The following is a 57,671-nucleotide window of genomic DNA, read 5'->3' as shown; positions in this document are numbered from 1 at the left end:
AAAGCCGTCCAATTCTTCCGGATTGATAATTACTTCTATCCCATTCTCTAATCATTACGAGTACACGCCAACATATAACGATTTCGGACATAACCTCAATAATGATAAGTTCTTTCAGCAAATGGATTTCTTAACTCCGGAGATGTACCGGATTTTGCAACCGGGCCGCCTTGCCTGTATCCATGTTAAGGACCGTGTATTATTCGGAAGTGCTACGGGTACAGGTATGCCGACAATCGATCCTTTCCATGCTATTTGTATTTTCCATTATATGAAGCACGGATTTGAATTTATGGGAATGATAACCGTTGTGACCGATGTAGTAAGGGAAAATAACCAGACTTACAGGCTCGGATATACTGAGATGTGTAAAGACGGCTCAAAAATGGGTGTCGGTTGTCCTGAATATGTACTATTGTTCCGCAAGCCGCAAACGAATAAAAGTAAAGCCTATGCAGATATTCCGGTAATAAAGGATCCGGAATCATATTCTTTGGCACGATGGCAAGTAGATGCGCATGCCTTCTGGAAATCGTCCGGAAATGCATTATTGACAGCAGAGCATATTGCCAACATGAAAATAGATCAGGTGCGGTTACTATTCAAAGATTTTGACCGGAACAATGTATATAATTATGAACGTCATGTTGAGATTGCCGAAATGATGGATAGAATAAATATTCTACCCCGTACATTTATGGCTATCGATCCGACAACAGAGCATCCGATGGTATGGGATGATGTGGCCCGGATGAAAACACTTAACACCCGCCAAACGCAACAGAATCGCCAAAATCATATTTGTCCGTTACAGTTGGACATTGTAGACCGTTTGATAGACAGATATAGTAATGAGGGGGATGAGGTATATGAACCTTTCGGGGGCATTGGTACAGTTGGTTATTGTGCTTTAAAGAAAAGGCGCAAGGCTTTCCTTTCAGAACTTAATTATGATTATTGGTTTGATGGATTGGGTTACATGCGCGAAGCGGAAATGAAAGTATCTGCACCGACATTATTTGATTTAATGGAAATGGAGGCGGTATGAAAAATAGCACAATACTCAATCCTATTGCATTGTTAAATATGATTGTCCTTTTGGATAAGCTTGTAAATGAAGGAATAGAGATATATTATATTGATCTGTTTTGCGGGGCCGGAGGAACCTCAACCGGAATAGAACTAGCAACCGTAAACGGTCGGAAGGTAGCAAAAGTTATTGTTTGTATAAACCATGACAAAAACGCTATAGCAAGCCATTTCGCCAATCATCCGGACGCTTTACATTTTACTGAGGATATCCGGACGCTCGATCTTTCTTTAGTTATTAGCCTTGTTAAAAAAATACGGATGAGGCAACCGGATGCAAAGATCGTACTTTGGGCCTCCCTAGAATGTACAAATTTTAGCAAGGCAAAAGGCGGCCTCCCTCGCGATGCTGATAGTAGAACTTTAGCAGAACATTTATTCAGATATATTGCGGCTATTGATCCGGATTATATACAGATTGAAAACGTTGAGGAGTTTATGTCGTGGGGAGACTTGGACGAAAACGGAAAGCCTATTAGTAAAGATGCCGGACGGTTATTTAACAAATGGGTGCATGATGTAAAGTATTTTAATTCTAAAGATGCAAAAGCTACTTATCAATATTCACATAGGATACTTAACTCCGCCGATTATGGAGCCTATACTTCCCGTAAGCGTTTCTTTGCTCAGTTTGCAAAATACGGCCTCCCTATTGCTTGGCCGGAGCAAACACATAGTAAGGAGTTAAAAAATGATTTGTTTTCCAATCTGGAGAAATGGAAGCCTGTAAAAGAATGTTTAGATTTTGCCGATGAGGGAGAGAGTATCTTCAATAGGAAAAAGAATTTATCTGAAAAGACATTAGAGCGTATATATGCCGGACTCATAAAGTTTGTTGCCGGAGGTAGAGATAAATGGTTACTAAAATATAACTCTGTAAACGGAGTAACAGGCAAACATAATCCTCCGGGAATAGATGAGCCATGCCCTACTATTGCAACTCAAAGCAGATTAGGAGTTATTCAGACTACATTTTTATCTAAATATTTTAGCGGACATCCGGAAAGCAAAAACCAGAGCATAGAGTCTCCCTCCGGATCAATAACGACAAAGGACCATCACTCTGTTATAACGACAAATTTTGTATCGAAGTATTACTCCGGGAAACCAGATCAAAAGAACTATAGCGTTGAGGAACCGGCTCACACGATCCGCACAAAAGACGGTCAGGCCTTGATAACGTCAAAGAGCTTTTTATCTGCCTATTATGGTAACGGGCATAATACATCGGTAGATAGTCCATCATCAACTATTACGACAAAAGACAGGCTATCTTTTATAAAGACCTTTATAGTAAACAGCTATTCCAACGGAGGGCATCTAGGAGATATAAACAATCCTTGCGCCGCTATAACTACAAAGCCGAAACAAAATCTTATTTGTTGCGAAAATTGGCTAATGAATACCAATTTTAATAATGTCGGTAGCTCCCTGGATGATCCCTCTCCGGTAATAACTGCAAATAGGAAATATCATTATCTGATGGATGCGCAATATAGCAGAATAGGCCGGGATATAAACGAACCATGTTTTACGCTGATTGCACGGATGGATAAAACCCCTCCTTACTTCATTTCAATAGAAAACAAAGAAACGATTTGCATTTATGATCCTTACTTCTGGATTTATGAAACGGTAAAAGAAAGGCCCGTCTTTATATATGCGGATATAGACTCTCAATGCCCTATACTTTACAAGATATATGCTTTTATGGCTTTGTATGGCATTGTAGATATAAAAATGAGGATGCTGAGGATACCGGAACTAAAGCGTATTATGGGATTTCCGGAGGATTATGTTTTGATCGGTACGCAAGCCGAACAAAAAAAGTATATCGGGAATGCGGTTGAGGTTAAAACGGCTAAGGCCTTATGTGAGGCAAATGCTAGAGAATTATTGAGATTAGGAATATTAAAAATAGCAGCATAGACAATCATGGATGAGAATATAACAATTCCTATGAAAGAATGGAATAAGGCTCAAAGTATCCTTATCGATATCCAAGAGAAACTAACTAAGCTACTCAAAGATAAAGAGAGTGAGTTTTTAACTCCTAGCGAAGTGTGCAAGATGTTGAGGATTAGTCGAAATACGTATCAAAGATATGTAAAGAAGGAAATTATAGAGCAAACGAAAATCAAAGGCAAAGCGTATGTAAAACGGTCGGAATTAGAACGATTAATAGAGGACGGTAAATTATAAATGATAGACTTTATCACATTGGTTAAAACTCATTTGTCAGATATGGAAATTAAATCTATTGTAGACAAAAACCGTCTGCAAACTAACTCAAAAGACGGCCTCCCATATTATGATAATTCCAATACAAAGAACTTTTCACAGGATCAGGGAATATATATCCTCATTGATACTAACGGAAAGTTGAAGGTAGAGGGGAGCTTGCATAAATACTACAATGAGATAAACGGCCGGGACCGGAATAACTATAATCAGTTTTCCATGTCGGAGGCAAAGAAAGCCATTAATCAACTATTGACGGATAAAGGGATCGATGAGGATAATTTGAGAGTCTATAATTATGAAATAGGGCTTAATCTGGATGTATCTAAAGATTGCCGCGCGTATATGGATAAGATGATAGATATAGGCCCTCCGGGAGACGAACGGAAGCTCTATGTAAATGCGCGCTATAAGGATGAACGGGTTAAAACTACAATCTTTCATAAGCATACCCGGAAATATTTTAAAGCATATGACAAGGTATTTGAGGGGATGGATAAGAAAAGAAAGATTATTCCGGACTCTAAGATATTAAGGCTTGAAACGGTTTACAGACGGCTAGATAATTGCTTTGTGGCTGATTTTTTTAACCGTGATAAACTTTATAATATGTTGGAGGCCTTTTTCCGGGATTGGAGAACCCTCCATTTTGAACGGGATATTATCACTCCGAAAGGAACGGGCCGCGCGCGTCAATATTTGTGTATGGAGATTATATCGGAAGGGAGGGAAGCCGTATTAAGGAAGGCAAAGGAGCGACACAAAAACGGCTCTCTGAAAGATTGGGAGTATAGAAATATCCGGGAATTTATCAGTAAGGAATGGGATGAGATAAAGAAAGATATCACTTTCATTCAAAGCGATGAAGATAAAGAATTTAGGGACTTGATGAGGGTAAATTATACCCTCCTAAAGAATGATGAAATAGACATTTAGCCTAAAATATTCAAAATGCTGTAAATAAACATGTTACAAAATTATAGTAATATAAATGGGTATAAATGGGTAATCTTTTTGTTTTGCCCGGTAACTTATTATAGTAACCGTAACCGCCCGGTAGCTTGTCGTATATTTCCCGGCAGGGAAAGCCGTAAGGCTTCCAAAAGGGAAATCAAAAAACTACTTCCTGTATGAAAAAGATTGTACTCACTATATATCACACGGACGCATCTAAAACACATATTCGATATGCTATAAGATTGCTTTGCAAGATAGCGGGAGTACAAATGATTGAGATAAGAGAATCAGATATACCAGAGATAAAAAAATAACTGATTAATATTTTATGAGTGAGTTAAGAGAAAGTTTAGAAATATATCCTCCTATCGGAATGTATTACCCTGCCAATAGAAAGCAATCATTTACATCAAAAATACAAAGATGTAATGTATGTAACGGATCAGGAGGCAAGTATAATGATGAACATTCCGGACATGAAGGTTATGAGGCCTGTAGGATGTGCGGAGGGACCGGAGAGATACAATGTATTATAAATACTGAGTGGATAGCTATAGGAGAAGTAAAAGAACAATTTAAAAATATCGAAAAATGAAAAGAATAGTAACTAAAGTAATAGGAAGCCCCAATTTAATAAATAATAGGTGGTGTGTGTTGGTCGAATCTAAATACTATAATAAAACCCTATCACATATTTTACCTTTTGATACTGTATCTGAGGCAATCAAAGTACATGAGGGTTATGAGTATATGATTAGTGATATTTTGAGAGAGCCGCCCCAAGCTAGTTTTAAAACTCTCTCTATTCAACAGCCTTATGCCTTGCTTGCGGCAATGGGAGTAAAGGATATAGAAAACAGGAGTTGGAAAACTGATTACAGAGGCCGGATTTATATTCATGCCTGTTCTTTTAGATCAGCCCAAAATATAAAGTATGCTTTGACTTCAGAACAAAAAGAGATTGTAAACCGGAATCCATTGATTTATGATTTTCTGGAGGATAAGGAGTTAATGTATTCGGCTATCATCGGCCATGTTGATCTAGTGGATATCGTTGAGGATAGCTCCTCAATATGGGCTTTGAAAGATCATTACCATTGGAAACTAGAAAATCCGGTCTTATTCGAGAGTCCTTATATCAATGTAAAAGGACAATTAGGTTTTTGGGATTGTAGAGAATATTTGAAAAAGTAAGGATATGGATATTACAAAAGATAATATAGACTTCTCGAAAGCAGAGATAGACGAAATTTTAAAGCAAATGGGATTTTTAGAAGTTGGTCCGAATACTTATCAAAATATAAGTATGGGTGTTATTTCGTTTCCTGAGTGTGATTTGTATGAAGCGGCCCGGCAAATATACCATCTAGGAAAAAGACAGAAATGTAAAGAGGTCGCGGATGTATTAGATTTAAAACAAAATTATTAATAAACATGGGAATAGAAAAAGTTGAGTTGTACATATGTACGTGTGATAATTGCGGATGCGATTATGAAAGTGATGATCTGTATCGTGTATTTGCAGATGAGACAGAGGCTGATGATTTTGTTAGAAATACAGGAGATTGGATAAAGGAAAACGGTAAATATTATTGTTGTGATTGTGCTGAGTTAGATGATAATGGTATTATGGCTATTTCTGAAAATAGAACAAATAAATTTGTAGAATAATAATATTGCTAAACAAACAAGACGAATTAATAAATCATACAGTTATTTTACTCAAATTTTAAATATAAGAGAATTTTATAAGCATTCCTACAACTTATATACCCATAAAAAGAGAGGCCTTCAAATCTAATTTAAAAGGCCTTTTTGTTTGTCTTATGCAAACTATATTTTTAAGTAGCTGATTTAGTGTATTGGAAAATAGTTTTTCAAATAACTCCCCAAATAACTCCCCTGAAATAAAATATACTATATATCTTATTGATATATAGTATAATAGCTCACATCTCTGTGACCCTGGCGGGAATCGAACCCACAGCTAAGGAACCGGAATCCTTTATTTTATCCATTAAACTACAGGGCCATAAGCGACACAAAAGTATAAAATTAATTTCAGCTTTTAAATAATATATATTGAAAAAGAAGAAAGCGTCATCTACTTCCTAAATCCAGATACATATTTTGGAAAAATACCTTAGCTTCCTTTTCTAAATTTGGATCTCCCGACTGATGAATAATATTACGCTGATCATTATCGTAAGTGACTGTACCTGTAGAATCTGTCATACAGAAGCCATTCACATATGAATAGAAAGCAAATTTTCGCGCATTTATATTTAACATATTTTTACTAAACTTAAATTCTGTATGATTAACCTTCAATTGAGATAAAAGTGTTGCAGCCAAATCATTTTGGGATCCATAATCTGAAATAACTTGGGGCTCTTTTACAGCACCTCCGATCCAGACCAACGGTATATGGAATCGTTGAGGTTCGCTATTATTTACCCCTTGAGGATATGATTGCATTGCATGGTCAGCAACAAATATGATCAACGTATTTTCCCATAGCTCAGTCGCCTTCAGCTGCTCTATAAAATTCCCTAAACACTCATCGGTATATGATACTGCATTAAGAAATGGGTGATCAAACTTGGTTACAGGAACATCAAATGGTTCATGACTGCTTAATGTTAAAATTGTTTTAAAGAAAGGGTTTTTCTGATCCTTTGTTGTCAAATCATGATACACTCTTTCTATAAGATACCTATCTGGTGCTCCCCATTTAGTCATACGCTCACTTAGCGGAAAGTCCTTATCTGAAACAACATCCTTTATACTGCAAGCCCCCATAAAATAGGAACGCATATTGGCAAAATCAGCATCACCTCCATAATAGAATGATAGATTATCATAGCCTGCATCCTTCAATGCTTTGGGTATTGTAGGCAAATTTTCCGTTTTCTGTGGATATTTCATTATTGCAGTAGTCGGATGTGCTGGGTAGCCACTCAATATGGAAACAAGACCACGGTCCGTACGAAAACTATTTGCATAAAAGTGATCGAATAATATACCTTCTTTAGCAAAACGGCTCATATTAGGAGCAACAACGGAGTCTAAAGCCACATCTGCCGAAAAACTTTCAAGTATAAATAATATGATATTAGGGCGATCGGTATTTAACAATTCTGAGATACTATCATTATGCGGCTGATAATTTAGCTGTTCAAAAATCTGTACAGCCTCTTCTTTTGGATAGAACTGATACTGAGACGCAAAGTTATCCGATTTAAAGAAAGAATACATCAGATTGAATTGAGGATTGATTGCTGCATGATTCAAAAACATCTGGTCGGTAAAATACACCTTTCCTACATTCATCGTCGATACAGTTACCCCTCCCCTAATTGGTAAAAATAGAGCTCCGGTAAGTAAGAACAAAACAACACCAGTTTTCCATATTGACTTAGGAACTGTCAAACGCAAAATTTGCTTTCTTATAATATATACATATCCTATATATATAACAACAGAAAAAGCAATTGTGGTAAAGAAGCCTAAAAGGATTTGAATAAAAGATGCACTGGCAAAAGTTTCTTTTGGTTTTTGTAAATAAAGAAACACGCTGGAATCGAAATGAAATCCCCAATAAGGATAAACAACTATATCCACTACTGTTATAACAGCTATCAAAGACAAGATAACACAAAAATAGACATTAAACACCTTTGCCATCACCGAAGGTTTAAACCATATAGATGCTATAAGCATAAATCCTGGAATGGCTGTCAGATAGCCACTCATAGATAGATCAAGAGGCAGACCATGATATAAAACATTAAATATATCGGAGAAAGCGATACCTCCGTCAATTGATGAATTCAACAACGAGAAAGCAACCTTTCCTATAAAAAATATCAAAATAAAATAAAAAAAGATAGTAATAAAAAGTAGGATTCTTTGTCTCATTAGTTAAATATCAATATTAAACAATCAGTTATAAATATCAGAATTTTACAGAACCTTACAAAAATATTTTAACTAAAAAGTGACAAAGTTATACACTTTTCACTCTGTTTTAGCATTAAATTTATCTTGTGTAGTTTCTGTTCCAATTCTTTCCTATTAAGATACACAATCGCGCTAAAACACAATGAAAGCATCTTGAGAAAATCTTTTATATAAAGCAAAGATAAAGTTTATCACAAAAAATCACGTCTCTTTTATGGAATTTCATACTGAGTTATCTCTATTAAATAAAAAATAGAAGTTCAACCATTAAATAATCAATATTATGGCTAGTATAGATACAAGTGGCGGAGGGAATGGCAAAAGAAGCAAACCTCAAAAGAAGATATTAAGAGTAGATTTTACTCCAATGGTAGACATGAACATGTTGCTCATCACATTCTTCATGTTCTGTACCACCCTCAGTATTCCTCAGGTAATGGATATTGCTATGCCTGCAAACGAAGGTAGGCAACCTATACCGGGATCTAAATCTGTAACTGTAATTTTAGGAGAGCAAGATAAAATATACTATTATGCAGGAGTAGCCGATTATGAAGACTATGCTTCTCTGAAAGAAACCAATTATCTAGGATTACGGGAAATGTTGTTGGAGCGTAATAATACAGTTGCCTCTAAAATTCAAGATTTGAAAAAGAAATTCTACAAAAAAGAAATTGACGATAAATCATTCAAATCATTGGTATCTGAAGCTAAAAGATCTAAGGAAGGACTCAATGTTGTAATTAAAGCTACAAAAGATTCAAATTATAAAAATCTAGTAGATGTTCTTGATGAAATGCAAATTTGTGGTGTTGATAAATATGCTATCATAGATTTGGAAGAGGGAGACAAATTTTTGATGGAAAACCTTAAGACAAAAGGCTCATTAACGGCTATGGCTAAAAGGCCATGAAGCCGACCTTCATCACTTACTATATTTATTGATAAAAAGGCATAACTCTAATGAGTTATGCCCTTATCATAATATAAAGGCTTTATTTAAATCATAAAATGTAATCGGTTCTGTAAATTCACTTCTGCAATGCCGCCATCTATATCCAAATACAATATATTCATATGAGGATAAATCTCTTTAATCCGCTTCTCTACTCCTTTAGCTACTATATGATTGGCTATACAACCAAATGGTTGGAGGCAAACCACTTTATTCACTCCTTTACGTGCGTAGTGAGCTATTTCACCGGGTATCAACCATCCTTCTCCAAACTGGTTAGATAAATTTAACACCTCCGATGCAGCTTCAGCTTTAGCATAGATAGACTCCGAAGCTTCATAGAATTTGAACTTGCTGAGTATTTTCTCAGACTTCTTTACTTTGCTATTAATATACCACCAGATTAGAGGTTTTAATGTTTTAGAAAAAATCGATTCCTCATCCAAACCATTCTCAACATTAACCTTACTATTAACAAAAAACTGCATAAGAAAATCGAGAAGTGGCGGAGTGGAAACTTCCACATTTTTACTTCGAAGCCATTCTGTTATATTTGACTGTGCATAATTATTATACTTCACAAAGATCTCACCAATAAGACCAACTTTAGAATATTCCTTATCAAAGATCGGTATATTATTAAAATCCTCTACAGCTTCTTTCAATAAGCGATACAAAGTCTTAGAATCATTAGCCCTAACAGCATCGATACCACGTTCGATATAAAAATCAAAAACCTCTAAAGATGCTCCCTCTTTTTTCTCACGAACAGAGATAGCACTATGCATTTGCTGCAAGCCATCTCCATATAATACAAGAGGGATTGCAATTTTTGCGATTTTCTTCCAGTCAAGGGTAAATTCACTTTCCTCATTCTGATATGTATCTCCTGAACTAAGGGCTATAACAGGAATATCATTAAATCCGGCATTCAACAACCCATTTTTAATCTGAGCAATATAGTTTGTTGCACGACATTGTCCTCCTGTTTGTGTGATAGCCAATACAATATCTTTTACATCATAATTACCAGACTGCAATGTATTGATTATATCCCCTAGCACTAGAGTAGAGGGATAGCAAACTTCATTGTTCCCATACATTAAACCCAAGTCGGCTGAAATCTTATTGGACTTAGGTAAGTTTTCGACCTTCAGACCCAGCAATTCTCCAAGAGCCGGAGCAAAAGGAGATATAAAATCGCAAAGCCAAGGAATAAGAATTGTTTTATTCTGATCTTTTTCTTTCTTGTAAGGCACCGAATATCCTTCATACTGTTCGGGTAACACTACATCAGACGACTTCACAGCCTTAAGCGATTCGACCAACGACCGCAGGCGCAAACGTATAGATCCCGGACTAGCTATCTCGTCGATACGAAGTACCGTAATATTCTTTCCAACAGCTTTGAGAATATCACGGGTTTCGTCCATAAAGAAAGAATCGGGACCACAACCAAACGAATTAAGTTGAATCAACTGTACATTCTGTGGCAGTTTAGCAACTTCCATCGCTGCCTGTACTACACGGTTGGGGTACGACCATTGCGAAATAATATTCAATTTACCAAAACCATGGCTTTCAGGCTTACGAAATACATCATCTGTAAGTACTGTTACACCCAGATCAGACAGAATCTGTCCTACCTTTTGGTGTATCAAAGGATCTGTATGATAAGGACGGCCGGCAACAATGAAAGTAAGCTCACCACTTTCGAGGGATTTATCTAATAATTCTTTCTGATAATCATATAACTCTTTCTTCAACCCATTCTTTACATCTAACGCTTTACTGAAAGCTTTTTCAAATACTGATTTGGACACTCCAAGTCGTGATAGATAATTGAAACATCCTTTTTGCAACGCTTTATCGCTGCTGAATGTAATAACAGGCTCATCGTATGGAATACCATGTCGTCCCAAAGGATCGATTGAGCTCTGAACCACATCAGGATAACCGCTGACTACAGGACAATTAAATGAATTGGATGCCTGACCAAATTCTTTCTCTTCTTTTGGTACTATCGGATAAAAAATACGGTCTACTTTAGATTCAATCAAAGCTAAAATATGCCCATGTACCAATTTCGCAGGGAAACAGATATTATCAGACATCACCCCTCCTACTCCTTTTTGATAAAGAGGAAAAGTAGATTCAGGTGAAAGCCTCACATTAAATCCGCATTCAGACAATAAAGTGTGCCAGAATGGATAATTATCAAACATATTCAAGACACGAGGGATACCGATTGTTCGTCCTTTCTCTATATTCTCTGCATTTACAGGCCTGCTAAATAGTATTTCGTTCTTACGATCAAAGGCATTATATCCTTCTTTACGGTCATTATTCTTGTTGAAGAATACCTTTTCACACTTATTCCCGGCATAACTTATATTGCCATTATTGAATTTAAAACGAAGTACAGAACAAAGATTTGTACAACCTTTACACGTCAGTTCTTTCGAATCTATTGTACTCACATCAAACAGAGCTTCGTTCCCTAAAAAAGAGGTCACGCTTTGTGTCTTCTGCCATAAACGCTGAGAATAAAGGGCCGCTCCTAATGCTCCCATCAACTCAGGGTGGTCAGTAGAACTTACAGTTTTACCTGACAGCATTTCCAATGCTCGATAAATAGCATCATTTCGGAATGTTCCTCCCTGAACTACAATATGATCTCCCAGCATATTCAGATTGGATATTTTAAGCACTTTGAATAAGCAGTTCTTTACAACAGAATATGCCAGCCCTGCTGCTATATCATCATTTCCAGCATTTTCCCTGAGAGACTGCTTTACCTTCGAATTCATAAATACAGTACAACGAGAACCTAAATCGCTCGGATATTTTGCCAGACATGCAGCTCGAGCAAAATCTGACAACTCCATATTCATATTCGAAGCAAAATTTTGCAAAAACGAACCACAGCCTGCCGAACATGCTTCGTTCAACTCTATATTCGAAATCAGCCTATTATTAATAAAAATAGATTTGATATCCTGACCGCCGATATCAAGGACGAATGAAACATCGGGGTCTACATATTGTGCTCCCGAAAGGTGAGCAATAGTTTCCACAATACCGTAATCAAGCCCCAACGCCGATTTCATCAAATCTTCTCCATATCCTGTAGCAGCCGAAGACAAGAACTTTACCTCTACTCCCTTTTCTTTTGCTTCTTTATAGAATAGGTCTAATCCCTCCATTACTTTTTTTAGAGGGTTGCCTTCATTATTTCCATAAAACTTATATACAATATTTGAATCAGCATCCATGACTACTACTTTAGATGTAGTGGAACCAGAGTCAATACCGAGAAAACATTCTACGTATTTTTCCTCTCCTAATTCTTTGAATTGTAAAGCTTTTACATTTCGGTTCGCATCCCACTCTATATATTCCAATTCGTCCTTAAACAATGGCTCTAAAGCATCTGAATGGTTTGATGATGTAGATATACTTAATTTATCGATAAGTTCATTCAACCTAAATTCGACTGGAGAGTCTTCTTTGTATAAGGCAGCACCCCATGCAGGGAAATATTCTCCATTCTCAGGTACTATTATATCGGTCTCTTGCATTTTAAGCACATCCCGGAAAGAATTTCGCAAGGCTGGAATAAATGTCAAAGGGCCTCCGATACATAATATTTTCGGAACTACATCGCAACCTCTGGCCAAAGTTGTTACCGACTGTAATGCAACTGCATGTAATATAGAAGCCGAAATATCTGCAACCGATATATTACGGCTTATTAGATTTTGGACATCCGTTTTAGCAAAAACTCCGCAACGAGAGGCGATAGGATATATTTTATCGAAATCGAGTGCTTTTACCCCTAATTCCTCAACAGATATATTCATCAGGCTCGCCATCTGGTCGATAAATGCGCCGGTACCTCCGGCACAACTACCATTCATACGAATATCAGGATGTTTGCCCTCACTAAAAAATACCATTTTAGCGTCTTCACCACCTAAGTCGATAAGTGTATGAGCCAAAGGATATATATTTTTTACTACTTCAACAGCAGCCACAACTTCCTGTACGAATGAAATGCCCACACGTTCTCCGATTCCCATGCCGGCAGAACCTGATATGTTTACATTAAATGTACTATCCGGATATTCTTGCTCAACTTTTTGAAGTTCCAATACCAATGTTTGCTGAATATTGGCTTGATGACGACAGTAGGATTTGTAAATTATTTGTAAGTCATTATCTAAAACCACAATTTTTACAGTTGTCGATCCTACATCGATTCCCATTTTATATTGTTGTTCTTTGCTCATTATTGCGTAGTTTTATTTGTATTATTATCACAAGGTTTTAATGCATTAATAGTAAATTCTATTACATATTTCTCATGATTTGCTATCAACTCATTATATATATTTCCGGGAATTTCCATCAAGGTCATAGCCAGATTTCCAAACATAAATGGGAACATACACATCGATAATATATTCAAAAGAAAGTCGGCAGCAGGTGTATCTCTTATGGTACCCTTTGCTATTTCGTCTTCAATACGTTCTTCTATTTTGCTGAAAGAACTGTAAGGATTACGTTTCTTTATACGTTGCGTTAATCCTTCGGGGTTAAGGCTAACCTCATTTAATATAAATGCGGCAATCTGAGGATATTCGAAAAGAAGTTCATAATAAGCATGAATCCAACTTTCTATCAACTCAAAAAATGGAAGATCGGATGTAATCGTATCAAATATTCTTTTGGAAAATACATCCAAAGCTTCTTCAAATATAATCTCAAAAAGATTATACTTCGACTGAAAGTAGTAATTTACCATTGCTACATTAGTGCCGGATGCTTTGGCAATATCCCTCACACTAGTACCTTTAAATCCGTTTTTGATAAAAAGGTCTTGTGCTTCTTTGAGTATCTTGTCCTTTACTTCCAGTGAATTTTCATTATTAAACATGTGTTCTAAACGATTGTTTAATTACAAATATAAAAAAGAATCTTAAATTAAACAAGTGTTTAATAAATCAATTATACGGAACAAGTATATCTCAGACTTTAATTTATAAATGAATCTGATAATTTCAGATTTAGTCGGAAAGCATGGCTATAGCCTTTTCCATATCTTCCGGCGTGTCAATACCGATAGTTTCCACTTCTGTATATCCCACTTTAATCCGATATCCATTTTCTATCCAACGGAGTTGCTCCAATGATTCGGCTTTTTCCAGCAAAGATTGTGGTAATTTAGTTATTTCATTTAACACATCAATACGATAGGCATACATACCTATATGTTTATAAAATATAGAATTGTCGAGCCATTTTGTATGATCTACATCTCGCACATAAGGTATGATAGAACGGCTGAAATACATGGCTTCGTTTCTTTTATTAATAACTACCTTAGGTGAATTTGAGTTAAATAAAGTATCAAAACCATCTTCTTTTCTGAAAGGCTTAACAAGTGTAGCCAATTCTGTATCCCTACTATCAAAACAATTTTTCAAAGCATCGATCTGATCCGGCTGAATAAAAGGTTCATCTCCTTGTACATTTATCACAACATCAAAATCACCCCCTATCTTCGAATAAGCCTCCTGTATACGATCGGTTCCACTTTTATGATTGGATGAAGTCATCACAACTTTACCACTAAAACCGCTGACAACCTCAAGAATACGCATATCGTCTGTAGCAACCCAAACTTCATCGACAGACTTCTTAACCTGTTCATAGACTCTTTGAATCATAGGCTTTCCTTTCATATCTGCTAATGGTTTACCTGGAAAACGAGAAGAAGCATAACGAGCAGGAATAATGGCTATAAATTTCATAATTATGTATACTGATATAGATGATTTCAATTAATGAATTTACAAATTTATAAAATAAACCTATTATAATTTTCTTCTTTGCTCAAACTATTCTAATTTTACATAAATTTCGGAAAATTCTAATCACATGCCCATATCTCGTCGTATCTTTTTAAAAAAGGCTGCTCTTGGTATTTTCGCAGCAACAGCAGCACCCCAAATTCTATATGCAAAAAACTCAACAGGCTCTTTCATTGACAAATTATTACCAGCACCTATTGGCGGAGGGTTCGAAATGCCCGACTACTGGGTCTGGGGCTCTTCTGTAATCAAGGGAGAGGATGGAAAATATCATATGTTTGCAGATCGCTGGAAGAAAGATATCGGATTTCAGGGATGGGTTACAAATTCACAGGTAGTACATGCCATAGCAGATAAACCTGAAGGTCCTTATCTGTTTTCCGATGTATCACTCCCTATACGCGGGGCCGAGTATTTTGACGGACTGGTCACACACAACCCTAGAGTAATTTATTTCAAAGGGACCTATTATCTATATTATTTTGGCACAACATATGATTTTCCTGTTCCACAAGCAGGAACTGAATGGCAAAATGATTGGTTTGAACGTGCATGGATGAATAAACGTATCGGTGTGGCATGGTCAAAATCGTTATATGGCCCATGGCACAGACCTGAAAGACCTGCAATAGAACCACGCCCAGGCAAATGGGATGCCACGATAACAACAAATCCATCACCTGTAATCAATCCTATCACAGGCAAAATATTATTAATGTACAAATCTTCTCCTGTCAATTCGGCTCCACCACTATTACTTGGCGTTGCTGAAGCCGATCACCCTCTTGGAGAATATAAACGATTATCTGATGAACCTATTTTCAGATTTGATACAGCCGCCAATCAAGACAATGATGTAGAAGATCCATTTGTATGGCATAATGGAGAATTCTATGAATTGATTATGAAAGATCGTTTTGGACATATTTGCGGAGAAGAAGGAGGTGGAATACATGCAACATCAAAAGACGGCATTGATTGGAAATTATCAAATCCTGTAAAAGCATATTCCAGAACTGTAAGATGGAATGATGGTTCCGTAACCCATCAAGCGAATTTCGAGCGGCCGTTTCTGCTAATTGAAAATGGAAAACCAACGCATCTATTCGCTGCCACAGGAGCAGGAAGTTCACCTTGGAACTTTGAGCGAACATGGAACATGGTAATTCCACTTAAATAAGTATATTTTTGTCTTAATTTGCAGTAAATATTCCATCCTGTTTTCAGAAATGAGTGTATATTTGCAAGCAATTATGAACAAAATCTTGCTTAGCATAGGGACAAATGAAAATAGAGAAGCTAGTCTGGTTCTTTGTCACCAACTATTGAATAATCTATTTGAAGAAATACATTATTCTGAGACCTCTATTACCAAACCCTACGGCGTAAAATATCATAATGATTTTCTCAATCAATTGGCTATTGCGTATACCGAACAAGATAAAGAAGATATCCATGCAGCCCTGAAAGAGCTGGAGAAGAAAATGGGACGAAAGGCTTCTGATAAAGAAAGCGGAATAGTCGTTATAGACATAGATATCGTAATATGGAATCAGGAAATTATAAAAGCTACAGATATAGAACGTACTTATATAAAGGACCTATTACCCACATTAGATATTCAACTATTGTCTTAATTCTAAATCTATTCTATTTAAAACAGGAAGACTATTATCATTAAACTTCCTTGCAAAATAAGGAAAACGCTGGCCATATTCATCACTAAATTCGATGTGTGTCCTTAGAAAATCAACATGATTATCTCCTATTGTAGCAGGAGGAACAGGAACCTCCCAATCTGTATATGTAAGGCTTGAAGCTGTATTATTAAGAAATGGTGAATTACCAATAATAGTTTGAAAGAAAGCTTCATCGGGAACAAGTGTATTCCTGAAAAAATTTATATAACGCTTATCCTCATCCACAGTCTTCAAAATATATTGCACACATGCCTGAGTAAGCCCAAACCATTGAGTACCTGCATAGACTTTAAATGGAGCTTGTCTTTTTATTCTTAGTTTCTTTAAGAATACTTCGATCAGAAATTTAGGATTATAAAATTTTACATTACGACGATTATAATCAAAATAGTAATATTCATATCGCTCTACAGGTTTATAAGGTACAGGAACAGGTGCAATATCGATATATTCTTTTCCTCTATTCAACAGGTTCTCAAGAAATACTTTAGAACGTATTGGATAGTCAACTCCGCTTATTAAAATATAATAGTCTGCATCAGGAGATTTATTTATGCCGTATTTCATCAAAACCAAGGTGGCCTCAACCATTGTAAAACCGCCCCAATTGATATCAATTCGTTCGGGTATAACTTCTACGTTATCGTCGTGAGGAGTGTAGATCGTGCTTACTTTCTTATCCAGATGAATATAGAAGCTATTGTCTGAATCATGCAAAGCATTTATCAAACGATCCAAATGCGCTATATTATTATGCGCTAATATCAGATAACATATCTTCATCCTCTAATTTTTGAATTTGTACAAAAATAAACAAAAAAGGCTATTCTTTGATAGAATAACCTTTTTCATATATTTAGAAATCAGATTTATCTTTTCCTCTTTGTACTATTTGTTTTATTTCTCTGGTTCATTTGTTGTTGCTGTAATTTTTGAGCTTCAGCTAAACGAGCCATAAAGCCAGATTTCTTTTTAGGTTTAGCCTTATTAGCTTCCAACTTTGCCAATACTTTGTCTTCATCTATTATATAACGGAATCCGATAGTTAGTAAAATCGTAATCAACAATGACAAGAAATAATAATATGTAAGTCCTGACGGATAATCATTCAACATAAATAGGAAGATCAATGGCATCAGATACATCATCCATTTCATACCCGGCATCTGTTGTTGACCGGTATTGGTCATCTCCATATTGAACTTAGTGTAGATAATATTTGTTATCGTCATCAGTATACAGAATAAACTAATATGTGTACCTATAAGTGGAATATGAGTTTTCCACTCTATTATAGCATCATAATTAGAAAGGTCTGTCGCCCATAGGAAACTTTGCTGACGTAGTTCTATTGCATTAGGGAAGAACGAGAATAAAGCTATCAGAATAGGCATCTGCAACAACATCGGAATACATCCACTCATCGGATTAACCCCGGCTTTACTGTAGAGAGCCATGGTAGCTTGTTGTTTTTCCATAGCTTGCTCCTGTTTCGGAAACTTAGCACTTATCTCTTCTACCTGAGGACGTAGAACACGCATTTTGGCAGATGACATAAACGACTTATACGTCAATGGAGAAATTACAAGTTTAACTATTACTGTCAATAATAATATAATAATACCCATCGACAATCCCGTTCCTTTCAATAAATTGAAAATAGGAATTACAAAATATTGATTAACCCAACGGAATAGAGTCCAACCCAGAGGTACTAGTTTATCCAGATCCAGCTGTTTGTTTGCGTCGCTAATATTATCGTCATAGCTACTTAGTAAAGAAAACGACATCGGTCCAAGATAATAAGTAAATCCGGCATTTATAGAACCTGAACTCGCATCTACCTCCGCCGGTGCATATATCTTCGTATCGAAGGCTTTCAAATATTCACTATTTTCGTCTGTGACAAGCACTTTAGAGTCTAGCAATGCTGTCTCTATTTTATTATCTGCAATAAAGATTGGAGCAAAGAATCGGTTTTTAAATGCTATCCACTTAACGGGTTCTTTCACTTCCAGTTCTTCACTCTTCTCGCTACTCAATTCTTTTACATCACCACCTATATATTTATAGTGAAGATGCGAATATCGTTGCTCATTCTTTACACTTTTCTCCTGACGACGCAATTTTTGCGACCAGTTTAGTTCTATGATGTCTGCTTTATTCCGGTCAAGCATCGGCTCTAAACCCACCAAGCTAACATCATACTTAAGCATATAATCATCTCCCGTCAATTTGTATATAAAATCGACATGCTGATTAGCTGCATAAGAAAAACGCATTATTAAAGAATTATCTGCATCTGACTTAATTGGGGTAAATATCAAGTCTCTTGTGCTAAGAACTTTATTTTGTTTATTCGTAAGTAGTAGTGCAAAATCTGCATCATTATTAAAGAGATACAAAGAATCACCATCGTAGCGAGCATACTCTTTCAGTTGAGCACTCACCATTTTCCCACCTTTGGTAGAGAAAACGATTCTCAACTTACTATTTTCGAGAGTAATGAGTTGTTCAGCTTGCTGTGTAGCAGTTTGCAATGAATCTACTGCTGTAAAAACAGAATCTTTGTTCTCAACAGGAACAGCAAAAAAATCATCGACTGTATTTTCTGTTTTATCAACTGTTGTATCTTTCCGATCGGCAAGTTCTTTTTCTCTTTCAAGAGTTTGCACATATTCTATAGAATCTCTTCTATGTTGCTCTTTTTGTTTAGCAATTTCTTCAGCAGAAGGCTTGCTCAACAAAGTGAAACCGATGATTACGGCAGCGATGAGTACAAACCCGGTAATCGTATTCTTGTCCATCTATAATTTAATAAATTTATATACCTTTCTTATTATTTCTTTTTATTATCTACAACAGCTTTTATAAAACTTAGGAATAACGGATTGGGAGATACTACAGTACTATTGTATTCAGGATGGAATTGTACTCCAAGAAACCATTTCTTGCCCACTATTTCCACTACTTCCACTAATCCCATATCAGGATTGATTCCTGTACACTTCATTCCGTTCTTTTCAAAGTCCTCTCTGTAATCACCATTAAATTCGAAACGATGACGATGACGCTCTTCTATAAGCTTCTTACCATATGCTTTATAAACAAGTGAGCCTTTCTCCAATTCACATTTATAAGCTCCAAGGCGCATTGTTCCTCCCATATTGGTAATATTCTTTTGCTCTTCCATCAGGTCAATAACCTTAAAAGGTGTATGAGGATTCATTTCGGTTGAGTTAGCATCCTCTAGTCCTAATACATTCCTTGCAAACTCGATAACCATACATTGCATACCCAGACAGATACCAAATGTAGGTACATCGTTTTCACGAGCATATTTCAAAGCGACAAGTTTTCCTTCCAAACCACGCTGTCCAAATCCGGGTGCAACAACTATGCCATCCATCGAAGACAATACTTTTTGCACATTCTCATCAGTCAATTTGTCAGATAATATAAAATGAAGATCTAACTTATGCTCATTATATATAGCAGCTTGTAACAATGATTCATTTATTGACTTATATGCATCCGGTAGTTCTACATATTTGCCAACCAAGGCTATACGCACAGTTTCTTTTGCGTGTTTCTTCTTATCCAGAAAATCACGCCATGGTTGCATAGCCGGTTTTTCACCTATTGGCATATCTAGTTTACGAAGTACAATTTCATCCATATTTTGTGCCTGCATATTCAATGGCACTTCGTAGATAGTAGGCACATCGACAGATTGAACAACCGCATCCACCTCTACATTACAGAATAATGCTACCTTCTTTAAAATTTCTTTATTCAAAGGATGCTCTGTGCGCAATACTAACATATCGGGCTGTACTCCTTCTGATTGGAGTTGTTTAACCGAATGCTGAGTCGGTTTTGTTTTTACTTCTTTAGCCGCTGCAATATACGGAACATAAGTAAGATGTACACACAAGCAGTTTTTGCCCAATTCCCAACGTAATTGGCGCACACTTTCTATGAATGGTAAAGATTCAATATCCCCTACTGTTCCACCTATTTCGGTTATTACAAAATCGTAGTTATACTTTGTACCTAACATTTTGATATTACGTTTTATCTCATCCGTAATATGTGGTACAATCTGAACAGTCTTACCCAAATAATCTCCTTTACGTTCTTTATTTATCACATTCTGATAAATACGTCCGGTAGTTATATTGTTGTCCTTATGAGTCGGCTGATTAAGAAAACGCTCGTAATGCCCTAAATCCAAATCGGCCTCATGTCCGTCGACTGTCACATAGCACTCACCATGTTCATATGGGTTTAATGTTCCGGGATCAATATTGATATATGGGTCCAGTTTCTGAATTGTCACTTTATAACCTCTTGCCTGTAGCAGTTTACCCAATGAAGAGGCTACAATCCCTTTCCCTAAAGAGGATATAACACCTCCTGTTACAAATATATACTTCGTATTAGCCACGACTTTTTGTTTTATTTTTTTTAAGACTCCAAAAAGAAAGGACAAAAGTACAAAAAATATTTATGTTTTACACTTTGTATCACGCCCTACTTGGGTTAAAATCTCTTTATTATTTATCTTTTTTTAATTGACAATCAAGAAGTCTTATTAAATTGAAGTTATAGAGAAATTCTTCCTCTTTTCATCTTATTTATTTTAACTTAAAAGTTATATTTGTAAAATCGACAACTAAAAATCGAATGCCCTATGAGAAAAATCACTATCCTTTTAGTGCTCTTCGTCATTACATCTGTGGCAAAGACACAAAATTTACCATTCGACCCTCAAATCAGACAGGGAAAACTAGACAATGGACTCACTTACTTTATCCGGCATAATAATTATCCGGAAAACCGAGCTGCATATTACTTGGTACAAAAAGTAGGATCTATACAGGAAGATGATAACCAGGCTGGATTAGCTCACTTCCTTGAACATATGGCTTTTGGGTCTACAAAGAATTTCCCTCAAAATCTTGTTGGATCATTGGAAAAGTATGGCGCTAAGATAGGCGAGAATATTAACGCATACACATCTTTTGACCAAACCGTCTATTTTCTTGACGGTATGCCAACTGACAATAAAAATCTGATCGATTCCTGCCTACTTGTGCTGCACGACTGGTCGGGATTCATCACTCTCAAGGACGATGCAATAGACAAAGAACGTAAGGTTATAAAAGAGGAATGGCGTAGTAGAACAGGAGCCTATTCTCGCATATGGGATAAACAACTCCCTATAATTTTCAAAGGGAGTAAGTATGCCGACCGTATGCCAATCGGTAAGATGGACATAATAGAAAACTTTAAATATCAAGAACTGAACGACTACTACAAAAAATGGTACAGACCTGATTTGCAAGGGATAATCGTAGTAGGAAATGTAGATGTAGACCATGTAGAAAAACAGCTAAAAACAATTTTCACAGACATACCCAAACCCGTAAATCCTGCGGAAAGAGTTTACTACCCCGTTTCGGACAACACATCCCCCATTATATCTGTAGTAACAGACCCGGAAGCTACATCGACAAATATCAGTCTTTATATAAAACATGATACAGAACCTGAGAATCAACGCAACACAAAAGAATGGCTCATTCAGGAACATATAAGAAATATGGTATCTCAAATGTTATCTGCACGACTAAACGAAATATCCCAACGCCCGGATGCACCTTTTAGTTCTGCATATAGTTATTATGGAAACTACTTTGTAGCCGTCACTAAAAAAGCTTGGACCAGTTCAGCTTCCGTAAAAGAAGGCAAGGTCAATGAAGCCTTGACAATATTAATCCAAGAGAACGAAAGGGCAAAACAGTATGGGTTTACTGAAGGAGAAATAGAAAGAGCCAAAGCAAATCTATTGCAACGTTATGAGAATTCCTATAACAATCGCGACAAGCAAAGCAATGGAGAAATTATCAATGTTATCCTTCATAATTTTCTAATAAGCGGACCTATCACAGGCATCGAGTACGAGTATAAAATGCTGAAAGAAATTTTACCTACACTAAAACAGGAGGCTTTCAACAGTTTCATAAAAAAAGCTATTACTGACAACAATGTTGTATTGACGGTATCCGGACCCGAAAAGGAGGGATTAAAATATCCTAGCGAAACAGATTTGATAAATTTAATGGCTAAGGTTAAGAATCAGCCATTAGAGGCTTATGTGGAAACCTTGTCTAAAGAACCTTTGATTAGCAATCTTCCACAACCCGGCAAAGTGGTAGACACAAAACGAAATGGGCTTTATGATGAAACAGAGTGGACTCTGTCGAACGGAATAAAAGTAATCCTCAAAAAAACTACTTTCCACAACGACCAGATAGTAATGTCAGCATTAGCTAAAGGTGGATCATCCATTTTTTCGGACGAAGAAATTCTTAATGCCAGTTTCATAAATGCAGTTTCTCAGATTGGTGGCGTAGGTAATTTCAGCACAACAGACTTGCCTAAGATACTGGCCGGAAAATCAGTGAGTGTATGGCCTTCAGTTTCAGATTACACTCAAGCTGTTAAAGGAAACTCTACAATTAAGGACTTTGAGACTATGCTTCAGTTGACATACCTCTATCTTACTTCGCCACGAAAAGACGAAGATGCATTTAAGGCATTCGTAGAAAACAGGAAAAACAGCATGTTGAACAATGCAAAGAACCCTTCATATATTTTTAGTGACTCAATAAATAAAACACTATACGGAAACCAACCACGAGCAAGAAAAATAGAAGTAGCAGACATAGATAAGCTCGACTACGACCGTATGATCAGTATGTATAAGGAATGTTTTGCTAATCCGGGGTCATTCATATTTACATTTGTAGGCACATTAGATGAAGAAATCATAAAGCCTTTGATAGAAAAATATCTGGGATGTCTGCCTTCTGGTAATCTTATGGCGACATACAAAGAAATAAACAAGAAAATACGCAAAGGAGTGATTAAAAACAATTTCACACAAGCAATGGAGACCCCGAAAGCCACATCTTTCATATACTATACAGCTTTATTAGATTTGGATTTCAAAGCTAATATTGCACCTGCATTTAAAAGAGATGTACTGAACGGAATACTGGATCAGATATTTTTCCGTACACTGCGAGGGGATGAAGGCGGGACTTATGGAGCTAGTGCCAATTTTGGATTCGATCATATTCCTAGTGGAGAGTCTAGATTACAAATTTATTTTAACACTGATCCAAAACGCGTTAACGACATGAATGCAGTTGTATATCGTGAAATCAAAGAGCTCGCTGATAATGGCCCTAGGAAAGATGAATTTGATAAAGCAATTGAAAATGTAATTAAGAAGCGAACAGAATATCTAAAGATGAATGGATATTGGTCTGCAACAACAGAAATAATACATTTTTACGGAGAAGATGAAAATACCGATTACATCAATCGCATCAGAAGTATTACTCCTGCCGATATCCAACAATTAGTAAAAGATATTATTTCGCAAGGCAATCTCATAGAGGTCGTAATGACTCCGAAAGAATAAAACAACAATGAAGTTACAAATATTAAATTTCTCTTTCATCTGCTTAGTTTGTTTTTTTTGTAGTAATTTATTTGCACAAAAACGAATGATGTTTGGCGATACAACTCGCATAGGAATTCCTTTTTCGAAAGATCCGCATGTCGTAAAGTTCAAAAATGATTATATCATGTATTATTCAATACCTCCACGAAAAGACGATGTCAATAGTGGATGGAATATAGGAATTGCCAAAAGTAAGAACTTGACCGATTGGAAAACCATTGGAGAAATAACACCACAGGCTGACTACGAAGCAAAGGGGCTATGCGCCCCTGGTGCTTTGGTCAGAAATGACACAATTCATCTTTTTTACCAAACCTATGGCAATGGAGCAAAAGACGCTATCTGTCATGCCTTTTCTACAGATGGGGTTAACTTTACCCGCAACAACACGAATCCGATATTCTCTCCCTCAGGAGATTGGAATTGTGGAAGAGCTATAGATGCTGAAGTAATCTTATTCAATAATAAATACTTTTTATACTTTGCATCACGTACCCCGGACTATCAAATACAAATACAGGGTGTAGCTACTGCTCCTACCGGCACTCAATTCGACAAGGAAGATTGGACTCAAGCATGCGACAAAGCTATATTGGAACCAAAATACCCTTGGGAAGGCAAATGTGTTGAGGGGGCTTCTGTCATACAAGTCGGTAATGAATTGGTAATGTTTTATGCAGGGGCATATAACAACGACCCTCAACAAATAGGCGTGGCCAAAAGCAAAGATGGAATCAATTGGGAAAAATTATCCAACAAACCATTTCTGACCAATGGAGACAAAGGTAGTTGGAATTATTGTGAATCGGGTCATCCTCATATTTTTAGAGACCCTGATACAAAAAGAACATACTTATTTTATCAGGGAAATAACGATTATGGCAAAACATGGTTATTATCTCAAAAAGAGGTCTTTTGGAAAGATGGAGAGCCTTATTTTAAATAATAGATAAGAAATAATCAAATTCTGTTCAAAAACATAAAATCACATAATTTCTTATATAATCAATATTTTTATACTAAATTTGCACACTTAGAATATTTGTGTGCATTTTTATTTAATGTATGACTATTAACAAAACCCGAAATATTTTAATTGACGTAGCACGCCAACTGTTTGCAAGACTGGGCGTGGACAATACAACCATGAACGATATTGCGGTAGCTTCTCATAAGGGCCGACGTACATTATATACATACTTTAACAATAAGAATGAAGTCTATCAGGCTGTATTGGAAACAGAGCTAGACCAGATGTATCATGCCTTGCAATCTGTCGCAAGTAAAAAGCTTCCTGCCGATGAAAAGTTACTCTTATTTTTCTATACAAGGTTTGATGCAATCAAAAATGTTGTTGCCAGAAATGGTACATTAAAAGCTGATTTCTTTCGCGATATATGGCGTGTACAGAATGTTAGAAAATCATTCGACCGGAAAGAAATACAGGTACTAAAAGACATATTAACAAAAGGTGTTGAAGAAGGAACATTTGAGATGCCTGATACCCAGGCCACCGCAGAAATTCTTCATCATGCGCTAAAAGGGTTGGAGGTCCCATATATTAGAGGACAAATACGCGCAGAGAGCCTACAAACCGAATCTCAACGCGAGAATATCGCTTACCTTATATTTGAAGGAATCAAAACGAAAAAATAATTGTCAACTAAATTATATTTTAATTTATAAAATTATGAAATTATTAGAAGGTAAAACTGCTGTCATCACAGGTGCAGCCCGTGGTATTGGTAAAGCCATTGCCATAAAATATGCAGAGCAAGGAGCGAATATCGCGTTCACAGATTTAGCTATCGATGATAACGCAAAAGCCACAGAAGCCGAGATAGCTAAATTTGGAGTAAAAGCTAAAGGATACGCATCGAATGCTGCAAACTTTGATGATACACATAAGGTAGTGGAAGAAATAGTAAAAGATTTTGGAAGAATAGATATTCTTGTAAACAATGCCGGTATCACCCGCGACGGTCTTATGATGCGCATGAGCGAACAGCAATGGGATATGGTTATAAACATCAATCTAAAATCTGCATTTAACTTTATCCATGCCATCACTCCTATCATGATGAAACAAAAAGGAGGAAGCATTATTAACATGAGCTCTGTTGTAGGACTTTCAGGCAATGCAGGACAGACAAACTATTCTGCATCTAAAGCCGGTATGATTGGTTTAGCAAAATCGATCGCTAAAGAAGTTGGTTCAAGAGGTATACGTGCCAACTGTATTTGTCCGGGATTTATCATAACTGAGATGACAGGCGTACTTTCTGATGAAGTGAAACAAAAATGGGCAGAACAAATCCCATTACGTCGCGGAGGAACTCCTGAGGATGTAGCTAATGTAGCAGTATTCCTTGGCTCTGACCTATCTTCATACGTATCGGGACAAGCAATCCCTGTTTGTGGTGGTATGAATATGTAAGAAATATTTCAAATAATAAGAGACGGTTTCAGATTTTGATTCTGAAACCGTTTTTTTATTCATGATGATAAGGCTCATTATTTAATATTGTCATTGCCCTGTATAATTGTTCTACAAATATTAATCGAACCATTTGATGAGAAAAAGTCATTCGCGAAAGAGTAATCTTCTCATTAGCCTTTTCATATATCGCCTGAGAAAACCCATAAGGGCCTCCGATAAGAAAGACAAGCCTTTTTGAAACTGTATGCGCTTTTTTTTCTATATAGGAAGCAAATTGAAGAGAGGTGTATTCTTTCCCTTTATCATCTAACAAAACCAAATAATCTCCTGCTTGCAAACTTTTTATTATCAATTCTCCCTCCTTCTCTTTCTGCTGATCTGCGGTCAGACTTTTAGTATTCTTTATATCAGGAATAATCTGTATTTCGAATGGAATATAATGCTCTAAACGTTTTTGATATTCATTTACAGCATCAATAAAATAACCGGCATCGGTTTTCCCTATGGCGAGAAGAATAATTTTCATCAGAATATTTTTTAAATTGCAAAAATAACTATTTTTCTCCGCTTTTACAGAAAAACAAATGGGTGACTATTACACCACCCATCTTACTATCCATAGTTACATTTATATTATTTTGTCGCATCTATTACTCCTCTAAAATAGCCAATAGACTCTGCTATACCGGCCAAAGGAGCTTTCATATTACGTTCATATTCCAAACTACAAGCTCCAGAATATTTAACCTTACGAAGCATCTTCACGAAAGCAGGAATATCTATTATTCCCCGACCAATCTCACCTGTTTTGCCTTCTTTGGTTGCTGCTGTAGTATTTTTCATATGAATATCAAATACTCGGTCTTTGTATTTTTTCAAATCGGCTATCGGATCCTGCCCATCACGAGCGTCATGACCAATATCCAGACACATACCAATACGAGGGTCTAAGTTTTTTACATTTTCGTATATATCAGTTGCATTAGGATATAATTTTATGTCCGGCCCGTGCAAATGAATAGCATATTTAAAATCATATTCTTTTACTTTTTGGTCTACATAAGGCAAAACCTCATGGTTGGGTACACCAACAATTAATTTAACACCTACTCTTTTAGCATATTCGAACGCACGATCCACCTCTTCATTCGTTTTCATATAAATAGGACCGACAGCATATCCAGTTACATTATGAGCCTTAAGTTTTGCATGAAACGCAGCAATTTGTTCATCAGTACTATTAAGTGGCAAATGAAAATCTTTGATACATAAGTAATGTACATCTACTTCCTGCATCATCTTTAAAGTCTCGTCCAAATTAAAGTTCACAAAGGTATATCCGGCAATTGCAACCTTGAACAGTTCGCCATCATCTCCTCCAATTTTGTCTGGCTCTTTTGCACAAAGAGTCCCCGCCAGGAATAATGTGTGCGCACACATAAATAGAAGTAACAACTGTATTTTTTTCTTCATAGATTAATAATATTTAAAGATTAGTGATATTTATGGGTAAAAAACAGTACACAAATATATAAAATAAAAAGAAAAGATTCCGGAAACACAAAAGATTTTGTATTAAATCAATCATTTTCAATAAATCCAGATCTTTACGAAAAGGCATACGATCCCGAAAGAGACTAATTGTACCCACTCCTTTTCTTCAGAATCTCTTCAGAATTATATCTTATCTTTGTATCACACAAATTTCACAAATGCTGCAAAAAATGATAATGTAAAAATGTTGCTAATTCAATGCTATGCTTAAAATCTGATATAATACAGACAATCAACAATAAAGAAGAATAAGCCTAACTTATGACCATAGTGGTTATAGAAAAGGATATTAAAGAAATATAGAGACTTTAAAAGAACAACTATTATTATAAATTATGTATAAAAAGAGCCAAGATAGGGCATAATTACAGAAATTTGATATACACATCAAAAAGAGAATCCTTAAGATATTAAAAAAAGCTCATTACTCCACTCTCTTAGCGAAGAGAGGAAAACGCCCAAACGTAGTTTTGCGACTTTCGTTTGGGTGTTTTTTATAATCTATACCTATTTCAGACCTTTAACGACATGACAACTAAAAGATATCTCATTTTCCGTTATCTTTGTATTTCGATATAAACAAACAAATTATGAGAATAATTTCTGATTCAGAATTAATTATAAATACTGATGGTAGCGTTTTTCACCTACATATAAAACCGGAACAACTTTCCGACAAAATTATCATGATGGGTGATCCTGACAGGGTCTCGCTCACAGCCTCATTTTTCGACAGCATCGAATGTAATACACAAAGCCGTGAATTCCATACTATAACCGGAACATATAAAGGTAAACGTATTACAGCACTATCGCATGGCATAGGTCCTGATAATATTGACATTGTTATTACAGAATTGGATGCTCTTGCCAATGTAGATTTTGAAACACGCGAAGTGAGAAAAGATTTCAAACAGCTTACAATGGTTCGAGTAGGAACATCGGGAGGGTTACAACCGTATTGCCCCATAGGCTCTTATGTGGTAGCCGAAAAGTCTATTGGTTTCGATGGCGTATTAAATTATTATGAAGATCGTAACAAGATTACTCTAAACGATTTTGAGACAGCCTTCAAACAACATGTCAATTGGAATCCTCTACATTGTTCTCCATACGTTGTAAAAGCTGATGAGGAACTAGTAGAGCGGATAGGCCATGATATGATAAAGGGTGTGACTATTTCTGCGATAGGGTTTTATGGTCCGCAAGGGCGCTATGTACGCATGCCGTTGGCCAATCCTGATCTAAATAGCAAAATAGAGACCTTTAAGTATGAGGAAGACATGATTACTAATTACGAGATGGAAAGCGCACCACTTGCCGGACTTGGCAGATTGATGGGACATAAAGCTATGACTGTTTGCACTATTATAGCGAATCGTCTCGCAGGTGAATCCAATTCAAATTATAAAGGTTCGATAGAGGATCTTATTAAAAAAGTTTTAGACCGTATCTAATGAAAGTCCGAACGAAAAAAATATTAAGACGCTTTTCTTTATTTATTACTATTCCTCTTCTAATTATAGGATTAATTATTCTTTTTGCAAACTGGAAAATACCACATGACACTCAAGAATATTTATATAGTAATACAGATAGTATTGCTGTTCAGAAAGCAGCATTAGTATTGGGTGCTGCAAGGTATATAGGCAGTAGGGAAAATCCGTATTTCACGTACCGCATACAAGCTGCTACCGAGCTATACAAGGCAGGCAAAGCCAAAGCTTTTGTGGTTAGTGGAGATAATCGCACGCACGACTATAATGAAGCTGAAGATATGCGCAATGCTCTGATCGAAGCAGGTGTACCGGATAGCATTATTTACTGCGACTTCGCCGGACTTAGAACTTTAGATTCTATTGTCAGGATGAATAAAATATTCGGACAAGAATCATTCATTGTAGTTTCACAAAAATTCCATAACGAAAGAGCTGTCTTTCTCGCTCAATATTTTGGCTTGACCGCCTACGGTTACAATGCTAAAGATTTGGCACTTAATCGTTTTTCCTATCGTACTAAAATGAGAGAAATACTCGCACGGGTAAAAGTATTTGTTGATATAATAACCAATAAGCAGCCTCGCCATCTGGGCGAAGAAATATATATTAATTAAAAAAAAATCATTTGATAAGTTTATGAAAAAACTGTTATCCATAGTTTTACTGTATATACTATGTTCTGTTAGTTATGCACAAGACTCGAACAATGAGTTATTAAAAAAACTAGTAGAAAAAAAAATTCTCACTCAGACTGAAGCAGATTCCCTATATCAACCAGCACTCCCAAAAATGGAAAAGAGTTCTTTTCTTCAATCTGTAGAGAAAATTAGAGAAGGATTCAATACTCCATATATGCAATTTGGAGGATACGGCTTGATGTTATATAAATACAATGACGTAAGCACAATTAAACATAATCTTGACGCCAGAGCCGCATTTCTTCATATGCAAGGACATTTTTTTAAAGATCTCAAATATTTTGTGATGATGGAATTTGTTAATCCAACATTAACAGAATTTTATGTAGACTGGGCCCCTTCTAATAAATTTAATTTGAGAGTAGGCCAGGCTAAAACTCCTTTTTCCCTAGAAAATCAGTTATCGCTTACAGTACTTGAATCGGTGGCTTATAGTCGTTCTGTTTCCGCTCTAACCGGCATGGGAGATGATGTATTAAAATTACAGAATGGCAAAAACAATTTCGGCAGGGATATGGGAATACAAGCATATGGTAGCTTCTTAAGTACCTCAACGCACGACATTCTTCAATATGGAATAGGCATATATCAAGGAACCGGATTAGTAACTAGTGAAACTAATAATTCGAAAGATTTCACAGCCAATATTATGATACAACCTTTAAAAGGTTTTCGTTTTGGTGGGGGATGTTATTTTGGTGAGGCTGTATATACAACGGCTAATGAAAATATAAAAACCAATCATGTTCGCAATCGTTGGATAGTCAGTTCTGACTACAGGAAAGATAGACTTTATGCCCGTGCTGAATGGATAAAGGCCAATGATGGAGGCATCACGAAAGAAGGTATACACGGAATGGGACAATGGTACTTCATACCACAGAAACTGAATGGGTTTGCGAAAATAGACTACTTTAATCAGAATAAAGATATGAGCAGCGAAGTTCTGGATTATACATTGGGCGTCAATTATTATTTCTTCAAATCGTGCCGTTTCCAGTTGAATTATACTTATTCTGATTACTCCAATAAATGGAAAGCTCCTGACTCTAATACTGTTTTAGGACAAATGCAGATCGTATTCTAATGCAAGATTGGCTAAATATAGAATACTTAAGATTAGGAAACGATAGACAAAAAACATCCTATAAATTATTAAAGGAGACTAATATTATGTCTATATTATGCCCATTCGACCCAATATTAGTAGGTACCATCCCTATCGGAATAGATATCCCCGGAAGTGACTTGGATATTATTTGCCATACTAATGATACAAATATATTTAGGGGAGTTGTCTTGCAATATTTTTCAGAATACAAGTCCTTCTCCGATTATATGAATGATGATCTGTATGTCGCAAATTTTGAATATAAAGACATCCCATTCGAAATATATGCTACGAATATAGCTACAACATCTCAATATGGCTATAGACACATGATTATTGAACACCGTATACTAGAATTAAGTAATGCCGGCTTTAGAGAAGACATCCTCCACCTTAAAAAATCAGGATACAAAACTGAGCCGGCCTTTGGCTATTTATTAAATATGAAATCACCCTATTCCGATTTGATTAGCCTGGAAAAGCTACCGGATAAAGACCTGCTATTTTTTATAAAGAGTAGGCTAAAGAAGGAATAACATTAAGGACTATTGTTTTTCATTTCCTCATGTAATAAAAACACTGTAACTTTGGGATAGTTACCCTAAAAAGTTTCAACATGCATCAAAACAATATCATTACTGCCATATCAACACCTGCCGGCATTGGAGGCATTGCTATTATACGTCTTTCAGGAAAAGGTTGTATTGAACTTACTCACACGGTTTTTAGGCCACAAGGAAATAAAAAACTTATCGATCAGAAAGCAAATACAGTCCACTTCGGAAGCATCATCAAAGATGAGAGCGTATTAGATGAGGTATTGGTTAGTATTTTTAAAGCGCCGCATTCTTTTACAGGTGAAGATGTTATAGAAATATCATGCCATGGCTCTGTATATATCCAACAAAATATATTACAACTATTAATATCAAAAGGTGCATCTCTTGCTCAGCCTGGCGAATTTACACAACGCGCCTTTTTGAATGGGAAGATGGATCTTTCTCAAGCAGAATCTGTTGCAGATTTGATAGCTTCTACGTCCGCAGCTACACATCGCTTAGCCATGAATCAGATGCGTGGAGGATTCAGCAATAAATTGATAGAACTTCGAACCGAGTTGTTAAATTTCGTCTCTCTAATTGAACTGGAGCTTGATTTTTCGGAAGAAGATGTTGAATTCGCTAATCGAGATAAATTGAAAGAAGCAGCTTTGGATATAGAACATCATATTCAGAAATTAGCTGATTCATTTAGTATCGGTAATGCAGTAAAGGCCGGAATACCTGTTGCTATAATAGGAGAAACAAATGCCGGAAAATCAACTTTACTTAATTTATTGTTGCATGAAGAAAAAGCTATCGTTTCCGATATACATGGAACAACTCGCGATGTTATAGAAGATACGATTAACATACAAGGACTAACTTTCCGACTAATAGATACCGCCGGAATACGTGATACTACAGACGAGATAGAAAGTATTGGAATAGAACGTACCTTCAAGAAAATAGAACAGGCAAGTATCGTCCTTTGGATTGCTGATGCAAGTACTTCAGATGAGCACATGAAGGATCTGGCTGCAAAAATATTACCTATGGTTGAAGACAAAAAGTTAATTCTTGTTTTCAACAAAGTGGATACTGTTTCATCTGAGCGAAAAGTAAATAAAGAAAACCTATTGGTAGAAGAAATTCCAGAACGTATTTTCATTTCGGCAAAATATGAACAGGGAACAAGCGATCTCGAAAACATGCTAATTCAATCGGCAAATATTCCCAAAATCGGAGAACAAGATATCATTGTAACCAATATGCGCCACTATGAAGCATTAGAAAAAGCTCTAACTGCAATTCGACGAGTATCTGATGGCCTTGATCTACATATATCCGGAGATTTCCTCTCTCAAGATATTAGAGAATGCATGTATTATCTAGGTGAAATAACAGGACAAATATCAACAGATGATATATTGGGCAATATATTTAGTAAGTTTTGTATCGGAAAATAGACCAAGAAAACAAAGGAAGACAAAAGGCTAACAAAAGCAAATACCTTATTATATATCAACGGATTATATTTTTATAATCCGTTTTTGGTTTCCGATAATATTACTATATTTGTCCATCTCTTCCACCAAAAGTCCACCTTCAAAATAAAAAGGTGGACTAAAGGTGGACTAAAGTATACCTCAAATAACACAACTATGGTAATAACTCTAAAACGAAAAAAACTAGTATCGGGCAAATATTCTCTTTTCATAGAATATTACAAAGGAAAAATGCAAACAGTTGAAGGGAAGTCTAAACACATCCGAGATTTTGAATACCTAAAGAAGTACCTACACGATAATCCGACTACAGCTAAAGAGAAGAGGGAGAACAAGGAAGCTCTTACTTTTGCCGAAAATGTATTAGCAATTAGAAAAGCAGAGTATGCACAAGGTAAATATGGCATTAAAGATCATTCAAAAGGCAATTTGCTATTCTTAGATTACTTCAATGAAAAGAAAGAAGAACGATACAACGAAACAGGCAACTTTGATAATTGGAACGCTGCACAAATCCATTTAGAAGCTTATTGTCCTTCTAATCTTACATCCTCGCAAGTTGATATTGATTTCGTAAAAGGATTTAAGAAGTATCTTGACACAAAAGCCAGAACTAAGAGCAATACACCACTTAGTCAAAATACAAAATATACTTATTACAATAAATTCAAAGCATGTATTAATGCTGCTTTTGAAGATGGATATATTACACAAAATCCAATTAAGAAGGTAAAGAGCTTTGAGATGGGCGAGAGCCAAAGAGAGTATTTAACTTATGATGAATTACAAGCTTTAGCGAATACAGAATGTAAATACCCAATTCTAAAATCAGCCTTTATCTTTTCGTGCTTAACGGGTATCCGTTGGAGTGATATAGACAAAATGATATGGTCGGAGGTTAGAGAAGAAAAAGATGATGAAGGTAGAATCTATCATAGAATCATTTTTAGACAGAAGAAAACAGATGGGTTAGAATATCTCGATATATCAGACCAGGCACGCTCTTTACTTGGTGAAAGGAGGAATGAGAGTGATAGAGTATTTTATCGCTTAAAGTATGGACAGACCTACAATGCTGAAATTATAAATTGGTGTAATCGTGCAGGAATTACCAAACATATCACTTTCCATTCAGCCAGACATACCCATGCCGTCCTATTGCTAGAAAACAACGCTGATATTTACACTGTTTCTAAGCGTTTAGGACATCGGGAACTAAGAACGACAGAAATATATGCTAAAATCATTGATAAGAAAATGAGAGAAGCAGCGAGTATCATACCGGAATTGAAGATAGAATTATAGTTATGAAGATGAAAAGTAATGATACAAATTTAATGCTAATAACAAAGATATTATTACTATCTTTTATAATTGGGGCAGGAATTGTTATATATATATTTATCTCAAAGATACCAAATAAGAAGATATTTGATTATCAAGTTATTTCTGTTTTCTTAATAATAATATCATTCATGATGATACTTGGTTATAGCATTTATAGACGGAATAAAAATAGAACCAAAGTAATATTAACTGATAATAGAAAAACTATAAAAAAGAGTAGATTCTATGCTTTTTTAATTATCATTCCTTTATTCTCTATTGCAATATATGGGCTTTTGGGGCTATATTACAATGCAGTTGGAGAAACCTTTAGTATTACGGCAACATTTGGTTGGATTTTATATATACTCCTCTATTTATCATTAGTGTATATTTGTTCAAATATTTTCACAAGAGACTTCTCAAAAACAAGAGGTAGTAAAGCATTACAAGAATTAGAGGAAATACACGAAGTTCTTACTGATAGAATGTATATTGCTTCTAGCTTTGAATCTTTTAAATTATTCTATTATGGAGAACCGCTAGGAGAAAATGAAAAAATTGTTTTTTTACATAAAGGAGAAAGAAAAGACAAGAAGGAAGGACCTAATATTGCTCTATTGACTAAATTTGTCATTATTGCTAAGCGACTTAACGTAAATCAAAATATCTATTCTACTTACAAGGAATTAATAGAAGCATATTTTTCGTTACCAGACGAACCATTCATTAAAATAGAGAATAATTATCTTTACAAAATTGTAGAAAAAGACTCTAAAGTGTTAAAGTCAGACGATCACGTTCTACTTTTTAATAACCTTTTCAATAATCTTTTTGATCTAGAATAAATTATAGTGGTGATTATGTGGTGATAGGTCTCACCATATTGTAACTCTGTTTTCAAATATATTCCTTTGTTTCATCATGATGTAAAAAAAGTAAATGCATTTGCGATTTATAAATTCTAAAAACAGATATTATGAATGCAATTCAATTAGATGAACGATTAGAAAGGATAGAGAAATTATTACTTATAAACAAAAAGGTATTAACTCTAGATGAAGTATGTGAGTATACGGGATTTTCTAGAAGTTATGTTTACAAACTAACAGCTAATGGTATTATTCCATTTTCAAAACCAAATGGAAAAGTTTTATTTTTCGATAAAGAAAAAATAGACAACTGGATGTTAAATAATGCATCCAAAAGCAAAGAAGAGATAGAGTCAGATACTTCAAAATACATTTTAAGAAACAAAAAAGTATAGAGAAATTACTCTATACTTTCTCTTGAATCACACTTATAGTCTAAAAATTTATATGTTAAAATCATACTCGTAATCTATGAGTATAGGCTCTCTATATCCTTCAAAATGAATTATATCTCATTAATCAATCAGTTTTGGCAAACCCGAAGAAGTAAGCGAATAACCAGTTTACAGGCTGATTTGTACTATTTTCTATTACAAGAGTGTAATCAACGTAGTTGGGAAAATCCTTTCGAGGTTTCTAATAAGTTAATCTGCGCTAGCATCGGGATAAGTGAACCTAGCCTTATTGATGCTCGCAACCGATTACAACAACTGGAATTAATAGAATTTGATTCAGGCAAACGGAATACTCAAAGCCCTAGATATTACATAAAAAGTAACTTAAATAATTTAAGTAGAAACTTAGGAACTTCTTTAGATGAAACCGAGCAACAAGTTAAGTTGAAAGGTGAACCTTTTAATATAAACAAAACAAAAACTAATAATTATAATAATTCGTCAAATTGGAAAGGAGGTATTTATGATCCGGAAGAACAACGCAAAGCATTTGACTAACGAGAACCAAGATTTACAAAATCAGATCAATGAGCTTTATAATAAATACGGTGATTGTGATAAATTTGCACAAAAATTTGAAGAAATTCAAAGAGTAGTTTATGCCAAGAAAGAGCAAGTGTTTTTTGAGAGTTCGCCCTCATTAAGACTGCTGGAAGAAGCATACGGCTATAATTTTATATTGCGAATCTTATCTTATCAGCTTATAGATATAAACACCAGTACCAATGTTAAGCTGAAAATGGGAACCCCTCAGATAAAAGATTTATCTGTTTTCTTTCTATCTGACTTCAAAGATTTAAAGATATCAGAATTCCTTTTATTTATAAAATATTGTAAAGATGCCGTTTATGGTTCATTCTATGCTCAGGTTGATCCCCACCTTATCAAAAGTTGGTTTCACAATAATTTTTTGGCAGACAGGAAGGATATTTTTGACAATTATCGTCTGCAAAAATATCAACAGGCAGAAGCCGAAAAAAAGCAAAAGAAAGAATTGGAGCGTGAGCAATGGAGAAAGGATAGTGTTACTCGTCAACAGTACGAGGAACTTGTAGCCAAAGGACTTTATAAACCACGCTATAAAAACGAATAAACACACAAACACCTAACAAATTATGAAAAGATTAAACCTATTCATCATAATAGCATTAAGTACTATTATGAAACTGTCCGCACAAGAATTTAAAATCAGTGGATATGGACAAATTCTATATGAATACTCAGATAGTAGAGAGGTAAAACATGATTTAAGCTTGCGAAATGCATTTATTTCAATTGATGGAGAAATAAATCAATCTTTTAAATATCGGCTATTGACAGACCTGTCAAATCAGATGTTGCATGAATTCTGGGGTGAATATTCATTTTTGCCTCAAGCAAAATTGAAAATCGGGCAATTTTCTGTTCCTGTAACAGTGGAGAATCAATTAACCCTTGATAATCTGGAGACAATATATTACTCCAGAGTTGTCACTAATTTTATAGGAGGTGGAGAAGATCTGCTTTTCCTGCAAAACGGAAAAAATAATTACGGAAAGGATATAGGAATCCAACTGTCCGGTATATTGATAAAACATTTGAACCGTAATCTTTTAGAATATTCTGTAGGGCTATTCCAAGGGACAGGTATAACAACAAAAGAAAACAACAATACGAAGGATTTTGCGGGATCATTGTATATAAAACCTTTAGAGCAAATTCAGTTAGTAGCCGGAATGTATATAGGGAAAGCGAATTATGAAGAATTTGCTTCCAATGAAATTAAAGAACATGTTCGTAACAGATATGTATTAAGTGGAATCTTTCAGAGCAAACGTGTTACGTTTAGATCAGAGTGGATAAAAGCAAAAGATGGTTCTTATGATAAAAGTGGCATATATGCTTTAGCAACATATCAAATTTCTCCGAATAGGCTCACTTTACTTGGTGAGGTAAGTTATTTGAAGCTGCAACACGGAGAGAAATCTACTGATTTTATTATAGGTTTAAATTTTAGACCATACAAATATTGCAGAATTCAATTAGGCTATCAAAATTCTATAAGAGAATTTAAAGCAATGCCATCAAAAAGTAAAAATAGGCTAAATCTGCAAACTCAAATTTCTTTTTGATTAGAGCAGCCAATAAGCTTAGATTTTCTTTCTCTCTATCGACTTGTTTTATCCAATTTTTCGCTATGCTACAAATCCAATAAAACAAATCGAGTCAGAGCAGAAAATCAAAGGGATTATTCAATCGATTTTACTTACAGAACCAATAAACACTTCTGCTATCTCACATTGTTCGATAGGCGTGTTTATTCGATCTGACGTAGTCGATTGAATAAAGCAAGAGGAGGCCGGGCTTTGCTTCGCTTCACCCTGCCTTACCTCTTGACCTGCGGTGCTAAACGATTGTAAAACAATCGTTTGTTTCAAAACCTTGTTTTGAATATGGTATAACAACAGTATAACTACAATTAGTAACTGATTGTAAATGAGTAAAATAGTTTGACGAAAAATATAATTATTGGTATAACTATGAATGAGAAAGTAACAATAGCTATAGATAGAAAACATGACAAAATATTGGAGAAATTATGCAAAATACATAAATGTACGAAGAAAGATTTTGTATGTAGTGCAATAATATTCTTTGAGAAAAATAATATATCTCCCATTGATGAAAGTCCGGAACAATACAACAAACTCCATCGAAAATTGGACTCTGTTATTAGTTTTATCCGCCATCAGGAAAAAGAATTCTTACGTCCATTATGTGAATCTTTAGCCAGCACCGATGAGCGGATTAAGATTTATCTTGAAGTCTTACCATCAAAAAATGATCTGAAAAACATATCGGATAAAATACAGTTGGTTAATTCAAATATTCATGAAAACAAAAGCCTGTTATCACAAAACAGGTTGGTACAAGAACAAAGCTTTTTAGTATTAACACAAGCTATCGATGAGAAGAACAAAGGTTTATCCGATAAAATAAAAAATATCTTTAATCGATAGTTTATGAACTGTAAAATAAAAGGAGGCGGAGAAGGTAAAACGGCAAACACAGGCTCAAGTTATGGGTTAGCTACCTATTTAGAGCATGAAGATTACGATCGTCTGAAAAACGGAGAAAGGATTACACCTTTCTTTAACCTAGACAAAGACTCTATCAGCAAAAGCCAGTTGGTAAAGGATATAGACAACAATAAGGCAAAACTCTGTAAATCGGATGCGAAGTTTTATTCAATCATAATTTCTCCATCAGAAAAAGAACAGTTGTCTATGGGTAAAACTGAAAAAGAACGTTGTCAAAATTTTACAAAATTTATAAGAGAAAATGTTATGCAGAAATATGCGGAAAGTTTCAATAAAGGATTATCGGCTAATGATATAAAATTCTACGGAAAAATCCATTTCGATAGGGATAAATCCACAGGCAAAGGACTTAATATGCATTGCCATATTATTGTCAGTAGGAAAGACCAATCCAACAAATTAAAGATCAGCCCACAAACAACCCATTCAGGGAAGAAAGCAATGGGTACTGTTAAAAGTGGATTCGATAAAACTGAATTTTATAAAAATGTAGAAGCAGAGTTCGATAAAGCATTCAGTTATCAGCGAATTAAGGAAGAATCATTCGAATATTGTAATGCCTTAAAGAACGGTTCTATAGAAGATATTAAACAACAGGCTATTAAGAATGTACAGGCAGAACTTAAACAAGAGAGAATTAAGGAGCAGTCCAGAAGTAGAAATAATGAAATAAAAGGAGGGATTGAACTATGAAGATTTTACTAAGTTTTATAAAGTATATCGTTTTTGCAATTACGATCTTTAACGCATTCGCTCCGGCTGTATTATTTATTTTCCTCTTTGTCGGTTTTCTGTTTCCTGAATATATGAATGAAAATTGGCTATATCGAAATCTTTTGCGATTCAACATAGGGATATTACATGCCGGGCTATACGCTATTTATTTGACTTCGTTTCTGATTATCGGATTTAAAGGGTTCTCAAATAATAATTTTCTTACAAAACTCATGATGTCATGTATATTGATGACTGCTTTCTTTATTATTGCCGGTATGATCTCGATCCTGTCAGAGGTTGCCTCATTAATCGTTTTGGGTATTTTACCCATAGTCGCGATTGTAATTTTGTTCTTTACAAGAAAAAAGAGAAAAGATCAAACGACTTTGATAAAGAATGAAAAGAAGCAAGCAAATAAACAACGAATAGCTAAAGAATTAGTGTTTGAAACAACACAAGGAAAGATTTATTTGGATAATCCTTATAGGGCTATATACATCCAAGGAGGAGCAGGATCGGGAAAATCAAAATCCGTTTTCGAGCCGATTATAGCCCAATTAGTAGAAAATAATTACACTGGTCTGCTCTATGATTTTAAAAGCCCCGAACTGTCAGAGAAGGTGCTTTCTGCTTATTGTACAAGTCGAAATATAAAGTCATATTTTGTAGACTTTAAGAATCCCTATAGATCGAATAGAATAAATCCGATCATGCCCGAATATTTATTAAAATCGGCGTATGCTCTCGAATATGCAACAATCTTAATTAATAATTTGATACCTCAAACCATAAAGGAACATGACTTCTTTTCAGACAATGCACGTATGGTTCTAGCCGGTGTTATATGGTATTTAAGAAATCACTATCCGAACTATTGTACATTACCCCACGTAATCTCTTTATTATTACATACTGATATTGATAAGTTAATTACTACAATTAGTGAAGATTATGAGGCAGGCGGGTTTGTTGCTTCTCTAAAGCAAGCAATAGATCGGGGGGCAGAACGTCAAGCCGCAGGGGTTGCAAGTACACTGCAAAATGCCCTTTCCCAGCTAAACACAAGGGATATATTTTATATCTTATCCGGTAGTGATTTTGATCTGCAGTTAAATAATCCGAATAACCCTAAGTTCTTATGTCTGGGTAATGACAGTACGTTGGCATCCACTTATGCCCCTATAATCTCTTTAATCATTGGTGTATGTGTCCGACAAATGAACCAACCTAATAAGCAGAAAAGCATTATCCTATTGGATGAAGCTCCGACAATTTATATTCCCAATATTGAGCAGATACCTGCAACGGCACGATCAAATAAAGTTTCGGTCGTTTTCGGAGTACAGGACTATAGTCAGCTTGCCGATAAATACGGACAGGATAAGGCACAAGTTATATTAAGTAATATGGGGAACCAGTTTTATGGGAGAACAGTTAATGAGAAAAGCGCACAAATGATCTGTAATTTATTCGGAAAACATGATCGGATTTTTGAAACTAAGAATCGAGGGACAGGAACAAGCGGGGAATTCGTTCATCTATCAAGCAATACGAATAAGGGAATCAGCGAATCAATACAGGAAAGAGACCGGGTAAGAGTTTCGGATATCACAAGCCTTGAAGCAGGACAGTTTTATGGTCTTATAGCAGAAGGGTATCCGAATGAATTTTTGAATACACAGTTTATACCCCAAGAAGTAAAATCATGCTATACTTTCCAGAATAAAACAACAGATGAAGAAATGACGGATAATTATAATCGTATTGTATTGGAAGCTAAAAGTATAATCGAATAACAAAGAAAATTAAAAACTAAAGACACCTTGCCGGATAAAGCGATGGTAAGGTGTCGAATATTATCAATATGAAAACACTTTTAAGAATAGTAAATGCTCCTTTTCAGGAGTTTAACGATGCGTTGGATAATTTGCTTATAAGCATAATAAAATGGAGTTTGCTGTTCTTGGCTATAATAATTTTGTATATTGTTGTCAAAAAAATAATTAAAGGCAAATAATTATAATATGTCGAAAACAGCAGATAATGAATTGTTGGAACATAAAGGCTATTATGGAAGCGTAGAGTATGACCTTGAAAGTAAGATGTTATACGGTCAGCTTTTGGGTATCAAAGGAGCATATATTTATGAGGGTAAGACTTTAGATGAATTAGAAGCCGATTTCAAAGAGTTCGTAGAGGATTATTTATATGATTGTGAACAAGACGGAGTAAGACCACAAAGACCGAATCTAGTAAATTTTAATGTGTCAATAAGTGAAGAATTATACTTTAAGATATGCGAAAAAGCGAAGGAAAGAGGTTTGAGTTTAGATAGTTTTATTCAGCAAGCTATTGAACATGAATTAGAAAGATGAAAAAGAAAAAATTATTTTTTTGTATTAAAATATCTGATTAGTTATGTCAAGAAGCACGAAACGAACACCAATCTTTACTTATGTTGGACACAGCAATAAAATTTCAAAGCGTTTTTGTAATCGGAAATTCCGTAAAACGACTAAAATAAGATTACTAAAATCAACAAACTTACCTCTAAGATTAGACGAAGTAATGACAGAATGGGAGTTCAAGGGAGACGGAAGGCGTTATATTAAAAATGTATCAGATAAGGAAATGAGGAAATAAAAAATTATAATTTATTTATAACGGATGCTTCGCTTCGCAAATATGTTATACAGCAAAGATAAATACTTTCAGGGAACATACATCTAAATTTATGTTTTTATTGGGTAGTACTACCCGAAATAAACTACCCTATAAGCTACCCTAAATTGAAATTATTTTCTATCTTTGGCTTATGTCATATAAACCACCATATAAGATCACTCCTAAGATTATTGACCTCGTTTCTAAGATAAGTGAAGCGGTGGGCAGTTTCTATGCTCAAGAGGAGTTACGATTGCATCGAATAAATCGTATAAAAACCATTCAAGGCTCCTTGGCTATTGAGGGTAACACCTTGACGACAGATCAAATTACAGCTATTTTAGACGGAAAACCTGTTATCGCACCTATAAATGAGGTTCAAGAGATTCGTAATGCTATTAAAGCCTACGAGCTATTAGATGAACTAAATCCTAATAGCATGGGAGATCTACTTAAAGCACATCTTACGATGGAAACTGGATTGATTGACGATGCAGGGCATTTCAGATTAAGAGGTGTTGGTGTGGCTTCGGGCGAAGAGATTATTCATTATGCACCACCAGCCGAACGTGTACCGCAATTAATGAGAGAACTTTTCGATTGGCTAAATAGTACAGAAGAACATCCATTGATAAAGAGTTGCGTTTTTCATTATGAGTTCGAATTTATACATCCATTCTCGGATGGTAACGGACGAACGGGCAGATTATGGCAGACACTTATCCTTACTAATTGGCGACCTGTATTCAAAAATTTACCTATTGAGAATATAGTTTATAAGTACCGTAAGGAATACTATAAAGCTATTGCCGTTAGTGGAGGAGAAAATGGTTGTACGCCATTCATTGAGTTTATTTTAGGTGTAATTGATGAAACGTTAGCTCTTGAAAGCAGCACACCACGTTCAACACGTGACAAAATCATAGAGCAGATACGAAACAATCCCAAGATCACACGCAACGCACTTGCTTCTATATTAGGTATAACCCCTGATGGAGTTAAATATCATCTTCAAAAAATGACAGAAGAAGGTGTTATTGTTCGTCATGGATCAGCAAGAGGAGGACATTGGGAGGTTAATCTTCAATAATACATTTTTGGAATATATTAAGGCGAATATTTTAGTAATTTTGAAAACAAAAGAAAGTAAAAGCAAAATATGGCTAAAAAAGAAATATTAACCGATTTTTGGGTGCGAGATTTATTAAAAGAAGCTCAAATAGAATTAAGTGCACAAGGAAGTATAATTAAAGAAATAGATAAAGCACTTAAAACTGCGTCTAAAGCTGGAACTGGAAATGTTGGATTTCCCGAATTTTGCGGTATAGTTAAAGATTTTCTTATCGTTATAGAAAATAAAGCTGATCTTAGCTTTCATATTAAAAGAGACGATAATAACTTGATTAGTAGAGATGTTCCAAGTATTAAAAGTTATGCTATTAATGGTGCTTTGTTTTATGCTTTACATCTAGCAAAGAATACGAATTACGCAAAGATTATAGCCATAGGAGTCTCTGGAAATGAAGCTAAGCATAGAATATCTCCAATATTTATTAACGAAAGAGGTGATTATAAAGAACTAAATGATGTAGAAACATTTACTTTATTTAGCGAACAGAATATTGATGAATATTATGTCAAAAATATACTAAAAGAAGAAACTCCTGACGAAAAAACAACTGCGGATATTATCAAGGATGCTAAAGTTTTGCATGAAGATTTAAGAAATTATGGAAGTATCCAAGATAAAGATAAGCCTCTTATTGTTTCAGGCATTTTGTTAGCCTTGCGTGAAATGGAATTTAAAGGGTTTGATATTAATAGCCTAACTGGCGACGATATCAATACTGATGGTGAGAAAATCTATAAAGCTATTGAAGATAATCTTAGAAGAGCAAGAGTATCTCCTACAACAAAAAAAGATAAGCTTCTGAATCAGTTCTCAATAATCAAAGACACTGCTATAATTAATGAGAAAAATGACTATTTAGGAAAAACACCTCTAAGACATTATACCGAATTTTTACACAAACATATTTATCAGAATATTAAATATATACATTCTGCCGAAGATTATTTGGGTAGATTCTATGGAGAGTTTATGTCTTATTCAGGAGGTGATGGACAAAACTTAGGCATTGTACTCACACCTAAACATATTACTGAACTTTTTTGTGACCTAGCTGAACTAAAGCCTACCGATAGCGTACTAGATCCAACTTGTGGCACTGCTGGATTTCTTATAGCTTCGATGCATAGTATGCTGCAACAAACAAATAATAAAGCTCAACAGCAAAGTATAAGAACTAATCAACTACATGGTTTTGAGCTTCAACCTTATATGTTTACTATTGCAACAACTAATATGATTTTGAGAGGTGATGGCAAGAGCAACTTAGACCAAGAAGATTTTTTACGCCAAAATCCAGCTCAATTACAATTAAAAGGATGTAATGTGGGTATGATGAATCCTCCTTATTCTATGGGAACTAAATCAAACCCGAGCTTATATGAAATAAACTTTACTGAACATCTACTCAATAGTATTACTGTTGGAGGAAAGGTTGTGGTCATTGTACCTCAATCGAGTTTTACAGGTAAAACTAAAGAAGAACAATCTATAAAGGCTAATATTCTCAAATACCACACACTCGAAGGAGTAATTACACTCAATAAGAATACCTTCTATGGAGTTGGAACAAATCCTTGTATTGCCATATTTACAACAGGTATTCCGCATGAAAAAGAGAAACTGGTAAAGTTTATAAACTTTGAAAATGACGGTTTCGAAGTACAAAAACATAGAGGATTAGTAGAAACAATTGAAGCGGTTGATAAAAGGCAGCATCTTTTGGATGTTTGGTTTAACAGAATTGAATCTGAAACTAGATTTTGTGTGAAGACTACCGTAGAAGCGGATGACGAATGGTTGCACTCTTTCTACTATTTCAATGATGAAATTCCTATGGATACTGATTTTGAAAAAACAGTTGGTGACTATCTTACTTTTGAGTTTAACATGGTTATGGGCGATAGAGAATATCTTTTCAATAAGTCTAAAAACAAGGAATAATGAGAAAAGGTGTAGATGCTCCAATCTGGAAAGAATTTTCATTCTTAGATATATTTGAAATAAAAGGGGGATTTTACAATAAGAAGCCCCAAAGATCAGATAATGGGACTATTCCATTTTTAGGTGCTACAGCGACTAATAATGGGATTACTGAATTTTATACACTTGATGCAATTCAAACTAGTAGTAAGATAGGATATGGCCCCAATGAACCTATTGAATCTAAAATCTTTAAGGGAAATTGCATTGCTGTCACTAATAATGGTTCTGTTGGCTATGCTTATTATCAAGAGAGTGATTTTACATGTAGCCACGATATAAATCCATTATATTTAAAGAATTACACTCTCAATCGTCAGATAGCATTATTTATAATAACATCAATTGAAAAGCAAAGAGTTTGCTTTGAATATGCACGAAAATGGCGTCCGATGCGCATGAGAAAATCTAAGTTACTCCTGCCTGCTACTCCAATTGGCACACCTGATTACAAGTATATGGAGACATATATCAATAATTTAGAGAAACAGAAGAAAAGACAATATTTAGATTATATTACTCAGAGAATTGAGGGTTTAAAAGATATAAAAAACCCTATTCCAATAGAGGATAAAGAGTGGAAAGTTTTCAACATAAAGGACTTGTTTGTTTCTCAAAAAGGAGATCAAAATAATATGGCTAGTCTAAAAGAAGGGAATATACCCCTCGTCTCTGCAAAAAAAAATGACAATGGTTACAAAAGCTTCGCTTTACACGAGAAGAAAAAACTATACTTAGAGAATAGCTTGACTCTGAATAATGATGGGGATGGTGGAGCAGGGATTTCATTTTATCAACCTCATAGTTATCTGTTGGATAGCCATGTTACGGCTCTATATCCTATTTATAATCTTAATCGATTTATTTTACTCTTTATTTCAAGATGTATCACACTACAAAAAGAAAAATTTGGACATGGTTATCCTATTAACAATGAGCGCCTAAATGTTTTCAAACTTATGCTTCCTATCAATTCTAGCGAGCAGCCAGACTATGAATATATGGAGCAATATATGATGCACTTAGAATATAAGAAATTAAGTGTTTATTTAGAGTTCAAGAAAAAGAAAATATAATCTATGCAACTATACCACCAACAGAAAAGCACATTATTGGGATTGAAAGAAAAACCCTTTAAACTAGAAAAAGATATGCAAAACTTGTTTGAATCCAATTTAGAGCAAATAACAGGTTTTAAGTTTATCAAATCTGAATTTATCATAAAGAATAGCCGTATAGACACACTAGCTTTTGATGAAGAAAGTAAAGCCTTTGTTATTATAGAATATAAACGAGAACGGAACGATGGTGTTGTAGATCAAGGTTTATCATATCTTAATTTGATGTTGGAATATAAAGGCGATTTTATTGTAGAGTATAACGAATCGTGCAATAAGAGCCTTAAGCGAACAGATATAGATTGGTCGCAAAGCAAAGTGTTGTTTGTTGCCCCATCGTTCAACAACTACCAAAAACAATCGTCAAACTTCAAAGACCTACCTATTGAATTATGGGAAATAAAACGATTTGAAAATGATATAATCGTTATCAATCCAATAAAAAGGTCACAATCTGCACCAAGCTTTAAACAAGTCCAGTCTTCTGAATCTGAATCAAAAATTAGTAAAGTCGTAAAAGAAATCAAGGTATATTCAGAAGACGATCTTTTAAATAAAAAGTCAGATGAAATAAAAGAATTATATGAAACTTATAAGTCTGCAATTCTAAATTTATCTACAGATATAGAAGTTGTACCTTTAAAACATTATATCTCTTTTAGAAAAGCACGAAACATCGCTAATCTTGAAATTCAGCAACGACAATTAAAGATTTGGATTAATCTAAAAAAAAGAGAATTAGACGATCCCAAGAAACTTACAATAGATGTATCTAATACAGGACATTGGGGTAATGGAGATTATCAACTAAACATTACAGATACTAAGAATCTGGAATATATAATGAGTTTAGTGAAACAATCTCTTTATTGGCAGGACTTACAAGATATTATGTAGGTGAATATATATATTATCTAGGCGAAATAAAAGGAGAAATAATCACCAATATAAAACAAGAAAGATGGATTTAAATAGTCCTTCTTTTGTCCATCTTTAATAATATAATATGCTGATTATTAACACAAGTAACTTTCTGTATCGGCAAATGATAACTAATCAATATTAATCGAAAATAATTATTAATCATCACAAAGTCACCATTTTATGGTGACTTTTCTTTTTCCCTATTCTATCTTTGCTAATCAATAATTATAGTTGCTTTGATGATATTTATGTCATTTTTGTACCGATCATCGGAGAAATTGCATCTCCGTTTGGATTAATTACACAGATTATACATATTTGCAACATATAGCAACATAATGATACAAAGTGCAACACAAGGCAACAGATTTTTAGCGAAGTTAAAGGATAGAATTATGAGCAATAAATTAGAAATTATAAAAAAATGTGAGTACTGCGGAAAAAGATTCGTAGCACAAAGAACCACAACTCGGTATTGTTCCCACACATGTAACTCAAAGGCTTATAAAGAAGATAAGAGGAAGAAAAAGGTGGTTGCCATCAACTATGCTGTTATGCAGGAGATAGAAAGGATTAGTGAACGTTTCGAAGAAATTCGGGATAAAGAGTTTCTGTCTGTGGTAGAAACAGCTTTTCTATTAAGTATTGAGAGAACCACTGTTTATCGCTATCTCCATCGCGGACAATTAAAAGGAATTCGGATGGATGGCAAAACCTTTATCCGTCGTTCTGATATAGATGCTATGTTCGATAATGCTCAAGAATATCAATCGAAAGCTAAACCATCTACTGAAGCCAAGCCTCTTACAGAATTCTATACTGTAGCTGAAATCAAAGAGAAATTCAATATTAAAGAGTCTTGGTTGTATAAAATAACAAGAGAAAATAATATTCCTAAAACTCTAATCCGAGGAAAGTCCTATTTCAGTAAGAAGCATATTGATAAATATTTTGAGAAGAAAGGCTTTAATGAAAATCAAAATATAGATGAATGGTATACTGTTGCAGATATTATGAAGAAGTATGATTTGAGCCTCAATGCAATATACAGCTTTGTTTCGGAGAATCAGATACCAAAGAAAAAAGATGGTCGTATGGTTTTATATTCCAAATATGATTTCGATGTAGCAAAGGGATACGAAAAGCCTAGGGAACTTGAATATTATTCTGTAGAAGAAGCTCTGGAAAAATACAACCTGACTCGTGACGCCTTGTATCACTATATAAAGTATCATAATATACCTAAAATAAAGGATGGCAGATACATTAAAATATCGAAACCTGAACTTGACAAATTGTTTAACCCCGAAATAATCCAATGACATGGCAACCTTAACCAGAGTACATCTTAGACAACGAGATATAACACGAGGTAGAATCAGTCTTTATTTAGACTACTACCCTGCTATCCGTGATCCATATTCGATGAAAATGACCAGACGTGAATATTTAGGTATTTATATCTATGCAAAGGCTAGAAATGAATTTGAGAAAGAATTCAATAATGAAATGTTGATGAAAGCAGAGGCTATCAGAAGCATGAGAGTACAATCTATAATCAACGAAGAATTTGGATTTTTGGATAAGAATAAGGCTAAAGCCGATTTTCTGGCTTATTTCAAAACTAAAGCGGAAAAGAAAGACCAGAAATGGATGAAAGTGTATCAGCACTTTTTCAATTTTGTTAAAGGAAAATGTACGTTTGGAGAGGTTACTGTCGATTTATGTAATCGATTTAGAGATTATTTATTGGATGCTAGGCAACTAAAGAATAAAAATTATAGAATCTCTCAAAATTCGGCATCAGGATATTTTTCAACTTTTAGAGCCTTATTGAAAATCGCTTTTAAAGAGAAGTTTTTTAGAGAGAATTTGAATGACTACCTTGATGCTATTGACACTACGGATGTAAAGAAAGAGTATCTGACTTTGAACGAAGTCAAATTATTAGCAAATACTCCCTGCGATTATCCTATGCTTAAAACCGCTTCTATCTTTTCTTGTATGACAGGACTTAGAATCAGCGATATATTGAAATTGGATTGGAAAGAGATAGAACCTGCATCGGATGGTGGATATTGTATGCGTATCAGAACTGAAAAGAACGAAACAGAAACAACTTTGCCAATCAGTGATGAAGCTTTGGAACTATGTGGAAAACGAGGAACAGGTAAAGTATTTAAAGGATTGCAACGAAGCATGACTCAACAACCTCTGAAAGCATGGGTTGTCAGTGCTGGGATAACAAAGCACATCACATTTCATTGTTTTCGCCATACTTTTGCTACCTTACAGCTCGCTTTAGGTACAGATATCTATACTGTAAGTAAGATGTTAACGCATAAAAATGTTTCTACCACTCAGATTTATGCTGAATTGGTAAATTCAAAGAAAAGAGAATCAGCGAATAAAATAAGTTTAAAATAAAAAATGTATCTAGAAATTTGAAAAAGAATTATCTGAAAAGGGGAATACCATATCCTTACACTCTTGAACAAAAGGAAAATAAACTTAGGCTCATCATTGATCCTAAGAATAGTAGACAATTACTGTATCTATGCTGTACAATATTGTTTTCAGCTCTTTTTCTTTTTCACATAGTTATGATAGGCTTAATTATTCCTATAACTGATTTTACATTGGAATTTATTCTCATTAGTGGTATTGTATTATCTTTAGAAATATTCATGATTCTTTACTTCATCTCTTTCTATTGGTGGAAACGTAAAGGGCAAGAAATATTTATATTATATCCAAATAGTCTGGAATACATTCAAACCAATAAACCATTTAAATCATCAAAATGGGTTGTCAACTTTAAACAAATGCAATTCTGCTACCAATCAGAAGAGGATTTTGAGAGTGAGGAGGAAGCTAAATTACTAGGTGTAGAGTTGGATATAGATAAAGTAGAAGGAAATTATCCTATTCAATTTTATATGAATGATGGTGAACAGGTTATTAATTCAGAAAGAGAAATTCCAATTGAAGTAATCCGAAGAATTAAATTAGAATTCTTAAAATTAAATGAAAATAATCTATAGCTCTCTATGAACACAGCTATCAAAAACATACGCCTCTCTAGTCATCAACTATCAAATCAGACATTTGATACTCCCAAGGAATTAGTTTCGTGGATGGGAGCAATGCAAGCACAAGATTTTAATATGGCAAAATGGGCAATTGCTATCAGATTGAAATCTTGTACTGAACAAGAGGTAGAAGATGCTTTCAATCATGGAGACTTTCTTCGAACACATGTCATGCGTCCAACATGGCATTTCGTTTCTTCGGAAGATATCGGATGGCTTTTGAAACTAACAGGAGGACGAATTAAAATGGCATGGAAATATGCAACGGATTTGAAGATTGAAGAACAAGAATTAACAAAGTGCTACCGCCTATTAGAAAAAACATTGCGAGACAACAACCATCAAACTAAAGAAGAGCTTACAAAATTATTTGAGCAAGAAGGTTTAGGAGCTACACCAAGACATATATACCACTTTATGATGTGGGCAGAAGCTGAAGGAATTATATGTAGTGGAGTATTGAAAGGGAAAAAACAAACATATGCACTACTGGAAGAAAGAGCTCCACAAAGCAAAGACATACACAAAGATGAAGCTTTAGCTTTATTAGCTCGACGATATTTGACAAGCCATTCACCTGCTACTCTGCAAGATTTCATCTGGTGGTCGGGATTAACAATCAAAGATTGCAGACATGCTTTCGCCTTAATCGAAAACGAGTTAATAAAAGATCGCTTCGATTCTACAGAGTTGTATATACATGAAACTTACAAAGAGCCAGCTTCATTAGATAATGATGTATTTCACTTCCTACCATCCTATGACGAATATCTTATCAGTTACAAAAACAGAACGAATGTATTAGACTTAGAGCATTATCCGAAAGCTTTCAATAATTATGGTACATTTAAACCTGTTATATTATACAATGGTCACGTAGTAGGCAATTGGAAAGCAATAAAGAAGACAAAGAGTGTTGATTTTGAAGTCACTTTTTGGGATACTAAACTTAAAGTAAAAAAAGAGTGGCTTGCCCAAGCGGAAGAGAAATTTCAGAATTATAATAACAAATAACATGAAAGAACTCAAAGACTTGACAAACGAAGAACTTTGGCAACTGTTTCCAATTGTATTATCAGAACACAAAGATTATTGGACAGACGATTATAACCTGGAGGAACAACTTCTTATGGAAGTAATAGGCACAGGAAATATTGCAAGGATTAACCACATTGGCAGCACCTCTGTTCCTCAATTATTATCTAAGCCAACAATAGATATTCTGCTTGAGATTAAACAAGCTGCTGACACGGATTCTTTAATAAAAAGAATCGAATCTATTGGTTACATCTATACTTATCAACCAAACAACCCTACTCCGCATATGATGTTTATGAAAGGATATACTTTAAACGGATTTGAAGAAAAAGTTTTTCATCTGCATGTTCGTTATTTTGGAGATTGGGATGAATTGTATTTTCGTGACTATCTGAAGCAATATCCGGAGGTAGCAAAACAATATGGTCAGCTAAAACTGGAATTAAAAGATAAATTTCAGCATGATAGGGATGCTTATACAGAAGCAAAGACCGATTTCATTAGAAAATATACTAATCTGGGAAGAAAAGAGTTTCCTAATAAATACTTATAATATGAACTTCAAAGAAAAGCTATCTCAACGTATCGGCATGAATGATATTCATGAAATAGCATATCTGACTAGAGGAAATAATGAAAAAAAGAAAGAGTTATATAATTTACTTTTTGATCAGGAAGATAAAATATCTTACCAAGCAGCTTGGGTTATGACTCATTTTTCTGCGAAAGAAAACGAATTTCTATATAATAAGCAGAATGAACTGATTGATGAAGCTTTGAGATGTAACCATGCTGGAAAACGTAGACTAATACTTGCAATACTTTATAAACAGCCTTTAGCAAATCCTCCACGGGTTGATTTTCTGGATTTTTGTTTAAAGCATATGATCTCTAAAAGTGAGCCTTCGGGTGTACAATCGCTTTGTATGAAACTTGCTTACGAACTTTGCCTACCTATACCTGAATTAGGACAAGAGTTACGGATTGCACTGGAAATGATGGAAGGTGGATTATCTCCTGCAATACAAGCAACTAAAAAGAATATCCGAAAAGCGATGGTTAAAAATAAAAGTTTACAAACAATATGATTCTTAAATCACTACCTTAGTTAAATAGTTAGAATAAGTAAACAGAATTACAAAAATGGAGGATTTTAACCGATATGTTTTCTTATATAAAGAAGCATTGGGCGAAGGGAATATCCAAAAAGCCTATACCGGTTTAGTAAAATATGTACTAAGTTTAAAAGCTTATTGTTCCCAACATATGGCTGATAAATACTCTTTTGGCAATGTATCTCCCGGATATATGGATTATACCTATTTTCCCTTTTTCGATGAATTTCTGAGGAAAAAGAAACTTCGTTTCGGAGTAGTCCTCAACCATGAGAAAATAAGATTCGAGCTTTGGCTGATGGGGCAGAACGCTGAAGTTCAAAAAGAATATTGGCACTTATTGAAGTCTACAAAGTGGAATAAAGAAAAAACTACAATGCCTAAATATTCAGTACTTGAAGTCGTTTTAGTTGATAATCCCGATTTTGATCAATTAGATGTTTTAACACAATCTATTTTAGGAGAGACTACGAAACTAGCTTCCGAAATAATGGATTATCTGAAAGCCAATTGTTAGAAAAGAAATAGATATGAAGACGCTAAAATTAGGAGGCTATATAAATATAATAATAGCCATTGCTCATATTGTTTGCTTACTCAATGCAGCCTATTTCTTTGAGATCACCGGAGTCGGGGAAAACATGCGCAGAAATGCGGAAATCCATCCTCTGCTACCTTATGTCATGACAGTCTTTGTTGCGGTCTTCTTTTTTATATTCGGGCTTTATGGGCTATCCGGAGCAGGAAAGATTAAAAAACTACCCTTGTTAAAAACAGGAATTTTCATTATTGCAGCCATTTATCTATTGAGAGGAATATTAGGCTCTATTATAAATATAGCCATTGAGACCACATTTCAGTGGCATCACTTATTGTTCTCTATTGGTGCTTTGGGAATCGGGTTCTTATATTTATTGGGAGGAGTACAGATATGGAAAAAGTAAAATTTGGCAGTTTCCCTGTTGAAATTGATGATCTTGCAAACAAAGTCTTAACCGGAGAAAAAATAGCGACATCTTCATTGCTTGATTATCATTTACAAGGATTAAAACATGCTAGTAAAGTTGGAGACTATTTCTCAATATTAAATTCTTCTGGCAAAAAAGTTGCTATAATTCGAGTCGAGAAAGTTGAAATTGTCAAATTCGAAGATATAACAGAAACCTTTGCCATAGAGGAAGGAGATGGTAGTTTAGAAAAGTGGCTGGCTATTCACCACCCCTATTATTCAAAACTTCTGTCTGAAATAGGAAAAGAATTAGGTCAAGAGACTTTACTTGTTTGTGAGTGGTTTAAAGTAATAATGCCGAATCCTACAAAAACTCAATCTATAGCCTTACAATTTAATAACTGTATCAACAATGCAGACATTGAAGGTCTAGCGGAACTTATGACAGAAAATCATGTCTTTATCGATATGGAGAATAACCAAATAGAAGGAAAATCCAACTGTATTTCAACAGCGTGGAACCCTTTCTTTAAATTATTCCCTAATTATCAAAATATTTTTGAGAAAATAATCTCTAAAGAAGACTCTATAGTAATTATGCAAGGATATTAGATTTCCTCAGATGAAAGATTGAATAATCTTCGGGCAATTTGGTTTGCTGAGATTCAGGACGATAAGGTTAGTTTGTGGCGTATATATTCTGATACCGAAGATGTTCACAGTATGCTAGGCATTTAAATGCAAAATTGTTAGAGAATGAAATCGAATATACTAATCAGAGAAATACTGCCATCAGAAATTCACAAACTTGAGGATATGCTATACCAAGCGATCTATCAACCTGACGAGAATAACCTTATACCCAGGAGTGTTCTGAAAATACCCGAGGTAGCTGCTTATATAAAAGATTTTGGAAAAAGAACTGATGATCATTGTTTAGTCGCAGATTTGGATGACAAAATTATTGGAGCCGTATGGGTTAGGGTTATATCAAGCGAGATAAAAGGGTTCGGTTACATAGATGACCAAACACCTGAATTTGCAATCTCCTTATTCAAAGAATACAGAAGACAGGGTATTGGTACTCGTTTAATGATAAAGATGATAGAGCATCTACGCAAAGCAGGATATAAGCAAACCTCATTAAGCGTACAAAAAGAAAATTATGCTGTGAAGCTTTACTTTAAAATGGGCTTTAAGGTCATTCGAGAAAATGACGAGGATTATCTGATGATACTGGATTTATATTAGATAATTTAATAACCATACTTCCCATTTAGTAGAATTAATTCAATTCGCTCATTATCAAATTGTCCTTGTATAACAGAAAGGTAATTGCATATTTTGGTTTTGGACTTACAGTCAATGCATTTACCTGTTTTGACACATGGATTCTTTTTTGATAATCGGATATTGTCCAATGGGGCAGCGATATTTCTTATTCTGCTAATAGCTGCTTTCTCATCTGCAACAATCTTATTTGTTCCTGCTATCAAAAGGACTTTTTTAGGACCATATATAATAGGAGCAACACGGCTACCATTACCATCCATATTAAACAGCCTTCCATCCATGCTTATTGCATTTACACTACTAATAAAAAAATCAGCGTCAAAATTTTTCAGATAAATATTTCGTTTTTCTTCTTTAGTCAAATTCTTATCATATTTGTCCAGGAATACATAGGAACTACTCCGAAGAAAATCATAAACTTCTGTTTCCTCTAAGGTAACAGAGTCTCCTACGCCGACGATACTATTTGGAGGGATAGTTTCTCTCAAAAAATCTAGTAATTGCTCTTTGTTTTCTAATAGAGTCGTTTTTATTCTGTTTCTTTGAAGCTCGTTAATCAATAAATCAATATCCATAAAAACTTATGTTGCAAGTTGAATGCAATAATACAAATCAATTTTCATTATTTCATATTCTTTTTCCTATTATGGAATAGGTTACAGGAATCTTATCCTCTAATCCTTTTACCTTGAATTCTTTTGGAGCAATCTCAATCATATTGGCTGAAAGATTAAAAGGCGAATAATAGTATTCATTGAATTCTTGAATAGATATTCCATTTTGAACCAATCCGTTTATAGTTTCAGATAATCCGTAATTCCAAGTAACAGTTTCGTCAATAGTTTTCTTGCCATTATCAGTATAAGTCGCTTCTTTCATAACAAACGGCTCCTTTCTTGAATAGGGATATTCAATCTGTTTAAACTGTTCGTCAAGCATCCATAACACAGGATGGAATTCTATCATAATAAATTTTCCTTGGGTCTTCAACATTGTAGATATTACTTTTCCCCATTCCTGTAGATCAGGCAACCAATTAATAACACCATAAGAGGTATAAACAATATCAAAAGTTTCATCTAAATATTGAGGGAGCTCTAATACATCGCAACAGATAAAATTTGCATCTATATTTAACTTCCGGCTCAATTCTTTCGCTTTATCAATTGCTGTATTGGAAAAATCGACTCCGGTAACATTTACTCCCATTCGCGCCATTGACAAGGTATCCATTCCAAAATGACATTGTAAATGTAAAATAGATTTACCTCTAATATCACCTAGCAGCTCAATGTCCAAAGAAGGTAAAGAGGATTTTCCCTTCATAAAGGAATCAAATTCATAAAAATCAGACTGTATGTGTACATCTACCCGATTATTCCATGCGGTTTTATTTGTCTCTAAAAAGTTTTTCATAACGCAATATATTATTCCTCTATATTTGAATTATAATGTTTCAAAAAGCAATCTTCTCCTACTTCTTTCAATAGTTTTTGATTATCTATAAAATTCTGTCCGTATTTCAACCATCGCTTTGCAAAGCTTTTAAACTTGCTGCAAGGGAAAATATCGCACTCATGGCAATGAGTTATCCCTCTATCCATACAACACAGATGAAATGTTTTGCATTTTTCGCAACGTTGCAAGTTAATCTCCGCACCGGGACATGGATTCTTTTCTCTGGTGTAGATTGGACAGCCTCCACTGAAAACTCCGCAAGCAGGTACTCTTCCGATATATCTTTTTAAGGTATTCATACTCTCTTAACAGATATTCAGTTCAATCCATGTCCAAACAAAACGGATGTCCTTCCGGGTCAATCATTGTTCGTGAATTTTCGAAATATTGGGAATCGGCAAGCTTTGCCCCACATTCCATAGCATGCTTAACCGCTGACTCAAGGTCTTCAACATGAAAATCCAGATGCAACATTTGTCCTTGTTTTCCAACAACCCAAGGCCATACAGGAGGTTTATAGCCTTGAACCTCCTGAAAAGCTATAATAATGCCGGAAGGAGAAGTAATAGCTGCCCAGCCATTTGCATGTGGATGCATCCAATCCCACCCTAAAAGTTTAGAATAGAATGCAGCCAAAACCCCAGCATTAGAGCAATCTATCACAATGTTAAACTTTTCAATAAATAGTCTCATGGTTTATAGTCTTTAAATAAAGAATAATAGAATCTCCGAATATATATAAAAGTAGTTATTATTCATAACCCGACAACCTATTTCAGGAAAAGACA

The 57,671-nt window shown here is 34.9% G+C and carries 59 protein-coding genes and 1 tRNA gene (1 of these 60 running past the window's edge); 46 read left to right on the top strand and 14 right to left on the bottom strand.

What is annotated here, in order from left to right; all coding sequences use genetic code 11:
• The 9 genes from JGH11_RS03485 to JGH11_RS03445 form a co-directional block, all read left to right on the top strand.
• Positions 1 to 1,048 carry the 3' portion of a DNA methyltransferase gene (locus JGH11_RS03485; RefSeq protein WP_236263848.1) on the top strand. It extends 1,472 nt beyond the left edge of the window, so 1,048 of the gene's 2,520 nt are visible here — the last part of the coding sequence; the start codon falls outside the window, past its left edge; the stop codon is at positions 1,046 to 1,048.
• 38 nt (positions 1,049 to 1,086) lie between these two features.
• Positions 1,087 to 3,018 carry a DNA cytosine methyltransferase gene (locus tag JGH11_RS03480; protein ID WP_201110187.1) on the top strand — a complete coding sequence of 644 codons (1,932 nt, stop codon included), beginning with the start codon at positions 1,087 to 1,089 and terminating at the stop codon, positions 3,016 to 3,018.
• A 6-nt stretch (positions 3,019 to 3,024) separates the two neighbouring features.
• A complete protein-coding gene (locus JGH11_RS03475; protein WP_201110176.1) occupies positions 3,025 to 3,291 on the top strand; it encodes a helix-turn-helix domain-containing protein in 267 nt (88 codons plus the stop codon).
• Positions 3,292 to 3,333: 42 nt separating this feature from the next.
• Positions 3,334 to 4,266, top strand: a complete 933-nt coding sequence (locus JGH11_RS03470; protein WP_201110175.1) for a hypothetical protein — start codon at positions 3,334 to 3,336, stop codon at positions 4,264 to 4,266.
• Positions 4,267 to 4,460: 194 nt separating this feature from the next.
• The gene (locus tag JGH11_RS03465; protein ID WP_201110174.1) at positions 4,461 to 4,601 is read left to right on the top strand and encodes a hypothetical protein; all 141 of its coding nucleotides are present in this window, start codon (positions 4,461 to 4,463) and stop codon (positions 4,599 to 4,601) included.
• A 14-nt stretch (positions 4,602 to 4,615) separates the two neighbouring features.
• Positions 4,616 to 4,882: a hypothetical protein gene (locus tag JGH11_RS03460; RefSeq protein ID WP_201110173.1), complete on the top strand. Its 267-nt coding sequence runs from the start codon at positions 4,616 to 4,618 to the stop codon at positions 4,880 to 4,882.
• Positions 4,879 to 5,481: a hypothetical protein gene (locus JGH11_RS03455; protein ID WP_201110172.1), complete on the top strand. Its 603-nt coding sequence runs from the start codon at positions 4,879 to 4,881 to the stop codon at positions 5,479 to 5,481. Before JGH11_RS03460 ends, JGH11_RS03455 begins: the two co-directional genes overlap by 4 nt.
• Before the next feature lie 4 nt (positions 5,482 to 5,485).
• Entirely contained in the window at positions 5,486 to 5,716 is a 231-nt protein-coding gene (locus tag JGH11_RS03450) for a hypothetical protein (protein ID WP_201110171.1), read from the top strand.
• Positions 5,717 to 5,721: 5 nt separating this feature from the next.
• The gene (locus tag JGH11_RS03445) at positions 5,722 to 5,958 is read left to right on the top strand and encodes a hypothetical protein (RefSeq protein ID WP_201110170.1); all 237 of its coding nucleotides are present in this window, start codon (positions 5,722 to 5,724) and stop codon (positions 5,956 to 5,958) included.
• 289 nt (positions 5,959 to 6,247) lie between these two features.
• On the opposite strand, the gene JGH11_RS03440 is transcribed toward JGH11_RS03445, so the two are convergent.
• Together JGH11_RS03440 and JGH11_RS03435 are read right to left on the bottom strand one after the other, a co-directional pair.
• Positions 6,248 to 6,319 (bottom strand) — tRNA-Arg (locus JGH11_RS03440).
• A gap of 68 nt (positions 6,320 to 6,387) precedes the next feature.
• Positions 6,388 to 8,208 (bottom strand): LTA synthase family protein, encoded by a 1,821-nt coding sequence (locus tag JGH11_RS03435; protein WP_201110169.1) that lies wholly within the window; start codon positions 8,206 to 8,208, stop codon positions 6,388 to 6,390.
• Between the two features lie 325 nt (positions 8,209 to 8,533).
• Between JGH11_RS03435 and JGH11_RS03430 the strand changes: the two genes are divergently transcribed.
• Positions 8,534 to 9,163, top strand: coding sequence for a biopolymer transporter ExbD (locus JGH11_RS03430; RefSeq protein ID WP_201110168.1), 630 nt, complete (start codon positions 8,534 to 8,536; stop codon positions 9,161 to 9,163).
• An 86-nt stretch (positions 9,164 to 9,249) separates the two neighbouring features.
• Here the strand turns inward: JGH11_RS03430 and JGH11_RS03425 are convergent, their stop codons facing one another.
• From JGH11_RS03425 to kdsB, 3 genes are all read right to left on the bottom strand, one after another.
• On the bottom strand, positions 9,250 to 13,497 hold the full coding sequence (locus tag JGH11_RS03425) for an acyl-CoA dehydratase activase-related protein (protein WP_201110167.1): 4,248 nt from the start codon (positions 13,495 to 13,497) through the stop codon (positions 9,250 to 9,252).
• On the bottom strand, positions 13,497 to 14,144 hold the full coding sequence (locus tag JGH11_RS03420) for a TetR/AcrR family transcriptional regulator (protein ID WP_201110166.1): 648 nt from the start codon (positions 14,142 to 14,144) through the stop codon (positions 13,497 to 13,499). Before JGH11_RS03420 ends, JGH11_RS03425 begins: the two co-directional genes overlap by 1 nt.
• Positions 14,145 to 14,274: 130 nt before the next feature.
• Entirely contained in the window at positions 14,275 to 15,021 is a 747-nt protein-coding gene (gene kdsB, locus JGH11_RS03415; protein ID WP_201110165.1) for a 3-deoxy-manno-octulosonate cytidylyltransferase, read from the bottom strand.
• A 127-nt stretch (positions 15,022 to 15,148) separates the two neighbouring features.
• On the opposite strand from kdsB, the gene JGH11_RS03410 reads away from it, so the two are divergent.
• Both JGH11_RS03410 and JGH11_RS03405 read left to right on the top strand, forming a co-directional pair.
• On the top strand, positions 15,149 to 16,261 hold the full coding sequence (locus tag JGH11_RS03410; RefSeq protein WP_201110164.1) for a glycoside hydrolase family protein: 1,113 nt from the start codon (positions 15,149 to 15,151) through the stop codon (positions 16,259 to 16,261).
• A 73-nt stretch (positions 16,262 to 16,334) separates the two neighbouring features.
• Positions 16,335 to 16,718, top strand: coding sequence for a 2-amino-4-hydroxy-6-hydroxymethyldihydropteridine diphosphokinase (locus JGH11_RS03405; protein WP_201110163.1), 384 nt, complete (start codon positions 16,335 to 16,337; stop codon positions 16,716 to 16,718).
• Here the strand turns inward: JGH11_RS03405 and JGH11_RS03400 are convergent.
• The 3 genes from JGH11_RS03400 to JGH11_RS03390 form a co-directional block, all read right to left on the bottom strand.
• Positions 16,707 to 17,564 carry a beta-1,6-N-acetylglucosaminyltransferase gene (locus JGH11_RS03400; RefSeq protein WP_201110162.1) on the bottom strand — a complete coding sequence of 286 codons (858 nt, stop codon included), beginning with the start codon at positions 17,562 to 17,564 and terminating at the stop codon, positions 16,707 to 16,709. The genes JGH11_RS03405 and JGH11_RS03400 overlap by 12 nt on opposite strands.
• A gap of 86 nt (positions 17,565 to 17,650) precedes the next feature.
• On the bottom strand, positions 17,651 to 19,588 hold the full coding sequence (yidC, locus tag JGH11_RS03395) for a membrane protein insertase YidC (RefSeq protein ID WP_201110161.1): 1,938 nt from the start codon (positions 19,586 to 19,588) through the stop codon (positions 17,651 to 17,653).
• A 32-nt stretch (positions 19,589 to 19,620) separates the two neighbouring features.
• Positions 19,621 to 21,231, bottom strand: a complete 1,611-nt coding sequence (locus JGH11_RS03390) for a CTP synthase (RefSeq protein WP_201110160.1) — start codon at positions 21,229 to 21,231, stop codon at positions 19,621 to 19,623.
• A 246-nt stretch (positions 21,232 to 21,477) separates the two neighbouring features.
• On the opposite strand from JGH11_RS03390, the gene JGH11_RS03385 reads away from it, so the two are divergent.
• From JGH11_RS03385 to fabG, 4 genes are all read left to right on the top strand, one after another.
• Positions 21,478 to 24,279, top strand: coding sequence for a pitrilysin family protein (locus JGH11_RS03385; protein WP_201110159.1), 2,802 nt, complete (start codon positions 21,478 to 21,480; stop codon positions 24,277 to 24,279).
• Positions 24,280 to 24,364: 85 nt separating this feature from the next.
• Positions 24,365 to 25,267: a family 43 glycosylhydrolase gene (locus JGH11_RS03380; protein WP_370567555.1), complete on the top strand. Its 903-nt coding sequence runs from the start codon at positions 24,365 to 24,367 to the stop codon at positions 25,265 to 25,267.
• A 119-nt stretch (positions 25,268 to 25,386) separates the two neighbouring features.
• Positions 25,387 to 25,977, top strand: coding sequence for a TetR/AcrR family transcriptional regulator (locus JGH11_RS03375; RefSeq protein WP_201110157.1), 591 nt, complete (start codon positions 25,387 to 25,389; stop codon positions 25,975 to 25,977).
• Between the two features lie 34 nt (positions 25,978 to 26,011).
• The gene (gene fabG, locus JGH11_RS03370; RefSeq protein ID WP_201110156.1) at positions 26,012 to 26,758 is read left to right on the top strand and encodes a 3-oxoacyl-[acyl-carrier-protein] reductase; all 747 of its coding nucleotides are present in this window, start codon (positions 26,012 to 26,014) and stop codon (positions 26,756 to 26,758) included.
• Between the two features lie 55 nt (positions 26,759 to 26,813).
• Here the strand turns inward: fabG and rlmH are convergent, their stop codons facing one another.
• Both rlmH and JGH11_RS03360 read right to left on the bottom strand, forming a co-directional pair.
• Positions 26,814 to 27,287: a 23S rRNA (pseudouridine(1915)-N(3))-methyltransferase RlmH gene (rlmH, locus tag JGH11_RS03365; RefSeq protein ID WP_201110155.1), complete on the bottom strand. Its 474-nt coding sequence runs from the start codon at positions 27,285 to 27,287 to the stop codon at positions 26,814 to 26,816.
• Between the two features lie 107 nt (positions 27,288 to 27,394).
• Positions 27,395 to 28,234, bottom strand: a complete 840-nt coding sequence (locus JGH11_RS03360) for a sugar phosphate isomerase/epimerase (protein ID WP_201110154.1) — start codon at positions 28,232 to 28,234, stop codon at positions 27,395 to 27,397.
• 671 nt (positions 28,235 to 28,905) lie between these two features.
• Here JGH11_RS03360 and JGH11_RS03355 point away from each other — a divergent pair.
• The 30 genes from JGH11_RS03355 (at position 28,906) to JGH11_RS03210 (ending at position 55,383) form a co-directional block, all read left to right on the top strand.
• The gene (locus JGH11_RS03355) at positions 28,906 to 29,772 is read left to right on the top strand and encodes a nucleoside phosphorylase (RefSeq protein WP_201110153.1); all 867 of its coding nucleotides are present in this window, start codon (positions 28,906 to 28,908) and stop codon (positions 29,770 to 29,772) included.
• Positions 29,772 to 30,428, top strand: coding sequence for a vancomycin high temperature exclusion protein (locus JGH11_RS03350; protein WP_201110152.1), 657 nt, complete (start codon positions 29,772 to 29,774; stop codon positions 30,426 to 30,428). Before JGH11_RS03355 ends, JGH11_RS03350 begins: the two co-directional genes overlap by 1 nt.
• 22 nt (positions 30,429 to 30,450) lie before the next feature.
• Positions 30,451 to 31,599 (top strand): porin, encoded by a 1,149-nt coding sequence (locus tag JGH11_RS03345; RefSeq protein WP_201110151.1) that lies wholly within the window; start codon positions 30,451 to 30,453, stop codon positions 31,597 to 31,599.
• The gene (locus tag JGH11_RS03340) at positions 31,599 to 32,159 is read left to right on the top strand and encodes a DUF4269 domain-containing protein (protein ID WP_255561551.1); all 561 of its coding nucleotides are present in this window, start codon (positions 31,599 to 31,601) and stop codon (positions 32,157 to 32,159) included. Before JGH11_RS03345 ends, JGH11_RS03340 begins: the two co-directional genes overlap by 1 nt.
• A gap of 80 nt (positions 32,160 to 32,239) precedes the next feature.
• Positions 32,240 to 33,631 (top strand): tRNA uridine-5-carboxymethylaminomethyl(34) synthesis GTPase MnmE, encoded by a 1,392-nt coding sequence (gene mnmE / locus JGH11_RS03335; protein ID WP_201110149.1) that lies wholly within the window; start codon positions 32,240 to 32,242, stop codon positions 33,629 to 33,631.
• A gap of 195 nt (positions 33,632 to 33,826) precedes the next feature.
• Positions 33,827 to 34,975: a site-specific integrase gene (locus JGH11_RS03330; RefSeq protein ID WP_201110148.1), complete on the top strand. Its 1,149-nt coding sequence runs from the start codon at positions 33,827 to 33,829 to the stop codon at positions 34,973 to 34,975.
• Positions 34,976 to 34,983: 8 nt separating this feature from the next.
• Complete coding sequence (locus JGH11_RS03325) at positions 34,984 to 35,844, top strand: hypothetical protein (RefSeq protein ID WP_201110147.1); 861 nt, start codon at positions 34,984 to 34,986, stop codon at positions 35,842 to 35,844.
• Positions 35,845 to 35,975: 131 nt separating this feature from the next.
• Complete coding sequence (locus tag JGH11_RS03320) at positions 35,976 to 36,263, top strand: AlpA family transcriptional regulator (RefSeq protein ID WP_201110146.1); 288 nt, start codon at positions 35,976 to 35,978, stop codon at positions 36,261 to 36,263.
• Between the two features lie 105 nt (positions 36,264 to 36,368).
• Positions 36,369 to 36,821, top strand: coding sequence for a hypothetical protein (locus JGH11_RS03315; protein WP_201110145.1), 453 nt, complete (start codon positions 36,369 to 36,371; stop codon positions 36,819 to 36,821).
• On the top strand, positions 36,787 to 37,416 hold the full coding sequence (locus tag JGH11_RS03310; protein ID WP_201110144.1) for a DUF6633 family protein: 630 nt from the start codon (positions 36,787 to 36,789) through the stop codon (positions 37,414 to 37,416). The genes JGH11_RS03315 and JGH11_RS03310 overlap by 35 nt, the downstream gene beginning before the upstream one ends.
• A 22-nt stretch (positions 37,417 to 37,438) precedes the next feature.
• Positions 37,439 to 38,434 (top strand): hypothetical protein, encoded by a 996-nt coding sequence (locus JGH11_RS03305; protein ID WP_201110143.1) that lies wholly within the window; start codon positions 37,439 to 37,441, stop codon positions 38,432 to 38,434.
• A 408-nt stretch (positions 38,435 to 38,842) separates the two neighbouring features.
• On the top strand, positions 38,843 to 39,322 hold the full coding sequence (locus tag JGH11_RS03300) for a BfmA/BtgA family mobilization protein (RefSeq protein WP_201110142.1): 480 nt from the start codon (positions 38,843 to 38,845) through the stop codon (positions 39,320 to 39,322).
• A 3-nt stretch (positions 39,323 to 39,325) separates the two neighbouring features.
• Positions 39,326 to 40,096: a DUF5712 family protein gene (locus JGH11_RS03295; protein WP_201110141.1), complete on the top strand. Its 771-nt coding sequence runs from the start codon at positions 39,326 to 39,328 to the stop codon at positions 40,094 to 40,096.
• Positions 40,093 to 41,916: a type IV secretory system conjugative DNA transfer family protein gene (locus JGH11_RS03290; RefSeq protein WP_201110140.1), complete on the top strand. Its 1,824-nt coding sequence runs from the start codon at positions 40,093 to 40,095 to the stop codon at positions 41,914 to 41,916. Before JGH11_RS03295 ends, JGH11_RS03290 begins: the two co-directional genes overlap by 4 nt.
• 228 nt (positions 41,917 to 42,144) lie before the next feature.
• Positions 42,145 to 42,495, top strand: a complete 351-nt coding sequence (locus tag JGH11_RS03285; RefSeq protein ID WP_201110139.1) for a type II toxin-antitoxin system HicB family antitoxin — start codon at positions 42,145 to 42,147, stop codon at positions 42,493 to 42,495.
• A 43-nt stretch (positions 42,496 to 42,538) separates the two neighbouring features.
• Positions 42,539 to 42,763: a hypothetical protein gene (locus JGH11_RS03280; RefSeq protein WP_201110138.1), complete on the top strand. Its 225-nt coding sequence runs from the start codon at positions 42,539 to 42,541 to the stop codon at positions 42,761 to 42,763.
• Positions 42,764 to 42,935: 172 nt separating this feature from the next.
• Entirely contained in the window at positions 42,936 to 43,874 is a 939-nt protein-coding gene (locus tag JGH11_RS03275) for a Fic family protein (protein WP_201110137.1), read from the top strand.
• A 69-nt stretch (positions 43,875 to 43,943) separates the two neighbouring features.
• Positions 43,944 to 45,857: a class I SAM-dependent DNA methyltransferase gene (locus JGH11_RS03270; protein WP_201110136.1), complete on the top strand. Its 1,914-nt coding sequence runs from the start codon at positions 43,944 to 43,946 to the stop codon at positions 45,855 to 45,857.
• Positions 45,857 to 46,972, top strand: a complete 1,116-nt coding sequence (locus JGH11_RS03265) for a restriction endonuclease subunit S (RefSeq protein ID WP_201110135.1) — start codon at positions 45,857 to 45,859, stop codon at positions 46,970 to 46,972. Before JGH11_RS03270 ends, JGH11_RS03265 begins: the two co-directional genes overlap by 1 nt.
• A gap of 3 nt (positions 46,973 to 46,975) precedes the next feature.
• Positions 46,976 to 47,911: an endonuclease NucS domain-containing protein gene (locus JGH11_RS03260; protein WP_201110134.1), complete on the top strand. Its 936-nt coding sequence runs from the start codon at positions 46,976 to 46,978 to the stop codon at positions 47,909 to 47,911.
• 422 nt (positions 47,912 to 48,333) lie between these two features.
• Positions 48,334 to 49,260, top strand: coding sequence for a helix-turn-helix domain-containing protein (locus JGH11_RS03255; RefSeq protein ID WP_201110133.1), 927 nt, complete (start codon positions 48,334 to 48,336; stop codon positions 49,258 to 49,260).
• 1 nt (position 49,261) lies between these two features.
• A complete protein-coding gene (locus JGH11_RS03250; protein WP_201110132.1) occupies positions 49,262 to 50,365 on the top strand; it encodes a site-specific integrase in 1,104 nt (367 codons plus the stop codon).
• A 176-nt stretch (positions 50,366 to 50,541) separates the two neighbouring features.
• Entirely contained in the window at positions 50,542 to 50,982 is a 441-nt protein-coding gene (locus tag JGH11_RS03245; protein ID WP_236263846.1) for a hypothetical protein, read from the top strand.
• Positions 50,983 to 50,988: 6 nt separating this feature from the next.
• Positions 50,989 to 52,044, top strand: a complete 1,056-nt coding sequence (locus JGH11_RS03240) for a winged helix DNA-binding domain-containing protein (RefSeq protein ID WP_201110130.1) — start codon at positions 50,989 to 50,991, stop codon at positions 52,042 to 52,044.
• A gap of 1 nt (position 52,045) precedes the next feature.
• Positions 52,046 to 52,621, top strand: coding sequence for a GrpB family protein (locus JGH11_RS03235; RefSeq protein WP_201110129.1), 576 nt, complete (start codon positions 52,046 to 52,048; stop codon positions 52,619 to 52,621).
• A gap of 1 nt (position 52,622) precedes the next feature.
• The gene (locus JGH11_RS03230) at positions 52,623 to 53,156 is read left to right on the top strand and encodes a hypothetical protein (RefSeq protein WP_201110128.1); all 534 of its coding nucleotides are present in this window, start codon (positions 52,623 to 52,625) and stop codon (positions 53,154 to 53,156) included.
• A gap of 55 nt (positions 53,157 to 53,211) precedes the next feature.
• Positions 53,212 to 53,700, top strand: coding sequence for a hypothetical protein (locus tag JGH11_RS03225; protein ID WP_201110127.1), 489 nt, complete (start codon positions 53,212 to 53,214; stop codon positions 53,698 to 53,700).
• 13 nt (positions 53,701 to 53,713) lie between these two features.
• Entirely contained in the window at positions 53,714 to 54,127 is a 414-nt protein-coding gene (locus JGH11_RS03220) for a hypothetical protein (protein ID WP_201110126.1), read from the top strand.
• Positions 54,115 to 54,744, top strand: coding sequence for an ASCH domain-containing protein (locus JGH11_RS03215; RefSeq protein ID WP_201110125.1), 630 nt, complete (start codon positions 54,115 to 54,117; stop codon positions 54,742 to 54,744). The genes JGH11_RS03220 and JGH11_RS03215 overlap by 13 nt, the downstream gene beginning before the upstream one ends.
• 144 nt (positions 54,745 to 54,888) lie before the next feature.
• The gene (locus JGH11_RS03210) at positions 54,889 to 55,383 is read left to right on the top strand and encodes a GNAT family N-acetyltransferase (RefSeq protein ID WP_201110124.1); all 495 of its coding nucleotides are present in this window, start codon (positions 54,889 to 54,891) and stop codon (positions 55,381 to 55,383) included.
• 5 nt (positions 55,384 to 55,388) lie between these two features.
• Here the strand turns inward: JGH11_RS03210 and JGH11_RS03205 are convergent, their stop codons facing one another.
• The 4 genes from JGH11_RS03205 to JGH11_RS03190 are packed head-to-tail and all read right to left on the bottom strand — an operon-like array spanning position 55,389 to position 57,576.
• Positions 55,389 to 56,000: a lactate utilization protein gene (locus JGH11_RS03205; protein WP_201110123.1), complete on the bottom strand. Its 612-nt coding sequence runs from the start codon at positions 55,998 to 56,000 to the stop codon at positions 55,389 to 55,391.
• A gap of 52 nt (positions 56,001 to 56,052) precedes the next feature.
• Positions 56,053 to 56,841, bottom strand: coding sequence for a bifunctional 2-polyprenyl-6-hydroxyphenol methylase/3-demethylubiquinol 3-O-methyltransferase UbiG (locus JGH11_RS03200; RefSeq protein ID WP_201110122.1), 789 nt, complete (start codon positions 56,839 to 56,841; stop codon positions 56,053 to 56,055).
• Positions 56,842 to 56,852: 11 nt separating this feature from the next.
• Positions 56,853 to 57,182: a DUF3795 domain-containing protein gene (locus tag JGH11_RS03195; protein ID WP_201110121.1), complete on the bottom strand. Its 330-nt coding sequence runs from the start codon at positions 57,180 to 57,182 to the stop codon at positions 56,853 to 56,855.
• Between the two features lie 22 nt (positions 57,183 to 57,204).
• Positions 57,205 to 57,576, bottom strand: coding sequence for a VOC family protein (locus JGH11_RS03190; RefSeq protein WP_201110120.1), 372 nt, complete (start codon positions 57,574 to 57,576; stop codon positions 57,205 to 57,207).
• Positions 57,577 to 57,671: the final 95 nt, after the last annotated feature.

It is taken from the genome of Dysgonomonas sp. Marseille-P4677 (genome assembly GCF_016652235.1).
GTDB lineage: Bacteria > Bacteroidota > Bacteroidia > Bacteroidales > Dysgonomonadaceae > Dysgonomonas.
This window is presented reverse-complemented; position numbering and strand designations above follow the sequence as displayed.

Excerpts from the sequence above, each read along its gene's own strand:
- JGH11_RS03480 (WP_201110187.1), top strand. The coding sequence starts at position 1,087 with ATGATTGTCCTTTTGGATAAGCTTGTAAATGAAGGAATAGAGATATAT.
- JGH11_RS03475 (WP_201110176.1), top strand. The coding sequence starts at position 3,025 with ATGGATGAGAATATAACAATTCCTATGAAAGAATGGAATAAGGCTCAA.
- JGH11_RS03470 (WP_201110175.1), top strand. The coding sequence starts at position 3,334 with ATGGAAATTAAATCTATTGTAGACAAAAACCGTCTGCAAACTAACTCA.
- JGH11_RS03465 (WP_201110174.1), top strand. The coding sequence starts at position 4,461 with ATGAAAAAGATTGTACTCACTATATATCACACGGACGCATCTAAAACA.
- JGH11_RS03460 (WP_201110173.1), top strand. The coding sequence starts at position 4,616 with ATGAGTGAGTTAAGAGAAAGTTTAGAAATATATCCTCCTATCGGAATG.
- JGH11_RS03455 (WP_201110172.1), top strand. The coding sequence starts at position 4,879 with ATGAAAAGAATAGTAACTAAAGTAATAGGAAGCCCCAATTTAATAAAT.
- JGH11_RS03450 (WP_201110171.1), top strand. The coding sequence starts at position 5,486 with ATGGATATTACAAAAGATAATATAGACTTCTCGAAAGCAGAGATAGAC.
- JGH11_RS03445 (WP_201110170.1), top strand. The coding sequence starts at position 5,722 with ATGGGAATAGAAAAAGTTGAGTTGTACATATGTACGTGTGATAATTGC.
- JGH11_RS03435 (WP_201110169.1), bottom strand. The coding sequence starts at position 8,208 with ATGAGACAAAGAATCCTACTTTTTATTACTATCTTTTTTTATTTTATT.
- JGH11_RS03430 (WP_201110168.1), top strand. The coding sequence starts at position 8,534 with ATGGCTAGTATAGATACAAGTGGCGGAGGGAATGGCAAAAGAAGCAAA.
- JGH11_RS03425 (WP_201110167.1), bottom strand. The coding sequence starts at position 13,497 with ATGAGCAAAGAACAACAATATAAAATGGGAATCGATGTAGGATCGACA.
- JGH11_RS03420 (WP_201110166.1), bottom strand. The coding sequence starts at position 14,144 with ATGTTTAATAATGAAAATTCACTGGAAGTAAAGGACAAGATACTCAAA.
- kdsB (WP_201110165.1), bottom strand. The coding sequence starts at position 15,021 with ATGAAATTTATAGCCATTATTCCTGCTCGTTATGCTTCTTCTCGTTTT.
- JGH11_RS03410 (WP_201110164.1), top strand. The coding sequence starts at position 15,149 with ATGCCCATATCTCGTCGTATCTTTTTAAAAAAGGCTGCTCTTGGTATT.
- JGH11_RS03405 (WP_201110163.1), top strand. The coding sequence starts at position 16,335 with ATGAACAAAATCTTGCTTAGCATAGGGACAAATGAAAATAGAGAAGCT.
- JGH11_RS03400 (WP_201110162.1), bottom strand. The coding sequence starts at position 17,564 with ATGAAGATATGTTATCTGATATTAGCGCATAATAATATAGCGCATTTG.
- yidC (WP_201110161.1), bottom strand. The coding sequence starts at position 19,588 with ATGGACAAGAATACGATTACCGGGTTTGTACTCATCGCTGCCGTAATC.
- JGH11_RS03385 (WP_201110159.1), top strand. The coding sequence starts at position 21,478 with ATGAGAAAAATCACTATCCTTTTAGTGCTCTTCGTCATTACATCTGTG.
- JGH11_RS03380 (WP_370567555.1), top strand. The coding sequence starts at position 24,365 with ATGATGTTTGGCGATACAACTCGCATAGGAATTCCTTTTTCGAAAGAT.
- JGH11_RS03375 (WP_201110157.1), top strand. The coding sequence starts at position 25,387 with ATGACTATTAACAAAACCCGAAATATTTTAATTGACGTAGCACGCCAA.
- fabG (WP_201110156.1), top strand. The coding sequence starts at position 26,012 with ATGAAATTATTAGAAGGTAAAACTGCTGTCATCACAGGTGCAGCCCGT.
- rlmH (WP_201110155.1), bottom strand. The coding sequence starts at position 27,287 with ATGAAAATTATTCTTCTCGCCATAGGGAAAACCGATGCCGGTTATTTT.
- JGH11_RS03360 (WP_201110154.1), bottom strand. The coding sequence starts at position 28,234 with ATGAAGAAAAAAATACAGTTGTTACTTCTATTTATGTGTGCGCACACA.
- JGH11_RS03355 (WP_201110153.1), top strand. The coding sequence starts at position 28,906 with ATGAGAATAATTTCTGATTCAGAATTAATTATAAATACTGATGGTAGC.
- JGH11_RS03350 (WP_201110152.1), top strand. The coding sequence starts at position 29,772 with ATGAAAGTCCGAACGAAAAAAATATTAAGACGCTTTTCTTTATTTATT.
- JGH11_RS03345 (WP_201110151.1), top strand. The coding sequence starts at position 30,451 with ATGAAAAAACTGTTATCCATAGTTTTACTGTATATACTATGTTCTGTT.
- JGH11_RS03340 (WP_255561551.1), top strand. The coding sequence starts at position 31,599 with ATGCAAGATTGGCTAAATATAGAATACTTAAGATTAGGAAACGATAGA.
- mnmE (WP_201110149.1), top strand. The coding sequence starts at position 32,240 with ATGCATCAAAACAATATCATTACTGCCATATCAACACCTGCCGGCATT.
- JGH11_RS03330 (WP_201110148.1), top strand. The coding sequence starts at position 33,827 with ATGGTAATAACTCTAAAACGAAAAAAACTAGTATCGGGCAAATATTCT.
- JGH11_RS03325 (WP_201110147.1), top strand. The coding sequence starts at position 34,984 with ATGAAAAGTAATGATACAAATTTAATGCTAATAACAAAGATATTATTA.
- JGH11_RS03320 (WP_201110146.1), top strand. The coding sequence starts at position 35,976 with ATGAATGCAATTCAATTAGATGAACGATTAGAAAGGATAGAGAAATTA.
- JGH11_RS03315 (WP_201110145.1), top strand. The coding sequence starts at position 36,369 with ATGAATTATATCTCATTAATCAATCAGTTTTGGCAAACCCGAAGAAGT.
- JGH11_RS03310 (WP_201110144.1), top strand. The coding sequence starts at position 36,787 with ATGATCCGGAAGAACAACGCAAAGCATTTGACTAACGAGAACCAAGAT.
- JGH11_RS03305 (WP_201110143.1), top strand. The coding sequence starts at position 37,439 with ATGAAAAGATTAAACCTATTCATCATAATAGCATTAAGTACTATTATG.
- JGH11_RS03300 (WP_201110142.1), top strand. The coding sequence starts at position 38,843 with ATGAATGAGAAAGTAACAATAGCTATAGATAGAAAACATGACAAAATA.
- JGH11_RS03295 (WP_201110141.1), top strand. The coding sequence starts at position 39,326 with ATGAACTGTAAAATAAAAGGAGGCGGAGAAGGTAAAACGGCAAACACA.
- JGH11_RS03290 (WP_201110140.1), top strand. The coding sequence starts at position 40,093 with ATGAAGATTTTACTAAGTTTTATAAAGTATATCGTTTTTGCAATTACG.
- JGH11_RS03285 (WP_201110139.1), top strand. The coding sequence starts at position 42,145 with ATGTCGAAAACAGCAGATAATGAATTGTTGGAACATAAAGGCTATTAT.
- JGH11_RS03280 (WP_201110138.1), top strand. The coding sequence starts at position 42,539 with ATGTCAAGAAGCACGAAACGAACACCAATCTTTACTTATGTTGGACAC.
- JGH11_RS03275 (WP_201110137.1), top strand. The coding sequence starts at position 42,936 with ATGTCATATAAACCACCATATAAGATCACTCCTAAGATTATTGACCTC.
- JGH11_RS03270 (WP_201110136.1), top strand. The coding sequence starts at position 43,944 with ATGGCTAAAAAAGAAATATTAACCGATTTTTGGGTGCGAGATTTATTA.
- JGH11_RS03265 (WP_201110135.1), top strand. The coding sequence starts at position 45,857 with ATGAGAAAAGGTGTAGATGCTCCAATCTGGAAAGAATTTTCATTCTTA.
- JGH11_RS03260 (WP_201110134.1), top strand. The coding sequence starts at position 46,976 with ATGCAACTATACCACCAACAGAAAAGCACATTATTGGGATTGAAAGAA.
- JGH11_RS03255 (WP_201110133.1), top strand. The coding sequence starts at position 48,334 with ATGAGCAATAAATTAGAAATTATAAAAAAATGTGAGTACTGCGGAAAA.
- JGH11_RS03250 (WP_201110132.1), top strand. The coding sequence starts at position 49,262 with ATGGCAACCTTAACCAGAGTACATCTTAGACAACGAGATATAACACGA.
- JGH11_RS03245 (WP_236263846.1), top strand. The coding sequence starts at position 50,542 with ATGATAGGCTTAATTATTCCTATAACTGATTTTACATTGGAATTTATT.
- JGH11_RS03240 (WP_201110130.1), top strand. The coding sequence starts at position 50,989 with ATGAACACAGCTATCAAAAACATACGCCTCTCTAGTCATCAACTATCA.
- JGH11_RS03235 (WP_201110129.1), top strand. The coding sequence starts at position 52,046 with ATGAAAGAACTCAAAGACTTGACAAACGAAGAACTTTGGCAACTGTTT.
- JGH11_RS03230 (WP_201110128.1), top strand. The coding sequence starts at position 52,623 with ATGAACTTCAAAGAAAAGCTATCTCAACGTATCGGCATGAATGATATT.
- JGH11_RS03225 (WP_201110127.1), top strand. The coding sequence starts at position 53,212 with ATGGAGGATTTTAACCGATATGTTTTCTTATATAAAGAAGCATTGGGC.
- JGH11_RS03220 (WP_201110126.1), top strand. The coding sequence starts at position 53,714 with ATGAAGACGCTAAAATTAGGAGGCTATATAAATATAATAATAGCCATT.
- JGH11_RS03215 (WP_201110125.1), top strand. The coding sequence starts at position 54,115 with ATGGAAAAAGTAAAATTTGGCAGTTTCCCTGTTGAAATTGATGATCTT.
- JGH11_RS03210 (WP_201110124.1), top strand. The coding sequence starts at position 54,889 with ATGAAATCGAATATACTAATCAGAGAAATACTGCCATCAGAAATTCAC.
- JGH11_RS03205 (WP_201110123.1), bottom strand. The coding sequence starts at position 56,000 with ATGGATATTGATTTATTGATTAACGAGCTTCAAAGAAACAGAATAAAA.
- JGH11_RS03200 (WP_201110122.1), bottom strand. The coding sequence starts at position 56,841 with ATGAAAAACTTTTTAGAGACAAATAAAACCGCATGGAATAATCGGGTA.
- JGH11_RS03195 (WP_201110121.1), bottom strand. The coding sequence starts at position 57,182 with ATGAATACCTTAAAAAGATATATCGGAAGAGTACCTGCTTGCGGAGTT.
- JGH11_RS03190 (WP_201110120.1), bottom strand. The coding sequence starts at position 57,576 with ATGAGACTATTTATTGAAAAGTTTAACATTGTGATAGATTGCTCTAAT.